The sequence below is a fragment of the Candidatus Bathyarchaeia archaeon genome, from assembly GCA_035935655.1.
Taxonomy (GTDB): domain Archaea; phylum Thermoproteota; class Bathyarchaeia; order 40CM-2-53-6; family 40CM-2-53-6; genus 40CM-2-53-6.
The window spans coordinates 55,805-111,428 of record DASYWW010000011.1; the positions used below are offsets into that span (position 1 = coordinate 55,805).

The window sequence follows — 55,624 nt, forward strand, 5'->3', positions numbered from 1 at the left end:
CATGCTCATGGCAGGGAGTCTAGCCATGGCCACGCAGGCCCCAATTGGGGATGACAACGTCTGGCAGTACAGAGCACCGAACTTGTAGTTCAAGAGACAGGGAGTCGAAGCGCTGAACTTGTCTTCGGCTCCATAGACGGCCTCTTCTCCGTACTGGGAATCATTTCGGCGGCCGGGTCCGCAGCGCTCATACCGGTCCAGATTTTCGCGACGGGTGTAGGCGGGGCGGTGGCAGGCGCTCTATCGGTTTTTGCAGCAACTTACCTGTCTGAGACCCACGAAAAGAAGACCCAGTTGCTGGAGGCAATAACGAGGACAAATCGCCAGCGGTTGAGACAAACAAACGGCAACAAGAAAAAACCGGTTCCTCTAACGACGGAGCATCCGAAAATCCATCGACTATTGGGAAGAATCAATCGGAGGGCCCTGGGCTCCGGAGTGGTCACAGCGATGACCTCTGCTCTGGCCTCGTTGGCGTTGTTGTTTCCCTTAGTGCTCTTTCCGGTAACCTATGCTGTGACAGCATCCATCATCATCGGAGTCCTCCTTCTCTTCTTGCTTGGAGCGTTCCGGGGAGTTACTCTGAAACAGTCAGCCCCCAAATCAGCCTTGAAGATGGTAATCCTAGGAATCCTCGTGATTCTCGCGAGTAAAGTCCTCGGATCCTACGTTCTCAAGTTCGTAACTCAATAGCTAAGGGATACCTCCTCCAAGGATCTTCACCAGTTTTGTAGAATCAATATTCCCCCCAGACACGATGCAGACGATCTTCCCTGAACCAGCCTTGCCCGTCATAGCCGCAGCAACTCCCGCCGCCCCAGCGCCTTCAGCGACTATTCTGTTGCGCTCTATCAACAGCTTGATAGCCGCAGCAATCTCAGAGAGAGAAACGACCAAGGGCAGAAGCAGATTTCTTGCTCGTTCCCACATCTCAGGGAGAACACTCTTCCCTCCAATACCATCAACGAAACTTGGAACTCTATCGATCTCCGTTGCCCGGCCAACCCTGAACGAAGCAGACAGGGGAGCCGCGGTCTCCGGCTCCACGGCATAAATTCGGGTCTGAGGACTTTTCGCTCGGATCGCAGATGCGATGCCAACCGATAACCCTCCGCCTCCAAAGGGTATGACGACCGAGTCTACATCAGGCATATCCTCCAAGACTTCAAGTCCCGCAGTTCCGTTTCCCGCCATCATTCGAATATCTGCGAACGGGTGGATGAAAACTGAACCGTCCAACGGCGGATATCGATGAGTCACAACGACCTTCCAAACATCATCAAAAGATACCTGGATTATCTTAGCGCCAAATCGTCTGATTGCCGCGAGCTTCGTTTCAGGAGCATTATCTGGAACAATGACAGTGCAGGGAATCTTGTTTTGACGGGCTTGCCAGGCTAGGGCCTGTGCCATATTTCCGGCGCTGCAAGTGTATACTCCACGTTCTCTGGCCTCGGGACCGGCAAGAGCGATCGCATTACTCGCGCCTCGGACTTTGAAAGAACCTGTTGGCTGCAAATTCTCCAATTTTAGAAAGATATCTGCGGGTGCGTCGTCCACGTTCAGGCGCACAATTGGAGTTCGCAGAACTGTTCCTCTGATCCGGTCTCGGGCTTCTTCAACTAGTTTCAGGGGTATCGAACCCTGGATTTCTAGTGTTGAGGCAGTTTTTTTCAGCATGTCCGGTCTTTATTTGGTCCCTTCTCTCAACTCTTAAACACCGAGGAAGGGGCCGACCAAGTATGAAGAAGGAAGCTGTAAGAACAGGTCCAGCGCCTTTGGGTCTTCCATTCTCACCCGCGGTCAAGTTTGGAGAATTATTGTTTGTTTCAGGACAGGGGCCTATTGACAAGAACGGGAAAGTCATTCCGGGAAATATCAGAGCTCAGACGAAGGCTACACTCGAGAACTTCAAGAGGATAATGGAAGCGGCGGGGTCCGACATGAACCATGTGCTGCAGACGACGGTCTACATCAAGGATCTGGCAGAGTTTTCTGAGATGAACGAGGTCTACTCCAGTTTTTTCGATGATCCTAAGCCCGCTAGGACGACGGTCCAGGCAGGGGATCTGCTATTCGGGATGAGGGTAGAGGTTCAGGGCATAGCTTATGTTCCGGATAAACAGAAGACGTAACCATATTCCAAAGTTCTCTGAGGGGTCGCTTACTGAAAGACCGCAAACACCAGTTCCTCTATCTTACGACTGAAGGCTGGAAGACCAAGACACCTCATAGAATAGAAATCTGGTATATCCGACATCAAGGACGCTTCTATCTCATCTCACAATACCGAGACGAGGCTCACTGGGTACAGAACATCAAGAACCATCCGCGAATCTCATTCGAAGTAGACGGGGACAACTACGTGGGACTTGGGAGAGTCGTGGATCCTGATGACGAGGCGGAGCTAGCGAAGCAGGTATCGGAGCTGATGGATGCCAAGTATCAATGGAGCGATGGCCTCATTGTAGAACTCCGACCGGAACCGGGAGTCCTGCAGAAGTAGCTCTCCACGGCTGCTTCCATCGACAACCACAACCTTGATCGCAACTCGAGTATGGATGCTGGTCTGTAAACAGACCGAATCCCCCTTTTTCCGTAAAAACAGGAAGACAAAGGTTTGTACTTATATCGAGGACCCTCCGAGTTTTCTAGGACGATCGTATTGACGGTTTCAAGCCAGCTTTCAGCTGACACAAGTGTAGAACTTGTTGAGTTTCAACACCTGAAGGGTTTGCCGAATAACAATGCAGTCGAAGCGCTTGTGAAAAACCTAGGCGTCGTCTATGTGACATCGATCACAAGAGATGGCTGTTCGGGTTGCACGGAACAGAAACCACTATATCGGGAACTCGCCCGAAAAATGAGCGCAGATCTCCTCGAAAAGGTCCACTTTTCGAATGTTCATATTCGGTATGCTGAGGATTATACGGCCGAGTCGTGGGAGAGCAAGAGAGTGTTTCGACACGCTGCGTATCCGACATATTTGATACACGTGAGATCGAAGGAGGGTGTTCTGGAGGTTTACAGGGCAGTTTATCCGACGATGGAGGAATTAGAGAAGCAGACACGAGAATCGCTGGACCTGGCGAAATTCTACAGGGACGAAGCTTAGAATCGAGCCCGCTCTAGTTCATCCTATCTTCAAGATCATACAGGCCAGCAAGAACCTCTTGCATACCATGGTTATCGAATAATCGGAAGAATCCGCCGAGAACAAGGAATAGACCTCCAAGCTGGAGGCTCAGCACGGCTCGCGAGTAACCGAGTGTCCGGGAACCTAGAAGGAGAGACGAGATCGTCAGGGCGAGGCCGAGGAAGGCGACTATCTTGGTCTTGAGCATATCAACACTACAGCATCAATCACAAGATATGGAATGGAAGATGTAGCTATAATACTGACCCGACTTTCTCACGGAACAATAGTAAATGAGATCAAGAAAGGCACTTACGCGTCGTAAGATGCGCTCGCTAGTACCCCCCTTTTTGACGAAACGATTTCCTGTCTGGCGCAGATTCCGGGCGAGACAGGCAGGTCAGGGTGTGATCCAGCCTTGGATGGGGGTAACGCGTTTGCTGGCGCTATCCCGGATTTCACGAACGATTTAGGATCGAAATCTAGGGAATGGTTCAGAATCGAGATCAGGGCTGAGAATGAACGATTTCGCCCACTGGAATTCTGCTTAACCTCTCTTGCACCCGCGAGATGTCCTGCTCTTATCCCCCCTCCTGCGTTCTAGACAAAGTTTCCTGTCTGGCATCGATAATGGGCGAATACTAAGATTCAGGCAGGATCCGGGCTTTGATGAAAAATCGTGACCGGGGACATCTAGCGCTTTTCCTGAACAATTTGGAGCGAGATCTCGATTGGTTATTCCAGATTTGAGATCAGGGCTGAAAACAGCCGATATCTGGCATAGCCTGCCAGAGAATATGCTCTAGTCTTAAACCGCCAAGACTCTTGGCATACCTTAGCATGTCGAAAGCCACGCTGACAGTCGAACTGAAAGAACTGCATGACCGGGCAAGCGAAGCAGCCCAGTTCCTAAAATCAAAGGTAGAGGGAAAAATGAAAACCAAGGGGACACAACTACAGATCGAAGGCGCAAGAACCAAAGAAGTCAAACTACTCCTCCACAAGTTCCTCCACCATCAGGGCTTGAACCACTACAGAGTCCTGAGCCAGAGCGGAATCCTAGAAGTTACGCCACCAGAGAAACATGTAGCGCGTGAACCGGAACGCGTAGGATCCCCTCCGACTGCACCCCAAACGACCCCGTATTATTTCCCGCAGACACCGGTTCTAACAGCGGAGAAAAAGAAGAAGACCAAGCCCAGACATAAGCACGTGTAGAGCTTGAGTGTCAATTGCCTTTAGAGGGCTCGCCTGGTTTCAAAGGCCCCACAATCTCAACCACGTATCCTTCAGGGTCCTTGAAGCCCGCCGACCTAGTGCCCCAAGGACGGTTAGCTGGAGGATCTTCGAATTTCACGCCTCTTGACCTGAGAGACGAATAGACCTCATCGACATCGTTAACATCTAAATGTATTTCTGCCGTCGAACGGGAGAGCGGTGGGGCCCTGGTGAGTCTATGAAACGCAAGCCTAGATCCTTTGGTGTCGAACATTACGAAGTTATCGTTCTCCTGAGCGATGGGTAGACCGAGGGTTTCTTTGTAGAGCGCCTTGACCTCATCGAAATGAACCGTCCAAAGGGTCACGTAGGATAGTTTGCTCAGCCTCATCGTCGAATCCCGAAAGAGCATGTGAGATCGCCACTATTAGCCTATTCTGGATCAACGAGTTCTGCATTGGCCCCCTTTGGGACTGCTGTGAACTGAATGGCAATCCTCTCCTCCGCTAGTCGACGTTTCTTCTCAGGGAGTCAGTATTCCCTCGCAATATGGAGAGTTGAGTGAAGAGTAAAGGGTTGCGAACATGACTCTATTAGGAGCGGTGCCACTGGTGGGTGGCATTAATTTTGACAAAGTTCATGATGTCGCTTCGTGATGAAAACTTTCGCGTCCTAACGGGTGCCGCAATCGATCGCGGAATTTCCGTGCAAGAGCTTCTCCGAGCCGTCATAATTCCAGACTGGGTAAGGGAAACTCCCCGAGGCATAGTTGCCAATGCATTACCTTCTTTCAGAGCAGGTCGCTGACAGACAAACCATCGCAACCGTCTACCCAGTCCCTGAACTACTGAAATCGTCTTACAACTTCTATCGCTCTAAGCGCATCGCTTGCTACTCCTCGTAAGTCTTAAAACAGCGTTACCATAGCGCGTTGACATTAGTAGGCGCGTGAGTGGGGCCTTCCACCCGTTGCGCCATACAAACCCCGGAGTAGGGAGGCAAATGAGAAGAGAAACCAAAGACAAGATTACAGTTCCCCGTTCTAGAAATCTCGCGCTAGCAGCCGTATTTGGAGCACTCTACGCAGCACTCGTCATCGGATTCGCTCCGATCAGCAATCTACCAATACAGGTGAGAGTAGCAGACGCTTTGATCCCTCTTGCCATCCTGTTCGGGTGGCCCTTGATCCTCGGACTAGGAATTGGAACCGTGGTCGGTAATTTCGTTTCCGATTCGATAACCGGATTCCCATCGGCCTCGATCGGACTGGATATTGTTGGCGGAAGTCTTGTCAACCTTCTCGCCGGATTCCTAGCTTGGAAGATTGGCCAACGAAGTTGGAATATCAGGAACATGAACGCAAGCTGGTTCATCGCCACCCTCGTCGAAACTGCACTAATTTCGGTCGTTGTTGGAGGCTACCTCAGTATCGTCTTCCCTCAACTACTAGCCCTATCAATCCTAGGGGTTCTCGCTGGAGAGGTTGTGGCGATAAACATCGGTGGCTTTGTACTCCTCAACATCATTGGAAGACCAAGAAGCCTAGACCTCCTCAGATCGTGGGGGCTGCAAATCTATGGAACTAATCGAGACAAATAAATCGTCAGGCGAGTCTGACCTGCTTACCCTCAGCTGGCTTTAGGTCAGATAGTCTGACACCAACTAGCCTCATTTTCCGTCGGTCTTTCTCAAACTCTCTGAATAGCAACGTTACATATTCCCGGATGACTCCCAAGTCATCTACATATCCGGTATGAGTTTTTTCTCGGGTGAATGTTACGAACCCTTCAAACCGTACCTTGATCCCAACTGTGCGATACCATAGAGCTTCAGCCAAAAGCCTGTCGTGAACCTCGTGACTCAGAGACTCTAACGCGTCCCGGACCATCGTCTTGTTCTGAATGTCTCTTTCGAATGTCTGCTCAACACTGATCGATTTCCTGAGCCCTCTCTCTTCCACGGGTGTCTCTTCGATCCCATTGGCTATAGCCCAGAGCCAGACTCCTCCCTTTCCAAACCAGTCCGTGAGCTTCTTCGCTTCTACCTTGCGCAACTGACCGATTGTCTCGATTCCCTGGTTTTGGAGAAATTCGGTTGTCTTTTTGCCTACTCCACTGATCTTATTGACTGGTAAGTGTTCGAGAAACTTATCGACCTCCTCTGGCTGAACAAGGGTGAGCCCGTCCGGCTTCCGCATATCCGAAGCCATCTTTGAGATCGATTTGCTTGGCGAGATCCCGACGCTGACCGTGAGGCCTTCTCGCTCTTTCAAGGCCTCTTTCAGGTTGGACGCTAGAACCTTTGCATCATCATACGTTTTAGATCTCTTGCTAACGTCCATGAATGCTTCGTCAATGCTTGTCTGCTCGAAAATATCGGCAAAGCCACGCATTATATCCATCACTCTCTCCGAGGTCTCACCGTAGAGCTTGAAGTCAGGCGGAACATAGATTCCCTGAGGACATAGCTTCCAGGCCATGCTGATCGGCATCCCGGATCGAACACCAAACTTCCGTGCCTCATAGGAACAGGACGTAACGACTCCCCGACCCTTGCCATTCTTCGGGTCAGCACCGACGATCAATGGCTTGCCTTTCAATGAAGGGTCTCGATGGATCTCGCAAGATGGATAGAAAGCGTCCAGGTCACAGTGAAGAATTATTCTCGACCGCGAGCTTGACGACATTTTCTAGGGTTCGTAGTTGTAGGCAAAACCTGTGTATCTTGTTTGAGCCAATGAGCCAGACTTCGGATCTACTTTGAGTCCAAAGTCTTCGAGGAACTTTGCTCCCAATACGGGAAGGGCCCCCTCGTAGGTGGCGGCTAGAGTTACGTTCTCTCTGTCGTAAGCAGCGACTACGACTGAATAGATCGAGGCGTCAACGGTGCTTCCGTCGTCCAGCTCCAACCTTGCCATCAGGGTCTCTAAGGAAGCGCCCACCTGAAACAAGATCTCAGAGGGGAGAGTTGTGAAGAAGAGTGATGGATCAATTGATACTCGGGAAATATACTTCTGCGCTTTCTCGCCCTTGACCGAAACTCTCGTCAAAGCAGGGGACATAATCCCAACCGTAAGATAGTAACGAGTTCCTTCCAGATAAGCTTCAGAGCATGTCGTGGCCACAAGGACAAGTCAGTCTTCGACATTCTCCACTCTGCCTATCCGGGATTGGGACGAGGTTATCTCACGATCGTTGTGCCAACATAAGCGTAGGTTTCGGGCATTCCCATTTCTTGCAACGTCGAGTAACGACAATACCCGTCGACAAGGAGATTTCCTTCCCGTAACAGAACGATAGGCCAGATAACTGCTCCACGTGTCTCCAACGCCGTACGCAGCTCCAAACGACGCTCCGTCAGACGGTCCGCAAACGTTCGACCAGTCTTGACGTCCGAGGATCTCAAGATCAGAGGATTAAGCGTTACATCCCCGATGTTGACAACCTCCAGTCTCCACTTCCGTTTTGGCAGCGAGTTAAGCAAGGCGTCGTCTCTTGGGTCACGCCCCATGCTCTTTTGATCCGCCTCTAGTTCTCTCCGTACCTCCGTGTTGATGAAATCATGAATATCATCAGAATCCTCAAACACTCGATATTCGATGCTGCGAAGCCGACGCACAGTCGTCAAGTTCTCCGCCGCTGGACGGACTATCATGATGTCGAAGTGCCTCCGACCCTGGTGCGGTCAGTCATAGCCCGTCCTACCTCAAACTACTCGCGTCCAGCTCTTAAAACTCGCCCCTTAGCCAGCCTGCGTGATCTCCTAGTTTGGAAAACAGTTTCAGTTGTCTCAACGAGAAATTGACCATTAACCTATTACATTAGGCAGAGTCGAAGGTCCTCCGTGCAAGTTCTAGAGAGCCGGCCCAACAACGGTTACGCGACGAGAATAGAGGAAGAATACAACCGGCAATACACAATTGCCTCAGAGGCACGAGCGAAGGGGCTCGACGCCTCCTGGAAAGTGGAATCGCAGACAACTTATGACCTGGCGGAGCGGGTGGAGAAATCAGTTGGACCAGCTGGAGTCGCAGCGCGAATCCGTGAGTTGAGCAAGCTGATCTCGCGCGAGGAGACAGCGCTGAAGATTAGCGAGGACATCGTTCTCGGCCATTTTGGAAGCCTTGAACCAGAGGATGCCGCCGAACAAGCGATCCGTACCGCGCTGGCAGTGTTGGACGAGGCGGTGACTGTAGCACCGATCCAAGGAATACACGACGTCAAGATCCGAACAAACGTTGACGGATCCAAACACCTAGCGGTCTACTTTGCAGGCCCGATGCGGTCAGCTGGCGGGACGGAGATGGGCTTGACAATGATTGTTGCGGATTATGTCCGTCGACAACTGAACATTCCCCCTTATCACGCCTCGGAACAAGAGGCGATGAGATTCGTTGAGGAACTGCGTCTCTACGAGCGATCTGTCGCGCGGTTCCAATATCGGAACCCTGACAGCGTCCTCAAAGACGCCATTATGCGCCTCACCGTAGAGCCAAACGGGGTGGAAACGGACCCCGTCGAGGTGGCTGTCAACCGCAATCTTATGCGAATAGAGACTAACCGGATCAGGGGCGGAGCGCTGCGTGTTGTAAATGATGGGTTGCTCGGACGATCGACCAAGGTTCTGAAGATCGTTGAGAAATTGGGACTGGAAGGCTGGGGATGGCTGGCTATGATGAAGACCTCGTCCTCGGAGGGAGAAGAAGCGAAAGAGTTCATGTTCATGGAAGACGTCGTCGGGGGACGCCCGATTTTCGCCTTCCCCAGCGCAGCAGGAGGCTTCAGAATACGATATGGCCGCTCGCGAAACACCGGCATGGCATCGGTCGGTGTTCACCCGGCTACCATGGAAATTCTGGGCGGTTTTCTAGCAGTAGGCGTTCAGATGAGACTGGAAAGGCCGGGAAAAGCAGGAATCGTCAACGCCGTGGATAGCATCGAGCCTCCGGTCGTGAAGCTCATTGATGGTTCAGTGATGAGGATAGACTCGCCTCAAGAAGCAAGGGCACTGCGGGAAAAGATTGAGAAAATACTATTTCTTGGTGACCTGATGGTAGGATACGGAGAGTTTCTCGAGAACAACAGGGCCCTGGTGCCATCAGGGTTCGTCGAGTCATGGTGGGCACAGTTGCTGGAGGAGAAGCTCCGCGACCCGGAAAAAAGCAACAAAGCACAACGATTACTGAATATCTCTGCGGAACGATTGCGGGAATTCACTAACAATCCATTCTTTGCAAAACCACGAGTCGCCGAGGCAATTGGATTATCCCAGTGCCTCGGAATTCCTCTGCATCCGGCATTCACTCACTTTTGGAGTCTTGTGGCAGTCCAAGACTTACGCTATCTTCGCGAGAAACTCATCCACTATCTCGACGAGTCGGGGGTTCTGCCGTATGATCAGAAGCTAAAGGATATTCTCGAACAGGCTCGCGTGCCGCACAAGATGGTGGCGGGTGCTATCCAGCTCGGAGATGATGCTTTGGTTTTCCGTGCGATTCTGAAGCTCGACGCTCCGGCAGCTCATGTTGAAGGAGAAAGCTCGCTAGAGGCCTTGAGCTCATTGGCTGGATTCCCGGTGAAGAACAAGGCGCCGATCTTCGTCGGGGCACGCATGGGCCGTCCGGAGAAGGCAAAGGAGAGGATCATGACTCCACGGGTCCACGGGCTATTTCCGACTGGGCAAGCCGGGGGTCCGCGCCGTGACTTGATAGAGGCGTCGAAGAAATCGGTTGTAACACTAGATCTGGTGGATCGAACGTGTATACAATGTGGTCGCTGGGAATCAAAACTCAAGTGTCCAGTTTGTGGGCGGGAGACGAAGATGAGTACGAACTGTTCCAAGTGCGGCCTGTCATCGCACGATTCGTCATCTACGTGCAATGGCTCGCTCATCGCCTACCGGAGCGTCAACCTGAACCTTGTCGAAATGCTAGACGAGGCAGTTCGGAGGCTCAAGCTGGGAAAAATGGAAGTGTCGGTGAAAGGAGTGAAGGGATTGATCAACAAGACCCGAATGCCCGAGCCTCTAGAGAAAGCGTTGCTACGGGCGAAAGCAGATGTCTCTGTCTTCAAAGATGGAACCTTGCGATTTGACGCTTCGAATGCTGTCCTAACCCAATTCAGACCCGGCGAAATTGGGCTTAGCCTAGAGAAGGCACGCGAAATAGGGTACACGAAGGACATGGACGGACGCGAGCTCTCGGACCCGAGACAGCTGTGCGCTTTGGAGATACAGGACCTTGTCGTCTCGGAAGCCTGCGGCGAGTATCTCTTGAAAGTAACCAAGTTCCTCGACGACCTCCTCACCTCTTTCTACGGACTAGACAAGCTCTACAAAGCCTCGAAGAGAGAGGACCTGATCGGGCATCTCGTTGTGGGATTATCCCCTCACACATCGGTGGGCGCAGTGGGAAGAATCATAGGATTCACAAAGGCAAGCGTTTGCTATGCCCACCCCTTGTACCACGCTGCAAAACGACGAGATTGCGATGGAGACGAAGACTCAGTGTCCCTCTTGCTGGATGTATTGTTGAACTTCTCCAGAGAGTACCTTCCAGATAGAATTGGGGGTTTGATGGACGCCCCACTGTTACTCGCTCCGCTACTCAATGCGACAGAAGTGGCGCGGCAAGCCTTCAACATCGAAACAGTAACCACTCTGCCTATTGCTTTCTACGAGAAGACTCTGGTGGGGGCGAATCCGAAGGAGATAGAGGACCTTGTCCCTACTCTCAATCAAGCGCGGGAATCATTATCGAATAACTGGAACATCGGTTTTACCCACCCAACAGAAGATCTAGATCGGGCGCGACTTACCAGCGCCTACAAAGAGTTGCCTACAATGCTTGACAAAGTCAAAGAGCAACTAGATCTTGCGGACAAGATCGTGGCTGTGAAAGGGGAAGAGGTTGCCAGGAAAGTCCTCGGAACTCACATTCTACGAGACTTGGTAGGGAACCTGCGAACATTCACGTCTCAGAGATCTCGATGTTCCAAGTGTAACTGGAAACCGCGCCGAGCACCCTTGAAGGGAGTGTGCGTGAAATGTGGAGGTAAATTGGGACCTACTGTGTTCAAGGCAGGCGTCGAGAAGTATCTTCAGGTCGCCTTTGACATGGTCAAACGGTACAATGTCGGGGAATACTATCGACAGAGACTTGACTTGATCAAAGTCGAACTGGACGAGACGTTCAGACCCGTTGAAGAGGACAGAACACAGACAAAGCTCTTAGTTGGAGATTTTGCCTAGAAAAGGGCTGCCAGCGTGACACCGCCCTACCATCCACGAGCCTACATTTCCGGAATGAGAAACGTCAATCGAGGACTAGCATCTAGATCGAAAATCATCGAGACCATGGAGAAGGGAAAAACAAGAATCATTGAGATAAGTGAAAAGACCGGTCTCACTGAGAGTTGCGTGAGCCATCACCTGAGATTGCTTCTCAAGCAAAGAGTTGTTTTCTCAGCCACCTTTGGACGGGGAAACAGGTGGACCCTTACAAAGTACGGGCAGGAAAAACTAGGCTGAACGCTGGTCCGGCAATATGCCCGCAAGAAAAAGGGGGGATGGTCGAGGATTCGTGGCTTAGCCTATTCGTCGCCGTGATCGTTCTCGTTTTCGCTCTCGTGTACTATCTGGCCTCTGATCTCGCCGGATGGATTTGCTTTGGTGTGGACGTTGATGTAGGTGTTGCCGGCGAGGAGGGCTTTTACAAAGTCATCCCAACTCGTGACCATTGGACTGGCTTTTGTGTTGAGGTCGGATGCGGTCCGGGTCCCTTCAGCGAGAGTCTTGCAACCGTGCGGTGAGGAGAAGAGAGTTTGGCTCCCGAAGAAGGGTATGATTACAGGCCCATTCGTTCCTGCCGCGCCAACGTGGATGTGCGACGCTGTTACGTTGACGATGTCGCAGACTATCACTCTGAACGCTATTGCGGTACTATTGTCAATGAGTCTAACAGTTGCCATTCCAAAAGCGTCCGTATTTACGGCTGGTACTTGTTGGCTTCCGGTCAGATCGATATGGAACGTCACTTGATGGATCTCGTTGTGTTCTTCTGACGTTTCATGGCCTTGGTGTTGGGCAAGTACTGGAGCTACTTGGACCGTCGCTACGAAGATGGCTAGGGAGACCAGGAGAGCAATCGAGAATACTTTTTTCAAACTAAAACCTCCGTGGCTCCCGTATCTTTCTGGGTTAGCATTTATCATTTTCTAGAGCGAGATCCGGGGATAGCCGTGGATAGAGAGGGCTGTTCACGGAAGCGAACGCGTTACGAACGGATGGGCTATTCGTCACTCCGCCGCCGGACCTGAACCTTTCTGTAGCTTCACGGTGGCCAAAACAGCTCGGTCGTCCGCATTCTCTACAACAAAGAACCATTTGCCCTTCGACTCCGCGGTAAATTCGAGCGTTGCCTTTTCAACGCCTTCCTCGCCCGTCTCGCTCCAAAATTCCTCGCCCTGATCAAGATTATCCAGATTGTCTTCATCCAGCAGGTACACGTTGACGAGGCCAGTTGCTGTGACTTCACCCGAGAACTGCTTGCCAACGTCCAGCACTACATCGTACTCGATATAGTCGCCCTTAGCGATTGTAGGGTTGAAATTGGGACCTTGTTTGATAGGAGCGGGTCTTGGTGTCGGCGCGATCTTTGGCGCATCGATCCTGGGCACGGTGACTGTTGAGGCGATCTGCTTGGGAGCAACTTTGGGTCCCGGCGTCTTAGGCGGCTCCGCTTTCGACGATTGCCTCTAATCCATTCTCGCCGGCCCCTGGTGATTTGGAGCGCCATGTTTTTCATTGGGACGGTGCTGCGCGGTCTTGATGTCTGCCTGGGAGTGATGACTAGTCGTAGGAATCTTCGATGTCGGGTGTGAGGTCAAGGGACCTCTGGGTTGGCTGATGTTGGCTAGCAATGGAAGTATGAGTGAGATGAGTATCAGTACGCCTGCGATGGACCATGACACTGCTTGGAGAAACGCCCCTATGGTCACCAATATTGCGGCCAGGTTGCCAAACAGCAAGAGTGGTCTAGAGGGCGTCATATCAACCACGAGTAATGTTCAAAGATCAATTCTGGTTGCAGAAAACGGAGTTGTAACCCGCTGAGCTCACGGAGCGGGGTACGCCGTTCTTCTTCTGGCAGATCCTTTGCCGGGAGACATGCCTCTCTCAACCGTCATTGCAACGCTCGACTTTACGGGCACCGATCCAATTCCCGTATGGTTTCTTTGTCCAAACACTCTTTTCGAGGGCCCCCGGGGACAGTCGATTTTGTTGAGTCAGGCTCTTAATGAGCCAAAGGTCTTAGCATGTGACGCCATGCATTCATTTTACTATCACTTCAAAGAAAAAGAAGTAAGATAGAGCCTTAACTTGTACGCGTGCCATTCTCACGTTAGGATGTTGGACCAATCAGTTTGGAGGTCAAGAGTCTTAACCGAACAGATCGATAATCAGGACAAAACATCACGTGTAGCAACTGAGAACATTGCTGAGCCTTGCAGACTCCGTGGAAAACCAACCACTAACCGGTACGCGAACCTTCTCTCTGTCGCGAATGCGCAAGGACTAAACGACTGAACTAATCGTTCGAACCTAATCGTTCTTTTGCTTGTTTCAAAACCCAATGTCGTGCTAGAAATGACAGTGCGATGGCCGGAAACAGGATAAGGCTGACGAGTATCAATATCGAACCCACTATTGAGCCAACGGAGCTCGCGTTCGGCTGGTTGCCTAACGTACCCGGTTGTGTCGCCTGAGCCGGACCGAACGTGCCATAATTGGAGCCATTGGACCCATGAGTTACCGAAGTCTGAGTTGAGGGTGCTAGAATCCCAGGGAGAACTACAAACGCTAAACCAATCAGTACACCCAGCACCAGACTTAGTCCCGCTTGGGTTCTTTTGCCAAGTCTCAATATCGAGCTTCCTTCTCCACTGTCTCCACGATACTCATAGGCTGAGGCTCTGTATAATCCCACATGTTAGAACAGCCCGATCCGTTTTCAGAACGGCCTTAACCTCCACGCTCGCCAAGTCTCACTCCATGAGACCGCTACCGCGGTTATGCCAAGGATAAACGCCATGATATTGTGTGCTGAGAAATCTGGTCTGTAGATGATCGGATAGACTGCGAGCATGACTGTAAACATCGTTGAATAGAACAAGTATCTCGGAAGCATGAACCCAAAAACTCCAACGAAGTTCTGTAAGACCCCGACCTTCACTTGCTCGATCAAATGATATTCACCGGTCGAATCTTTTTCCAATAAGCCCAGATCCTTGAGTTTCTCCAAGTGATGCAAAGCGACACTGGGGCTACTCAGCCCCAATGCTCTCTGAACTGGTCTAACTCCGACAACTTGGTCCCTTGACCCGAGGATATGCCAGTAAACACGCAAAGTCACACCCTTCAACTCAGACTCGATAACCCTCTCGCGTTCTTGCGCCAAGATCACACTTTCTCCTGAAGGTGAGAGAAATGCCAGGAGCAATACAAGCTTACCCTTCAGCCAAGAGAGGCGTTCGGACTTCCGAACACGGTGTTCTAAACACTGGGATTAACCCCATGCGCCGCCCTACCATATGACGGACAAACATGATACTCCGCAAAGCAACAGCAGCATACCTGCTCATCCTTACCAGCCTCACTCTCATTCCGGTTTCAGTTATGCTCACGACGCCAAACGCCCACGCAATGGTCCCCTTCGCTTCATACAAAGACCTTCAAGAATTCGCTCACACCGGAGGCTGCGGTAGCCCGACCCCGAGTCTCTACAGCCGCGGCCCGCTCGCCGCTGGTCCAGCAACATACGGTCCCGCAGGCCAATCGGAAAGCGGTTCAAGCCAGACTCCCACTCACTCCGAGACGAACCAGCAAGTGCCAGGCGTTGACGAACTCGACACCGTGAAGAACGATGGCCAGTACGTTTACACGATAACAAACAACACCGTTGCCATTGTCCAAGCCTATCCGACAACAGACGCAAGACTTCTCGCAAAAGTCGCCATCAATGAGACTTTACAAGGAATATTTGTGGTAGGCAACAGATTGGTCATCGTGAGCGGGATTCCAGGTTACCCATATCCGTACTTTGGAAGAGCAATGTTTACTGGTGCAGGAGCCGGAGTTACACAGCCTGGTTCGATCGCGACCATTTACCCTATCCGATCATTCTCAGGCACGACCTCTATTTTCGTCTTCGACATTAGTAACCATGCCAACCCGGTGATGACTACTAGGGTCGAAGTAAACGGGACTCTAGCGGGTGCTCGGCTAATTGGAAACAACGTCTACCTTGTCGCAACCCAACCAGTTTTCTGCTATGGCGAGGTCTTGCTCCCAGAACATATCGTCAACGGCAAAGCAGTAAAGGCCACGCCCGCCCAAGTCTATCACTCGGACATCATAGACGGAGGTTACAGCTTCACTACAATTGTCGGGTTCGACGCTACACAGAATAATCCCAGGCCTGTCGCGAAGATCTACCTGATCGGAACGACAAGCACTATCTACGCTTCTCTGCACGATATCTATCTCACGCAGCCAGTATGGAGCCAGAGCCAGCAGACGATAGTTCACCGTATCAACATCGATGGGCTCGCTATTACGTACGAGGCCACGGGAGCAGTACCCGGAATTGTTCTGAATCAGTTCTCTATGGATGAGTACAAAGGATACCTCCGGATCGCAACCGCCAACTGCTGCAGCCAGGGTGGTGGCGGACCCATCCCACTCGCATATGCACCAGTCAGCCAGCAAGAGACAAACGTCTACATTCTCGACAAGAGCCTCCACCCCACCGGAAAACTCGAAGGACTTTCGCCAGGGGAACAGATCTATTCTGCCCGGTTCATGGGCGATAGAGGATACCTGGTCACATACAAGCGGACAGATCCCCTCTTCGTCATTGGCCTCCAAGACCCAGCCAGGCCCTCAGTGCTCGGCCAGCTCAACGTAACTGGCGTCTCAGACTACCTACAACCCTACGACGAGACGCATCTTATCGGCATCGGCCAGTCAGGCACCGATGTAGCATGGGAGAACGCGGTCCGGTTTACAGGCCTCAAGATAAGCCTCTTCAATGTCACCGACCCCAAGGAGCCTTCGGAGACAAGCCGATATCTTATCGGGGGGCCCGGAACTAGCTCGCCCGCAATCAACGACCATAGGGCGGTTCTCTTCGAGAGAACGTTCAACCTCCTCGTGATTCCAGTCGAAGTGATTGCACCACCCCAGAATACGGCGACCATGTACTCATATCAACCGATCTGGCAGGGAGCCTATGTCTTCAACGTCACACCTGACAATGGAATCATCTTGAAGGGTAGAGTAACACAGCTGCAGAACGGCCAACTACCATCATGGCAGAACAACAACATCTTCATCACCAGAACACTCTACGTCGGAAACGTGCTATACACCATATCAAACAACATCGTTCAGATGAACAGTCTTACAGATCTCTCAAAACTAGGTGCAGTAAGCCTCACGTAAACACCGCGATAACGGACCAAGAATCCGTCGGGTTTCCTCTTTCTTTTTCCATCTTCACGATAGAGACTGGTCTCTCTAATTACAATCCGTACGGAAGGTGTTTGGAAGAGCGAACGGGTTCTAGTTGCTAGATGTTCCAGCTTCGTGTAATAACAGGCCTGATCCGGATGTAGGTTCCGGGGCCCATGTATCCAGTATGCTTGACGATGTCAGCTTTTCCCTGTATCTTGATTCCTCGCGGAGACCAGGGTTTCGCTGTTTTCAGATCATCAACGACGAACGAAGCCCGAGGATTCTCCAGCACATTCTTGTACTTCATGGTGTTCATGACGTCCCGCCCACTCACATAGACGTATTCACCGTCAGTATCGAAGCTAACTGCGGCAACATCGGGCCTTCCGGATTTCGACGATGTTCCGATTCTTGCCAGTTGCTGAGATTTCAGATAGGCAATCTCTTTCTCAGTGAACAATTCTCACAACTCTTACGAGCACATGTGCCTGTCCGTGCATAAGGCTGCCCCCTGTCTCCTAGCCTCCATGCCTTTTGTGAATCCAGAGTTCTGACTTATTTCTGGAACTCCGCCATGCTGCTCTGCAAAGGTCCGGATTCCTTGGACAACTCCTTCCAGTCCAGTTCGGCCAATCCAGCGAGCCGTCGGAACTCGTTCACTGATCCAGGCCCAAATCCTGCGAAGTGGTTGTTGAAGAAGATGAAGCCCTGCTTGAACAGACTGGATTTCTCCTCCAAGGCCGTGTACCATTTTCGCATGACCTCGCCCTGATCGCGTTGCTTTCCTCCGAAATTGGTTATCGATCGATCGCCCACCATTCGAAGATAAGCCACTTCAGAGGTAGCCTCCGGGGGAGTTGAGGCGTACTGATTCTCTGACCAGGCTAGGCTTACATTACTCGTCTCCAAGAGTTTGTAGATGTCGGCTTTGAACCACGACTTGTTGCGGAATTCGATGGCGTGAACGTACTTCCCGTCTGTCTGTCCGAGAAACGTCTCCAGAGCTTCTTTGTCTTTCTTGTAATTGAATGACGGTGGAAGCTGGATCACCAAGGCGCCGAGCTTTTCACGGAGCTCTGACATTGCCTTGTAAAACCGTTCTAGCTGCGCTTGACTGTCACGCAGTTTTAGCTCGTGGGTGATTTTCTTCGGAAATTTCGCGGCGAAAAGAAAGCCATCGGGAGTGACACGTTTCCAATTGGAAACCATGAAGGGCGAAGGTGTCCGATAATAGCTGGAGTCAATCTCGACCGCGTTGAAGACTTGTGAATACATGCGAAGATAATCAGCAGGCTTGGCGTCCTTAGGATAGAATGGGCCGACCCAGTCCTGGTAGGACCAACCGCTGCAACCGATTCTCAGCTTCTTGGGATCCACAGGCAAAAGGGATTCGGAGAAATGTCTAGTCGCGTCGTTAAAGACTCTTACCTGGGCATAGTTCAAAACATTGGTGTGTTGGAGAACACGATTCCCTGCTGCGTGATCTGGTAGAAATATCCCCTTGAAGGGGTTGGGTTACGTCCGATTTTCAACACTTTCAAGGTACCACCCCTCAGCAAGACCTCTCCTTGTCTCTTCCTCATCTCGATGACTCCGTCGGCGAGGTTTGCGGTCGCGTTTTCCACGTTAACGTCCACGACCTCGGTGTGCAGGACGGAGATTGTTACCGCTCGCGCGATCTGCGTTGCGAAGCGCATTACCTGAACGTACTGGTAGACGCGTTTCGCTTCTGCTAGCAGGAAAAAAGGTGTGATCGAGTCCATCACGATCACTTTGGGACCTATGCTCGGCTTCATCGCAAAGCTCCTCCCGTAGGCGAGGAGGTCCTGAAACCTCAAGGTCTCCTCCAAGATATCACCCGGGTCCATCTTGGGAAGAGACTCAGCAAGCTTCTGAGCTCCAAGCGAGAACATGTCGATAAACTCGAGACGCCCTTCCTCCTCGATCTTCGTCACGGCAATGTGATGGTCCTCGAGTCCGAGCTTAACCACATCAGCTGGATCATCGATGCAGTAGTAGAGAAGCTGACATCCTTGGCGAAGAAAATTCGCCACGAGTTCTCGTACGAGGGCGGACTTACCGCTCCCGATCGGACCCATCAACGCCACACTTGACGGCCTGGGGATGCCTCCACCGCTGACCTTGTCGAGAATGGGAATGCCTGTCGGTTGAACAGCCTCTACTCTATTATCCCCTGAGGACCTTTTCAATGGTCGCCGTGTTCCCTGTTCCTCAGGCAAGTGCTCTAGTTCGAAAGGGGCCGTGTAACTTGGACGACTAGCCTAAAGTGACAATATCAGTTGTTCGACCGGATCTTGGCCAGGCCCAAGACGAATGTGCCGCAGAAGATTCCAAGAAAGGCACCGCCGACAACATCACTTGGGAAGTGGAGCCCCAAGATGATCATCGAGACTCCAGTAGCGACAGCAAGCGCAATGAATGGGGAACGCGAGGCAGGATACCTTGACCACATCACGGTAGCGACCGTAAACACACTTGTCGTATGTCCTGAAGGGAATCCGGGGTTCGTAGGGATCGCGCCACGCGCCGCGATTCCCAGCGAAGCCACCTGGAAGGGTCTTGGAAGGTTGAAGGCTGCTTTCAGCAGGTCCGTCAAACCCATCGCAGTCACCATAGCGACTGCCAGGATCAGTGAACCGGTCCATTCGTTACGGTCCCTGCGAAAAACATAGAGCCAAAACACTAGCGGTGCCCAGATGAGATCGCCCACCGTCGCTAGCCCATAGAACAGAGGGACAAGATCATCGGGTATAGAATGATAGAGTGCAACAGCGAGGTAGGCATCTGTCGCGGTCCCGAGTAAGCGAAGGCCAAGCAGAGCGAGGACGAATCCTAAGGCGCAAATCAGAATAACTTTGCGTGAGTTCTCTAGGCTCTTGGCCCATGATTTGGGGTCGAGCCCGGTCCTTCCTAGTAAAGACATATGAGAGGCTCTAGCTTACCAACTGTCATTACGTGGACGGGTTGAGCCCTCACTTTTATTAGCACCGCATAGTTGGTCTCGTTCTCCCATGCTGATATTAGGTGGCTCCGCCAGCCAACCACTCGCCGAGAAAGTCGCAAAAGAGCTCGGCCAGGAAGCCGGCCAATTGGAAGTGAAGCGTTTTCCAGACGGCGAAAAATATCTCCGAATCCATGATAACGTCAAGGATCAGGATGTCGTAGCGATCCAGTCTCTCTATCGGACACCTGACGAGAACATATTCGAGCTCCTCCTGTTGACGGATACGCTCAGGGACCTGGGAGCCCGCTCCATTTCTGCTGTAGTACCTTACTTCGCATACACGAGGCAAGACTCACGATTCTATCCTGGGGAAGCAGTCAGCTGCGCATCCGTAGCCCGGCTTATAGAATCTGCCGGGGCAACAACTTTCCTTACGATTGATTGTCACCTTCACAGACTGGGAGACGTCGCGAAAGTCTTCAAGATCCCGGCTCGCAACCTCACCGCAATGCATGAACTGGGAAAGTACGCTCGGGAACACTTCAAACCGAAGAACCCCATGGTAATCGGGCCAGACGAAGAAGCTGACCAGTGGGCCGCAGTCGTTGCTAAGGAGCTAGACGCGGAGCATACGGTGTTTAGGAAAGTAAGAGTACGAAAAGAGGGTATGACCTCATCGAAGGTAGAAGTTGACGCCGGGGAAATAAACCTGAAAGGACGAGACGTAGTCTTCGCTGACGACATCATTAGCACTGGCGGGACCATTGCGGAGGCTGCAAAGGCTTGCAAGAAAGGAGGCGCGAAACGTATCTTCGTGGTCTGCACCCACCCCGTTCTTGCGGAAGGAGCTCTGAAACGAATCAAGACCGCAGGAGTGTTGAGAGTTATCGGGACAGATACCTACCCGGGCCCAACAAGCAAGGTCTCGGTCGCGCCAGTCATCGCAGCGGCGTTGAAGAGCTAAAAAACCGATCCAGAGCGCGATAACGTGGCATTGTCCACTCTGAGGGAGACGGTCGTAGGTGTCGCCTGACCTCGTTGTCACGGGGGCATTGAACTGGGACATCAACCTCTTCGTCAAACGACTTCCTAGACCCGGAGAAGAGGTGGTTGTGGAAAAGGTCGATCGGGTCCCGGGAGGAAAAGGTGGCAATGTTTCAGTTGCAGCATCAAGGATCCTCGGTCCACGGAAGGTGGCTTTGTTGGCTTGTCTGGGGAAAGATGAGATCGGCAAGAAACAACTAATGATTCTCAAACAAGATGGGGTGGACACTTCAGCGGTCCAGACGCTGATCAAACTTGAGTCGGGGCAGGCATACATCACAGTGGACGAGAAGGGAAGGAACAATATTGAGACGCATTTCGGCGCGAATGCCGGGCTGAATCGGGACCACATTATGCTCCCTGAGGTCCAGAATCTCTTCGGCAACTGTCGTATGATGGTTGTAATCGATCCGCCGCGACACGTCGCTAGAAGAATACTCTCCGAGGGACGCCGTCTCCGGAGGACTGTTCTTTGGCATCCCGGGGTCTTAACACGGTTCGGAATGAAAGAGTTCATCGACGAAATGGAGGGTTTAGACTATCTAGTCTTGAATGAACATGAGGCGCTCGCGTTCACGAGTACGAAAACCCTCGACGAATCTCTCGCTGCCTTCAGCAAGGTGGCCCCGAAAATGAGGATTCTCGTTACGTTGGGATCCAAGGGCTTCGCGTTTCATGAGAAGGGGAAACAGTTGAAGATGAAGAGCGTTGATCTTGCAAAAATGGGGCGGAAGATAGTGAACACGACGGGATGTGGAGACGCGTTTGTCGGAGCGTTCGCAGCATACAAGGTCCTGGGCTTAACTGACATCGAGGCGCTCAAGCATGGGAACGTGGCGGCAGCCCTCAAGGCCGGTAGGCCAGAAACTAGAGGAAGCCCGACTCGGAAAGAGCTCGAAGAGTTCTACCAGAAATACTCAGCCTAACGAATCCAAACCGGTAGTAAGTTCCAGATCACTTGGTTTGTTCCAACAAGATTCCGTAGAGTTCGCTTTAATGGTGGGCGTGTTTACCTTCATCCAAGGGAAATTCCGCATTGGCTAGTACCGTCGAAGTTGCAAAATGGGATCAGGCTGTTGCCTGGCTCTTGAAGAACGAGAATCCGGGCGTTCGATATTGGACGCTCAAGGATATTCTCGAAAGATCCGAGAGGGACAAAGATGTCGTATCGGCATTGAACGGAATTGCCTCCTGGGGCCCGATAGCCAACTGCCTGAAAGAGCAAGACCCTGCAGGCTACTGGGGCGATGGCGAAGATGTGTATTGGCCGAAATGGAGGGCGACTGTATGGGCGTTGATATTACTGGCTGAAATGGGGGTTCCGGGGGCAAATCCCTCAATCAAGAAAGGTAGCGAGTATTTTCTTCGAGTTATGGATGGACAGGATCGTTCTTGGCCTCCGCTGAAATACTCGGATGAGGACTTGCGAGGGTGGCGGCTGGTCTGGGAGCCTTGCGTAACTGGAAACCTGGCTCGGACCCTCGCGGAGTTCGGGCTCGAGGATGATCCTCGAGTGCGCGAAATGTTTGAGTGGCTAGTGAAGCACCAGCGAGATGATGGAGGATGGAACTGTGAGACTGAGGGACGGGACGGTCGTGAGGTTCACCATAGCTCGTTCATGTCGACGATAGAACCGCTGTGGGCGTTTTCTTCTATTGACCCCCAGAGGTGGCCTCGTGGCGGACGGGAAGCGGTAGAGAGCGGTGTGGAGTTCCTGCTAATGCATCGGTTGTTCAAGAGTGATCAGTCTGGCAAAGTTATTCGGCCGGAGTGGGCACAGCTTCATTTTCCGCTTTTCTACTTCTACGACATTCTCCATGGGTTGCGGGTGGTAACCGCGCTAGGTTTTGGTGGAGATGAGAGGACCAAGGATGCTAGGGAATTGCTAGTGTCAAAGCAACTGCCGGAGGGGACGTGGCCGCTGGAGGCCACATACGTTAGAGCCTTGCGTCGCAATTTCGTGAAAGATGAGAAGACGGGGCAGTGGCACTCAGTGAAAGAGGAAGGCGTTGATCTCTCCAACATCTACAAAAGCCCTGGAAAGGTTGTAGAGGTTCCGAGCATCTATTCGAGCCTTGGCGAGGTGGGAAGAGCCAACCCTTGGGTGACCTTGAACGCCCTTAGGGTGCTTAAAGAGCGAGACTGAACCGGGCCCGTCAACAAAGTGCGTGGTTGCGGTGTGGCGTTAGGATCTGTTATTTTCCACGAACGATGAAGGGCCGGGGAATCCCAGTGAACGTGGGATTCTAAGCATTTCACGAAGGGCGTGGCGCGAGAAAAATCGACCCCCGGGGAGTCATGAGTTAGTTAACAAGAAAATAGTTAGCAGAAAAGGAAAAGTTAGACAAGACCAAGTTCCAGAAAAGAAAATGTTGGACGATTGCGCTATTTTTGGCAGAGTTCAGCCTTTTCCGTGCGCAAACTCGATGCTACCCCTGGCTTTGGCGAACTAAGAGATGGATAGAGTTAGGGCTGAGTCAGTGGTTCGATGTTGACCCCATAATAGGGGGAATGAATCTCATTCACCTTGCTAGGTAACAACTCGATTATGTCGAGGACGAGCCCAAAGGGGCTCTGCCATGGGCCTCCTTGTAAGGATGGAGAGAATAGTCGAGTCGTTGATGAGCCTTGTCTCACTAGTGGGCTTTGCCAGTACCCTCATCCTTCTCTTCGTCTTCCTTACCACTCCTCCAGTAACGAGTATCACGGAGACGAGCGTTGGGGTCCAAGGCGTCTACCAGTATCAGGTCAGGAATATTACTATTCAAGGAGTTCCCTTCTTCTGGGTGTTTACGAGCCTGGTCTCATTGTCCGCTGGACATACGTACAAGTCTGCAAAGCATCTCTTTCTCCATGCCAAGGGCAAACATCCCCCGGCAGCCGTAGCGGACCCAAACTAGGCTTAGAAAATGCTACCGAAGGCGCGGAAAACTAGACCGCCTAGGCATTCGGTTCAGATTTCGATGGGGACGGGCTTTTCTGCTCTTTCCAAGTTGACCCGCAGACATGGCAGTTATGATACCTAAACTCGTCCGTTTCCCCAGACGAACGAGTACAGGGCCCCGTCGTCCCGCAGACAGGACAGGTATGAGTTGTCTGCTCCAAAGTGTTGGTCGATTCCACTTACTATCCGACCCTGATTATGTCTTCCTGCGGCTTAGACAGCTCCTCGTAGCCACTCGACGTGACCAAGACATCCTGTTCCAGATTGCAAGTTCCTAGCTTGCTCGTGACAGAGGGTTCAATGGTGAAGATCATGTCCTTCTGAACAGGTTTTTCCACCTGTTTTCCATATCGGTTTGGCCACCTTGGACCGAGAAGAGGCCCAATCTCATGGGTACTCCTCCCCAATACGTGTCCTAGCGCATGCTTGTATTCCGAGTAGCCCCTATTGACAACTACTTTTCTTCCAGCCCCGTCAACCTTGTATCCCAAAGTTCCGGGCTTTAGGACTGCGAGCGCAGCATTGTTTGCGGTTCTAGCTGTCTCGAACATTCGTTTCACCGAGTTCGGAATATTTCCAGGCCCTACGAAATAGACCCGTTGAATGTCACTGCAGTAGCCTTCGTAGTTGACTCCAAAGTCTAGCTTGACAAAATCACCGTTTCTGATAGTCGCGTTATGATAGCCAAGATGTCCCATCGGGTTGCTTGCGACATTCACAGAGGGACAGCGATCGTAGGCCCACGCCGTGGACAGGCCTCTCTCAGTGACGAGCTTGTGAGCGAATTCGTGAACATACTTATCCTTCTTACCAGGTCTGATCGCTTCCTCTATCTTATCGTAGATTTTTTCGCACTCGGCAATCGCCTTCTTCGCCAGTTCGACCTCTTCGGGGACGAGCCTAGCTCGCAGGGTTATAGCCAACTCTTCTCCGGAGACGAACCGTTTCGAGTACCCTTTCAAGGCCCGTTTGAGATATGCCTCCATTCCACTCGTTAGGCCATCTGCAGCACCCTCGTCATAACTCGCGTTGACGGCGATTTTCTTCGGATTTCGTCTTCGGATGATCTGTTTCAGCTTGGGGGCGGCACCTTCGCTCGCATAGCCAATAACCTCGTCGTAGAACTTGTTCTGCTTGATCGTGTCAACTTCTAGGTTCCCCACGATAGCTGTCTTGGTTCCGTCCTGATCTATGATCGCCGCGGATCGCCATGTCAGATCGCTAAACCTCAGATCTTGAGCCAGCGGATCCTCGTTTCCCTCCCTCGTGAACGTAATCCAGGCGTCGATCTCCCGTTCGGTCATGGCCTGCTGAATCCACTTTAGCTTCTTCCTCAGAAACTCCATTTTGAGGGGAGACTTGTCGAGCTTCACGCATTACTACAGCGCGTGAAACGACTTATCGCTTTCTGTGGTATGGTCCCAAATATTCGGAGAGTCCGAGAGGAAGCCTCCGCAAAAGCTACCCTCTGTGTCTCGGAAGTTCGCTAAGTCTATTATTGCCAGACTTTCCTAAAATCATGGAGATGCAAACCGAGCAATATTCAGTGAAGCAGTTTGGCATAGACGTTGATCTCAATGTTCGGAAGTACCAGGACGAATCTGAGGTTTTGAGACATCTCCAACCACTTTTAGAGAGACTGATCAGAAGCCCCGGTTCTGTTCCACCCGAGGCGTTCGCCCCGAGAAAAGATAGGTTTGCGATGAACCTCCATATGCCAAGAGACGAGAAAACAATTCCCACCATCTTCTCTCCATCCCACAATTCAGTGAGGTTCTAACCCAGTTTCTCGCTTATCTCCATAGCGTCCTTGGTAGTATCCGAGAATTCTAGAAGAGTCTCTACCGTCCGGCTCTTGTACAGACCCCTCTTCCTAACATAATCGAGATAGTCTTCCATTTGATCCTTGAATATGCCTACGTTGTCCGCGACGATGACACTACCTATGTGAAGATTCTTCTCGATAGCTTTGAGATACGCTAGATACTGGGTCTTCTCTGCATCCAGGAAGACCAAGTCGAAGTTTCCTGAGAGTTTCAGCAATTCTGTTCGTCCATCTCCTTCGATGAGCCTAATCTTATCCTGCATTTTCGCACGCTTGATGTTCTCGCTGGCGATCCGCACATGTTCAGGGCTCTTCTCGACTGATATGATCTCGACCTCAGGCGGCGAGTTCTTTGTCATTAGTATCGCAGAGTACCCGTAGAGGGCTCCGACTTCCAAGATTCGCTTAGGCCTCGCCCTTTTCACGATCTCTGCGAGAATCTTTCCTTTGACGGGTCCAATAGATGGGATAAACGAACGTTCACCGATCGCCTCGATTTCTTTGAGGACCACATCTGCTGGGTCCGATCGCTTCTTCATTGATTCAGCTCTCTCTCAATGCCTCTCTAGACATTGAATTGCTTTCTGTCATCCCTCATTCTTAAGAGCGAGATTGCATAAATCAATAGAGCGGGTTTATGACGTCAATAAACCCGCAGGTCAATTTCATCCTCAAAATATCGGAATCCTTCTGGACTCGTCTCGGCTGCATAATTCGAGGCCACAATTACCAACGCAAGTATCTCGGAAGGCGACCATTGCCAAATGGCTACGTTATTGGTCATGCAACCTACATTTGCATTCGATGCGGAAAATTCAGGGATTGGCCAACTACTTTCAAGGAATGGCTCAGGCACCCCTTCGAGCTTAGAACACCAGATTAACGCCGCGCCACGGTATATCCTATGGCTACCTTGTTCTCTAGAGAGACAGTAGCCCCCGTTCAAATCTAGCGAGTCAAAGGGGCCTAGATAGGAAAGATGGGTGAAACAGCAAGATTGCAGCTGAGAATGCTCAAGGGCAAGATTCACAGAGCTCGAGTTACGGGTGCTGACCTGAACTACGAGGGAAGCATCGAGATAGACTCGTCTCTAATGGAAGCGGCTGGAATTCTTCCCTTCGAGAAGGTGGACATATGGAGCATCACCAACGGTGATAGATTCTCCACTTACGCCCTCCCCGCCGAACCACGAAGCGGAATCATTGCACTCAATGGCGCAGCCGCACGAAAAGTACAGCCGGGCGACGAGATCATAATCACGACGTTCGTATCGATGAACGAGAAAGAGGCTGAGCACTGGAATCCGAAAATCGTTTTTGTCGACGAGAAGAACCGGTTTAAGCCTATGACACACGTGCCCAGAGCAATGGCCGGTAGACGCAAATTGAGTCCGTAATCCAACGGCGGCGGAAGGACAAGAATCCGTCCTCTTCAGTTCTGTTTTCTGGCCGACGCCAGGAACATTGGTATCTCAACCCGTTGTGCTTCGTGCGAGCTTGAACAACAGGAAGAGAGGGTTTCTACTTTCACGCTGTTCAGTCCCTTCTCTCTCATCATCACGGCGACTCTTTCCATCTTGAACCCCAACCACAAGTCGGCGTGCTCTCTCCGCAACCACTCGTGGCCATGTTCCTGTAGGTCTGAGATCGCCATTCTTCCACCCGGCCTGAGCACCCTGGACATTTCCGAGATAGCGACCTCAGGGTGAGGACAGTGGTGCAGCACCATGTTGCCGATCACGACATTAACAGATGAATCTGGTAGCTGCATGTGTTCCACGTTTCCAACTCTGAACTCAACCTTTCCTTTCCCTAGCTTTGCAATTGATTCATCGCTCATACCTCTGGAGAAGTCGAGCGCGATGACTTTGCGGGCGACCATAGCGGCTCCTTCGGTCAGAAATCCTGTTCCAGCACCCACATCCAGGACGGTATCGTCGGGACTAATCCGGGCCGCATTCAAAACAGCGTCTCTAACTTCCTCGCCGTAGAAGTTCTTTCTCATCTTGTCCCACTGGGACGAGACTTGATCGAAGTATTCCTTCACCTTGTCCGACAATGACTCTACAAGAGATACCACAAGAATCAGTTAAAGGATGCGCAAGCGTGTGCCCATTCCCTAGATTGAGAAAAATTGGAGAGGTGTCAATATAGTGATTGAAGCCGATTTCTACAGGGTCCGGCTTCATTTTGAGCGCTTATTCGCCGACCCGTCTATCTTCGAGGATCAGAGAAACGTCGCTCGACGATACCTCCTCCCTGGGACCGTTGGCAACAAAGCCCTTAGCATCTATCAGGTAACAAGTGATATCTCGCCAACGGATGATTTGGGGAAGTCCTCTGAAATTGCCGGGACCGCTCGGTATGTTCATCGGGGAAGAGTTGTTCGCTCGGAGTACTTCGAAAACGCGAACGTGATTCTAGAGTATGCAGATTTTGGCAGTGGCATCTCGCGTAATGATCATCAAAGACTGTGGAAGAAACAGAGGTGGGGACGAATGGCTTTCAGTCTTAAGGAATTTCACCACGAGCATTTGATGATCGAGATACCTGATACTTCCCAGCTCTACGAAATGCTACGTGTTAGGGCAGACCCGACAACTCTAGTCGACGTCGAGCTTCCAAACCTTTCCGACAACTTGTTTCGCTCTGCTGTTGGCTACCTAGAAACCCGCTTGAAACAACTCGCCGGGGCGGAGCACCAGACGATCGAGATCTATGTTGCAAAAGACTTACTTCCTAAGGAGAAGCAAGCCTTGGAGAAGAGACTAACGCGTCCTTCGACCCAGTCTACGATCTACATCATGCTATCGAAAGCCGAAGCACCGGAGCAGCTCTAGCGACTCTTTGTCGGGAAAGAAAATCTAGACGACTTGCTTGTAGGATTCGGTGAATTCTGGATCTATTACTCCCGAAATGACTTTCTCAGAGCCGTCGGGAAGTATTACTGGCGTGCCTGCGGCGTGGTAGGGAAGCTCGAATTTCTCAAGTTTCTCTGGGGCATCTACTTCGAAGAGTTTGCGACAGGCCCCGTTCTGGTAATGGAAACAATAGATCTTCTCGACACGTCTCTCTCCAAACCCGCCAGCTCTTCCTCCGGCAGCGTTAGAGTCCTCAGGCAGTTGGAGAATGTAAACAGAATTTTCTCCTTGTAGTGTTCTCAGGTCAACGGGGTTTTGTGCGACGAGTATTCGCCGGCCTTTTTGGGAGATGAGGTTCGCCAGTTCTTCGAGAGGAGTCATATTATCCTCAACCGTTATGTCATGTAGAAATATCTATGCTGGGCTGGTCAGAGAAAGCTTATCGTAGCGTCCTTCCTACCGATTCGGACCAGCTTTTCGATCTCCTTGCTATCCTCCTCACTGAGGGGAGTGTAGAGCCGGTAGTCTTTGTTGGATCCTGAGTATCGGCCGGCTATGAGATATGCGTCCTTGTTTGCCTCTTTCAGGACGGTGACACGGTTCAGCGCGTCCTTTGCTGTGTAAAGATAGAGAGGGCTTGGATCGAACTTCTGGACATCTTTCAGTGAAAGCTGTTTCTTTTCAGTAGGCATTGACTACGCGCGGCCTCTACAACCCTCTGATCTTAGTTAAGCCTTCACGATGAGACATGACGTGTCTTAGCGTCATTGGTATGGCTTAAATGCCGAACATTCATCCCAACCCTTCTGAACGAAAAAATGAAAATGTACATTGTGATACTCGGCGTGATACTGCTGATAGCCGGAATAGGTGGAGCCGCATACTACGGATTCGTACCTAGAACTCGTGTCTACGGTGCCATAGGCGTTGCCGTCGTCGGAATCGTAGTCGCTGCCTTAGGCGCTATGATGAAGACAACTAGCGTAGGCGCTACCACGACTGGACAGTTCGCCTGCCCAAAGTGCGGCGCAAAGTTCGGCTCTGAAGCAGCTTTGAACCAGCATACCAAAGACAAGCACGGAATGTAGCTCGATTCACAGGCTTTTCTGCAGAGACAGACAAACGCTCGAGTACGCTTCCGTGCCATATCCCCAGAACTATTCCCGTTTTTTGACTCCCGAGATTCTAGGCCTTACCTCAGTCCGTTTGGGAGTGCTGTGAGAGGACCAGATTCGAAAGATCTGGCCTCTTGCTAGACCTTGAGCTGGCCTGATCTGCGGAGAGACTCAACTTGTCCCTGGGTGTACCGGAACATGATGTCGCCGCGCTCTGGCTGGAAGTCCCACGGAGCGACCAGTACAGTATCGCCCATCTTAATCCAGACTCGGCGTTTCATCTTTCCACGGATTCGACAGACTCGCGTAACGCCGTCGGCGCACTCGACGAGTACTCTGTCGTAGCCAAGTAGGTTCTTGACCGTCCCGTAGAGTTGGCCTGGGCCAGGTGTGAGCATCTCGCTGAGGTTGGCCTCACTGAGGACCTTCCGCTTACCCATACTATCAAGCTACTAGGGTATGGGAGTGATATTAAAGGCCAAAAGTCAGGCCGTAATTCTGTTGCTCTTCAGTTCTTCCACTTGACCGAGCAACCGAAAGGTCTCGTCTCCTGAACAGATGGCTTCTGGCCCGAAAGAATCGCGTCTAACGCGTTCCCGAGATCTTTGGTCTTCACCTGTTCGGGGTTTCTGTTATCGTCAATTCTGCCCTTGTATTGTAATCGGCGTTGCTGGTCGAACGCGAAAATATGTGGGGTGCAGATTGCCCCGTATTTCTTGGCGATTTCCTGCGTTTCATCTCTGAGGTAGGGAAAGTTGAAGCCACGTTCCTTGGCCCTTTTGATCATGTTTGGGTAGCTGTCTTCTGGATATCCCGTTTCGTCGTTGCTGTTAATCGCGACTAATGTGACTCCTTTGGCCGCATAATCCTTCTGGAGCTGAACCATCCGGTCTTCGTATGCCTGCACGTACGGGCAGTGATTGCAGCTGAAAATCACCACTAACGCTTTCTTGTCAGAGAAGCTCTTCAGGGTGTGAGTCTTGCCATCGACTCCTTTCAGTTGAAAATCGACCGCGGACGCGCCTAATGGAAGCCCGACCGAGTCGAGGGTCGTAGGTGAGGAAGGCATGTCGAATGGGATGAGGAAGGCCTTAGAAACCTTTCCGACTCTGATTCCTCGGGGAATGGATCGGATTGAAGACCAAAGCGATGGTAGGCGTCTCAGGGTTCAGCTATGCAGGATGGAAGGGCAACTTCTACCCAGAGAACCTGAAGACCGAGGAATTTCTATCCTACTACTCCCAACAACTTAACAGCGTAGAGATCAACAGCTCCTTTTATGCCCCTCCAAGCCTCGCAATGGTGAAGTCATGGGCAGCCAGGACCGGCGATAATTTCAGGTTCTCGTTCAAAGCACCGAGACAAATTACTCATATTCTGAAACTCGCGAAGGGGTCGGTCGAAGCCACAGAGAGACTTGGAATAACACTGAGCTCTCTTGGAGAGAAGAAGGGTCCAGTTCTCTTTCAACTTCCACCCTACTCGAAACAGGACTTGAAACTCCTGGAGGATTTCCTAGCGAACACTTCCAAGATCGGGGAGAGAGTGTTTGAGTTCAGACATGAATCTTGGTTGAACGATCCTACCTATGCTACGCTAGAGAAACACGATGCCGACTTCTGTATCGCAGAAACAGAGGATATGAAACCAGTCTTCAAGGTTACGGGAAAGAACCCGTATTTCAGGCTGCGAAGAGAATCCTACGATGCAAAAATGATTGAGGACTGGACCGGGAAGATTAGAGAGACGAGTAAGGGAAGCGAATCAGTTTACATCTATCTACGCCACGACGAAACCGGGGACAACGCAGCGAGGGCGTTGAAGATCCTAGAGTCGTTTACTTGAAAAGACAGGCACCCGATACCGATGTTGTAATAGTTGCCTACGTTGTCTTCGCGGCTGCTTTCTTTAGCTCTTCGTAGTTCGGTTCCTTGGTAGGGTCATCACTGACCCACTTGTAGACGACAACCCCATTGTGATCTAGTATGAAGACGGCTCGTTTTGCAACAGTGTATCCTTTGAGGTTCCCGAAGTTTTCATGGTATACGTTGTAAAGTTTCACAACTTCCCGGTTGTAGTCGCTAAGGATTGGGAAGTTGAGATTGTTATTCTGTGCAAAGGCCTTGTTTGTGAACGGATCGTTGACACTTATTCCTGCGACCTGAGCGTTGATCTTGTTCAGCTCTTGTATGTTGTCACGGAATGTGCACATTTCACGGGTGCACACTGTGGTGAATGCTCCTGGGAAGAAGGCGAGTATCGTTGCACCATTGGGTTTCAGAAGCTCTTGAAGGGCTCGAGGTTTTCGATCAGTGTCGGGGAGTGTGAAGTTCGGAGCTTTTTCTCCCTGGTTAACCATTTGTTAGTCAAGTTGGGCGCATGTTTGATAGAGGTTTCTAAACCTTACAGCTCTTGACCCGCAGTAGTCTCGAAAAACAGGAGGGGCTAGTGAATTCTAAAAAGAAAATTGGGGAGCCGAGGATTGTATTCCTGGCCCACTAGTCGTCGTTGCCTTGATCGTCGGAGCTTTCGTTATCTTTGTTGTCCGCACAAGCGTTAGTATCGTCGGTGTCGTGGCCGTTAGAGTGAGACGCGTGACTGTCGGTGGTGTCGTTGTCCGTCTTTGTAGAGTGGGTTGCGTCGTGTTGCGGGTTGTGCTTGCCTAAGGCTGCCATGAATCCGTGTGCTTTGCTGACTAATGACGTGTCTGGTTTGTCTTGCTTGCCTTGTTTGTCATGTCCCTTCGCAAGGTGCTTGCCTTCGTTTGAATGACTGCTAGAGTCAGTCGACGTAGGGTTAGAAGTGCAAGCCGGCGGATTTGTATCGGGTGAACAGTTGGTGGTGCAAGTCGACGGGGGAGTGCAATCGGTTGTGCACGATGTTGAAGGAGTGCAGTTCGTGGTGCAGGTTGAGCTCGTCGGTGTTGTGCCACCGTTGCCTTTGGTGTTTCCTCCACCACTGCTTGATGCTTGTAGTGCGGGGCCGTGTAGCAGGAAGGGCACGAGGAAAGCGCCGATTCCAGCGACGATCAGGGCGATAGCGCCCACTTTGCGTTTGGTGGATGAATCCATTCTTTTTCCTATCTCCCTTTTCTTGGAGTTGAAAGCCCGGTTGAGAGGGCTGGGTATATGATACAACGATTTGAACAGCCAGAAAGGTGTCAAACCAGGACCTTTGTCCCGAACGGTTCTTGAGTTGTTTGATCGTGTGTAATATCGAGCTATAGTACTCGGAGAAACAGGTATAGGATGAGAAGATTGGGAATTGTCACCAGGAGTCCGATCTTTGAGAACTCCAAGAACCCGAAGCCTGATCCTCGGCTCTCAGCTTGTTCTAGAATTATGACATTGCTTGCCGCGCCCAAGAGACTGATCCCTCCGGAGAGAGTACTTGCACCTGCTAGCGCCATCCATGGCTTGACATCAGCGCCAGTGAAGCCAGCTGCTTGCATCGCTTTGATGTAAACTGCGACAAAGGGAACGTTGCTCAGGAGCTGGCTGAAGAATGCACTAGCCAAGATTATCGTTATGATCGAAAGACCGGGATCAGACTTGGTAAGAACAGGCAAGTAGATCATAAAGCTCTGCAGGGCGTTCGACTCCCAGAAGGCCTGCATTACGATGAAGAGGGAAATGAAGAAGATGATAATCCCCCAGTCGACCGATCTGAGGATCTCCCGTCGTCTCCCGCTTCCCAAGAATACAATCGTCGCACCTAGAAGCGAAACCGTTCCGAGGTTGAAGTTTCCCTGAACCCCAAACAATTCAGCGATACCAACGAGGAAGAAGCCGATCACAACTATTCCGGCGGCCGATCCAGAGAGCTTTGCTAGTGTTTGATCTTTGATTGCATCTCGAGGATTAGCTTGGAGTTGTGCGAGTGTTGAGTTTGAGAATTCTTTCCTGTAGTACCATCTGAGGATTAGGTATGTGACTCCGAGCCCTGCCATTGTTGGTGGGGCGAGGTAGTAGAGAAAATCGAGCATTGGGTTTGGAATTCCTGTTGATAGGGCGACCAGAAGGTTCTGCGGGTTGCCTATGGCCGTCATCGTGCTGCCGATGGTTACACCCAAGGCGAGAGTGATCAGAAAGACTCCGGGTCGGACCCTCAGCTGCTTCGCAACGCTCAGCATGATTGGCGTGGCCATGAGTGCCAAGGTGTCGTTCACCAAGAACGCTGACATCGCACTTGTTCCGATCAGAGCCAGGCCGAAGATTTTCTGGGGTGACTTTGCCAATCGCAGCAGCCTCAAGGTTAGGTACTCGAGGAGACCGGAGAGATCCAATGCGGCAACTACTGAGAACATTCCTAGCAGGAAGAAAATCACGTTGAGATTGATCGACGCGTAAGCATCTTTTAGGGGGATGGCGCCGGAGAAGATCATTGCGACAGCTCCCGCCATCATTATGGTCCAGACCGGGATGCGAAACCATCGGAGGTTTCGTAGAACTATAAGGGTATAGACAGCTGCGAAGATACCTATCGGAAGATACTCTAGTGTCAACTTGCTAATGGATCCACAAGATTCCTACCATACTAAGCAATTTCGAGAAGTCAGCATTGCTGCCCAATTTTTTCGGGCTCTTTGTGGAAGCTAGTGGCTTCGGAATTGGGTTCCTGGAAGGCCAGCTCCCGTTCTATCCACTGATGCCTATAGTTCTTCGAGCATCTTCTGGGACCAGAGGAGTGAAGCTTCTGGTTTCTTGGGAGAGTCTTTGTCTTTTTTCACCTTGGGCCTTGTAGGAGGTTTCTCCGGTCTAGATGCTTCTGGAATTAGGCCCTTGTTGGGAATAACTGGTTTGGGACCTGCTGGGTCCTGACCTTGTCCAATGACAGCGCCATCTGGATCTCTCAGGATGCCATTCTCGTAGAAGGCTTTGTAGTGTCCTTTGTAATCGTAGATGAACCCGTCGTCATCCATCCATGCGATGTTGTGACCGTCGAAGTCGACAATTCTATGGTCTTTCAGTAGCCTGTATCTTGCAGTTCCGTTCTCGTCCCATATTACATCGATTTCTTCTTCTTCAGCTTCTGGTCCTAGTTCCAAAGTCGTCCACTCACGGGGGCTATCCCTCAAGCTAAGAAGGTTACCGATGATATTGATAGCAAAGTAGGGAATAGGATCTAAGGAGACTTTAACCTCCCTGTTCAAATAGCTGAGAGACGATCACACAGGACAATGGAGGCTCAAGGAGACAGGCACACCTGTCCTGTCTGTGGGCATGTCGGGCCCTGCATCTATGCTGGTTGGGACGACGGAGACAACTTTAGAGTGCACAACTGTCACATCTGCGGCTCGACGTGGAAGGAACCGAAAGTAGGTCTGGATCGCGCTGCAAAACCGACACTGGAGCAACAAGCTCATCAGATAGCCTAGTCCAACTCTCCCTGCTCAAACCGAGATCCAACGTAGATATACTAGTCCTGACGACGAGGAGGCTCTGAACGGGATTGCCGCGTCAGTCAAGGACTTTTCGTATCAGGACTCGACAGAAAAAGACGAACAGGTCTAGAAAACGTACGGGTTCGAGTCGAAAAATAAGCAACCCTTTCAAAAGCAAGCTTTAGTCCCGAGAAAACGGGTCATCCTGCCCAGAGTGACACGAACGGCCTAACTTGTCATCTTACCAAAGTTGTCCAGCATTGTGACGAAGGATTTCTCCATCGAGGCTAGTCCACCGGTTGGTCCTTTTTCGTCTATTACGATGTACTCGTTCGGGGAGTGCTGTAGAGCACCGTGGCCGAGTCCGCCGATCACTACTGGTAGGTTCAGGGGTTTCTTGTTGAAGAGTGCAAAGGGTGCGCTTCCTGCGATGGTGGGCCATAGCTCGGGGTCTTTTCCGAGCTCTTTGTAGGATTTTATGACTGCTTGTGCCGGTGGGCTCTTGTAGCTTGTTCGTGACCATCCGTAGCCTGCTTCTACTACCCTTATTTGGATCTCCTTGAATCCATACGCGTCTAGATGGTTTCTTATCATCGGTATCACATCGTCCTTTCTCATGTTCGGAACCAAGCGAACATCCATCTTGACGGTAATCTTGTGTGGCAGCAACGTCTTTGTCTCAGGTCCGGCGTAGCCGCTTGCAATGCCGTTGATATTGAGGGTGGGATCAAAAAGATACTTCTTCAACGCCTCGATCCCATGGGTGTCGCCGATGAACCTGTCAACCTTCAGCTCTTCTTTTGTCGCGGAATCGTTGAACGTCTTCTCCAGCTTCGGGAGGAGCTCGCGGTCTTCCTTGTTAGGAACCTGTGCGTGGCGGTAAAAGTCCTGAATCGTTACCTTGTTGCCGTCGGGACCGGTCATGGTGGATAGTGCCTGAATCATTTTCCAGACTGGGCTGTCGACCCAGGCTTTGTGGCTTCCATGTATTCCGAACTCTTTGGGGCCTCTTCCCCATACTGCGCCGTCGAGTTCGAGTTCGAAGTATACGATTCCCTTGACGCCTAGATACATTACGACTTTTCCGGTTCGGTCTTGTGAGCAGAATGGAAAGAAGACAGCCTTTGCCGCTTGCAGGTCTTTCTCGTGTTTTGAGATGAACTCTGGCAGGTGGCGGCTTCCGAGCTCTTCCTCACCTTCAACGAGGAACAGCATGTTTACGGGTAGTTTCTGGCGTGTGGCCTTGATCGATTCGCAAGCATTCAGGAACCCGCGCAGTTCTCCCTTCGTGTTAACTGCGCCGCGGGCTACAAGGCATCGACCGAACGGTGGAACATCCATCAGCGTCCCCGCCAGGGGGTCGACCTTCCAGCCAAGCTCGTCAACTGGCATAGTATCGTACATCATGTAGACAACGATTGTCTTGTCTGCTCCAGCGTCATATCGGCCGTAGACTACCGGGTTTCCGCCAGTCTCCTCCAGACTTGCCGTGGCGCCTAGACTCGCAAGGTAGCTTAGCACGAGATTCGCGCACTCTCTAACCCCTTTGTTCTCGGGAGAGATGGAGGGTTGGCGAATTAGCTCCTGGACTTTGGCGATGTGTTGCGGGAGATTCTTGTCTATGTGAGCGAAGACTTTTGCGCGATCAAGCGGCATGATGTCGCCTGAAAGATTGGTTACGGTATAAGCATTGAGCGAAGGATTCTGGTGTTCGGCTATACTGTGGAGGAGGCGAACTGGTAGGACTGTTGTAGAATCCTCATTATTCGGCGGAGGTCTGGTCTGGGTCCTAGTTTGAGTATGACCCATCCTTCGCGGTCATGGACTTCCGGAGAGCGGGAGACTGTGCCTTGGCTGATCATGACCTCTTTCAGGTCAGGCGGCAACCGTAATTCTATCCGGTCTGGGCTGTGAATGTGAGCGAAGGACTTGCCGCCCACGTGCAGCTCGATCTCTTCGTCTCCATGGTCTTTCATCTCGACACCTGGTACGAGGAGCATCTCGCCTGCGATCATGTCCAGTAGGCTCATGGCTCAGTTGCCTGAGTGGTCAGGGATGCGACTTATTTCTTTCTCGTCACGATCCCGCTAACGTGTTGGGCGGTGACTGTCATACTTTCTTGGGAGGCTGATGTACCTCCTCAAGCGTGGCCATCCGGTCTTCGCGTATTTGAGCCGTTCAGGGTCGTTCTTGATCCACTTTAGCATGTGAAAGAAGCTCCTCGCGCGCTTATCGTCCCTTTCGGGAATCGGCTCATACCCTAGGTTTCTGATCTCGTCCAGGTACGCTGTCTCCACGTTATTCTGAGCGTATCCCGTTATCACGGCGGTCTTGACTCTTGTTTTTCCATATTTCTCGCTTAGAAGAGGCCTAGTCTCATCGAAAAGGAAACTACTGCATATTTCGATCTCTTCATCCTCGCCCAGTTTCATCTGGCAAAGGAGATTGAGGGCGAGCTCTGTCGCCTTCTTCTGGTACATCTTTCTCCCGAAACTCGGACTCTGGAAGTAGGACACGGGAATCATATCATAATGAAACTCTCCAGTTTCCTTACGGTGCGCTCCAACCACGACTCCGTATAGAAGGTCTCCGACGCCCGCATCGTCGATCTGGATGGTCATATTGTGAACCTAGATTCTGTGCGGGTCGGACATAAGCGTGATTTTCCGGGGAAACCACTCTTACGTCTCAAGACCCTCTCGCTAGTACCCCCCTTTTTTTCTCGAAAATTTCCCGTATGGTAGTGATAATGGGCGAATTAGGCGAGTCAGGGCGCGGTCTGGGCTTGGACGGCTCGTGAGTTTGCTTGATCTGTCCCGCCATTCCCGAAGGATTCTAGGATGAGATGTGGGTGATGTGATAGATTCGAGATCTTGGCATCTAATTGGCGATTTACGGTCGCTCGATAGAGTCGTATTGGCAAGGCTGTTGAGGATGGGAATGTTTATATCTCGATATCGGATATCCAATATCGGAAAAGCGATATCGAATGTTTCGTGGATTTGGAATGTTCAGAAAACGTGGGCTCAGACCCTGGGTCCTCAACATCCTAAGAAGATCGCCAAAGAACGGAGCGGAGATAATGGACGAGATCGAAAACATGAGCCAGGGATGGTGGAGACCCTCCCCAGGATCCGTCTACCCAATGCTCGAAGAAATGGTCCAGGATGGACTCATCAAGAAGAGGGAGGACGGCAGATACGAGCTAACAACCAAGGCGCAACAGGAAGAAGAATGGCCCTTCAGCCACCACTTCACCGGCCCCCGATCAATAGACGCAATGCTAAACGAGATCACAGGCTACATATCATACTTCGAAGACCTAACAAAAACCGACCGAGCGAAGCTAGACTCGTACAAAGACAAGATAACAACGATGTCAGAACGACTTGCTGCATTAGTCAAGTAGCCTTCGTACCTAGATCTGCTCTAGGGTCTTCAGCCCAGACCCGGTTGCTATGAGGACTACATTTGCTGACCTGTCGATCATCTTCTCCTGGTAAAGATGGGATAGAGCTGCGATTGTCGCTGCGCTAGAGGGCTCGAGGAGAAGACCTTCAGTCTTGAGAGCTTGACCCATCGACTTGCGGATCTCCGAATCTGTAACGGACAATGCTATGCCCTTTGACTCTTTGAGGCAACGAAGAATCCACTTCCCAGCCAGTGGCTTGGGAATTTTGAGGCCGAAGGCGATGGTTTCGGGATTCTTCCATTCTTCAACATCGTCTCTCTTGGAGTTGTAGGCCTTGACCACTGGCGCGCAGCCCGCAGGCTGGACCGCGATGAAACCCGGTCTCCCTTTGACCCACCCGATTTTTTCCAGAATCGAAAACATCTTCCACATTCCCACTAGGCCGACTCCGCCCCCGACAGGGTATAGGACGTAGTCTGGAACTCTCCAATCAAACTGTTCGCAGATTTCCAGGGCAATGGTCCCTTTGCCATCATGGCGAAACGGTGTGACAAAAGTCGAGGCATTGTAGGGTCCTTTCCTATTGGCAACATTCTCCGCTCGACGTCCGGCGTCTGCGATCGTACCGTCAACAAGGCTGACGGTTGCTCCAAGTTTCCTGGAGAGTTCGATTTTTGCGGGATTTGCTCGCCGGGGAAGAAACACTCGACAGGTTAGTTCTGCGATGTGTGAATATAGGGCGAATGAGCATCCCGCGTTCCCCTCGGAAGACAAGACGATGTCCTCTACACTCAATGAGGAAAGAGCCGTGATCGCGAGAGAGGCGCCTCGATCCTTGAACGTCCCGGTCGGGTTTTTCGTCTCGTCTTTCACCCACACGTTTCCATGAAAGGAGTTCAGCTTTCTGAGGGGAGTATTCCCCTCGCCTGCGGAGACAATCCTGTATGTCTCATCAACGGGCAGGAAGGCTTTGTATTTCCACATGGATGGAGTGTGGTCGAGATCGTTCTTCGAGAACCCGCTGAGCATCTCTGGATTGATTATTGTATCCAGGAGTCCATTACACTTGGAGCACTTTTGGGCAATCTTACCCTTAGCATAGGCGGCATGGCATTCTGTACACTGCAGCCCTTCATAGGCATCCTCTCGGCTCAATTGGACCTAGTAAGGCGAGGATGCGATACCCTCTTAAGAGGGGGTCTTATATTGAAATTCGATAATATCGAATCTCGATAGTTTCCTCGTGAAAGCATGACAAAAGCCGTCAATGAGCGCATGGTTAAGAGCTTCCTCGACCTCTTCGTCCTCTCACTTCTAGACAATGGAGGAAAACACGGCTACGAGATCATGCGGGAATTGAAAGTGAAGACCGGCGCCCACATTGGTGCGGGGACACTGTACCCATTGCTTTACGAGCTGGAAGAGCGCAGACTAGTCGCTGGGGAATGGATGTCTCCAACGCGGAGAAGTAGGCGGGTGTACAGAATTACAGACCAGGGCGAAAAATATCGTAACCAATCATTCCAGGGATTAGACAGACTACTGAAAATATCGTTCTCGAATTCGAACTACTAGTCGGGCAATCTCTTCGATTGCTCAGCGATTCGAGTGATCTCCGCAGGCTCGCCAATTACAGCCTCGCAGAACCGATCACCCTTACCTTGACAGGACACCTCCAGCGACTCTAGCTTTCTACCAAAAGTCTGCTCCATCGCACCGGTAAGAATACCGCGGCCAAAATGACATACTGGAGTCTTGCCCTTCCGGTTCCGGACAGAGACCCCGTTTGTCCATCTTACCCTGGCAATCTTCTTCTCGAGATCAAAGTCGACTATCGAGACTTTCCCCCATCCGCCAAGGGTACCCAGACTATCCGCAACCTGGTTCAGTCCTCCAGGGCGTTTGATGTCAAAACCGGATTTTTTCGCGATACTCATGTATTGAGACCCTCCTTGTTTGCCGATGCTATACTGGAAACTAGTGGCTGTAATGGGGCCGAAGCTTTCGGTCAACTTGTCCTCGATGGAATGAATCAGTGCAACGGGAATGAAGAGAAAACGTTCATCGAATGCGGTGATTATTCCCTTGGTTTCGTCGATGTCTAATGCCTGCAATACATTGCGCCGGCGGTCAGGCTTCTTGGCAGTAGGCAGAGGAATTCCCGAAGATCGGAGAGTTGGCTCTGCTTAAATGGTCTTGCGGTAAATCAAGTTCTCAGCTCATCGTCTCGAACGGTTAGGGACCGAGCGAAGGTAAGCGCCCCGTTAGAATCTGCAAGTTGGAGGTAGGGCCCTCGGGCAGAGGGGGCGCTTGGTTTTTGTTTCTTCCTTCGTCTAGCCATGACAAATGCAGCTAAGACCACAATTACTCCAGCGATCCCAAGCCCAACGATAAGCAGTATTGTGGCGTAACTGGAGAATAGTGAACCGATGGTCTGGGAAACTAGAACCATCTTACTAACGCTGACTGGATTGGTGTTGAACCAAGCGGAGTTGTTGCTGTACTGCCATGTCGCGGTCGCCCTGACGTTGTGGTTACCTATGAACGCGTTTGGTGGGATCAGAACCGGAGTATCGATCCCCCCTCTCATGCTCGCTGTCAAGTTGAACGAAAGCCCCGAGGAAATCTGACGTGTTCCATTGGACCAGAAGTCCGACGCTAGCGATATGGTGGTGACTCTAATGGTCAACTGACCAACGTTCGTAAAGTTACTGAGAATCGAGATAACACCCCCAGGAAAAGGTATCCCACTGTAGCCTAAATCGTAGTTCAACTTGTACGATTCAGCACGCGCACTCATCGTCGCAAGGCCGGGAAATGAAAGAATGATCAGCGCCAGTACTGCCATAATCCGAATAATCGGATACTCTTTCATCAGTCGAGGAAGGCGCAAAGTTCTGTGAATTCCTATGTTGAAGGATCCTGTTGCCCAGGGCCTCGTCGGTCGCTTCTTTGCCTTGAGAAGAAGTTACGAATCCTCCCTAGTAGTTTACTTCGAAGACTATCCTTGTGTCCCAGCAATCTCTTCTCCCAGTCAACCCTGATGATGAGATACGCCGTGGAGAGAACGAGAGCGGCTGACAAGATCGATGCGTAGACGTTTTCTCCGAGAAACTGGTCGACAAACTGGCTTGATTGTCTCGCGACATATAGCACCGAGAGAATCCAGATGAACTTGCCAGTGTATAGCGCCAGATAGGTTTTCGGAGGGCTATAGCGGATGATGCCCATGGGAATGAAGGCCGCGTCGACAAGTGGAGACGCTGCAAAGAGCACTCCTACGAGGAAAGTGCTTCCGCCGAGTAGTTTTCTGAGGGAATCGAACCTCTCCTGTTTACGAATTGCTCGCCTGGCACCGTACCCAAGAGCGTAACTCACCAGCTTCCCAGTGGCAGAACCGAGCGCCGCAACGGCTGCGATCTGTATGATCCCAATTCCCTGATACGCATCCCCTATGGCGATCGAGACCACGAGCAAGAGGTAAGGTGTCGGGAAGAATGGGATGAGATTGCCAGCAACACTAACAGCGAAGATGAATAGAAGCGTGGCGAGGAGGCCCGAGGGGTGGGCGGAGAAAAAACCGATTACCCATCCAATCAGATCGGCCATGATGCCAGATCAATCAGGTTCTATCGGAATGGGGGTTGAAAAGCTATCTGGCGGAACGCATCAAGCCTAACTCAAGGGGAGAAGGTTCTTCTGAGCGGAGTCGTGTTCTCGCCTAAACGTGATGGAGAGGGTCTCACAGCATGAGGATGAAGGACGTCTACTCGAAAAAGATCACCTCAGAAGAGGAGCAGGGTGGCTACGTGATCATCCTGAAAGATCGACTATCCTTCTTTCCGACATCGGGCCGAAGATTTCAGATGCTCCAGAATGGCCGCGCGCGAAGAGCCATGGTTGAATCCTATCCCTGTTCTTGTAGAGGACCTGGGTTTCCACACTCGCACTTTTTCGTTAGAGTCAAAGCAGTGAAGTCAGGCGACAGAGTTACGATTCGAAAGGAATCGAAGAGCGGAACTCGCTATCTTCTGCAAGTCCAAAACCATCCGCGCAGAGTCATCTGAAGCTCTATAATCAGAGGACCTGGAACATCAAGAGGATAGTGGGTTCATGGTCGACCTCACCTTCTACGGCGGGGCGGGCGAAATAGGCGGAAACATGATCCTCGTCCGTGACAGAGACTCCAAGATCATGCTAGATTTTGGCATGAGCTTGGGAGAGAGGGGACGATTCTTCTCCGAACCCTTCCTGTCGCCCAGAAACGAAAGCGGGCTAATCAATCTAGGTATCATTCCCGACGTCGCCGGCCTTTACAGAGGAGAAGGGGAAGTACCTGCAGACGCTGTCTTCCTCAGTCACGCCCATATCGACCACTCGATGTCGATCTCCCTACTCAATCGCCAGATACCCGTCTACTGCGGCGAGACCACGAAGATGATTCTGGAGGCGCTGTCAACCGCTCGTCCAGGGGGCTTCGAGAACGATCTTGACGAAATTCAGTTCAAGACTTTTCGAACTGGAGACCGGGTGAAAATGGGAGGAATCGAGGTAGAGCCGGTTCATGTAGACCACAGCATTCCCGGATCCTACGGTTTTGTTATCCATACGTCGATTGGGACGCTTGTCTACAGCGGGGATTTCAGAGCTCACGGGCCTAGGTCTGACTTGACACAGGATTTTGCAGAGAGTGCAGAGAGGTCGAATCCGGAGCTGTTTCTCTGCGAGGGCACAAACCTAGTTCGAGGTGACTTGCAATCTGAATCGGAAGTAGTTGACAAGGTTGACCATGTGATTCGGAAGACCAGCGGGCTGGTGCTCGCAAATTTTTCGACCGCGGACGTGGACAGGTTGAGAACGTTCTACGAGATTGCCAAGAAGAATAACAGGGTCCTAGCTGTTTCATTGAGGCAGGCTCATCTCCTACAAGCACTGAACAAAGACAAACACCTAGACATTCCAGACATCTCCCACGACACCAATATTGTCGTCTACCAGAGATCGAAGAAGACCTACTACAATTGGGAGAAAGAGGTGATGAAGAATGGCACCGTCAAGACATCGAAGGATATCAAGGAAACACAGGGAAAGTTCGTTCTAGCCGCCAGCTCCTATGATATGAACGAGGTTTTGGACATAAAGCCTGATGCGGGTGGGGCGTTCATCAATAGTAGCTCCGAACCGTTCAACGAGGAGATGGAGATTGATCATGAACGCTTCGTAAACTGGCTCAACCATTTCGGACTGCCAATGTACCAGATTCACAGCTCGGGACACATGATGCCCACCGAACTTCGAGAAACGATAGGCCAGATTAGCCCTAAGACACTCGTCCCAATACATACAGAACAGCCGCACCTCTACGAACTCTTCATCAAAGACCTGTGCAAGGTACACCAGCCCATCAAAGGATCAATGTGGACGGTGCAATAGACAAGCGCGCAAACCCAGCACCAAAACCGGGATTGTCTACGGCCGTTTCAAAACGTCAAGGGGCGAGAGCGTGACCTTGCGAGCTTTGAAGTGGGAAGACCTCGACGATTGTGTAACCTTCATCAATAATCTCGTCAGTGAGAAAGATCGGGAGCCAAACCTCGGAATAGTCGCCGATAGAAAACAGACAAGGGATGAAGAGGCGGAATGGCTCGCCAACCAGATAACCGGAATAGAACGAGGCAGCATCGTCAGTGTCGTAGCGGAGGTAGGAGGACGAGTGGTGGGAAACGGTTCAGTCACGAGAGGGTCGTACGAGGACACAAAACGTCACGGATACCTTGGCATAGCAATCTCGAAGAAACATAGGGACCGCGGAATCGGCTTGGAAATGATGCGCGCGCTTGTCAAGGAATCTCGGAAAGTCGGACTCAAAACGATCCAACTGGAGGTCTTCGCAAACAACCCACGGGCAACCCACGTTTACGAGAGAACCGGCTTCAAGGCAACAGGCAGGATACCGAAGAAAATGCTAAGAAAAGGAAAGTTCATTGATAGCATCATAATGGCCAGAACGCTGTAAAACCTACAGCTGCTTTCTTACAATCGCGAACCGTTCTAGTTGGCGATGAATCTTGAATCCTGCCTTCAGGTACATGCTCAAAGAGCCCTTGTAGTTCTCTTCGGCCCACGGAGTCTCCCAATCCCGCTTGACCGGATTGGTTGTAGGATACCCTTCTGCAACACGTAGCTTGTCCTGACGAAACTTATCGCATGCTGCATTCAGAAGCGCACTGCCCACGCCCTTTCCTCTGTGTCCAGGAGCTACGAGAAAGCACATGATCGAGCCAACTAACTCAGCAGGATTGTCTATGACTGACGCATACCTTCTCATGTTTACGAAGGCATATCGCGGCTGCGCGTTGCACCAACCAACGACTCTCCCGTCTGCGAAAGCTAGCAACCCATGGGCTTTGCCTGATCTTATTCGTTCGGCCCGAGCTGCTCTATGAGCGGGCCCAGCTTTAGCTGAGGCATCCCATTCCTGACCCGGCGTATCGTAAAATCCGCAGTAACACCCTGACCATTCTGGAAAATCGGTGAAGGCATCCTTATCAAAGAACCTAAGGTAGTCATCGAGGAGCTCCGGTGTGAGCTCTCGAACCTCAACTTTCAACGCGTGACTCATCTCTCGCTCACATTTCTCCGAGAGAGTATAAGGACCGCCGCCTATGAGGACTTGTGGTTCTGTTAAGTCTTCATTGAACGAATTGTTGTGGTTGTGGGTTGTTGACTTAACTTGTCTCCATCGACTTTGAGGATTAGTGTCGCGTTCTCCGGTTCCTGTTCCTCTACCATTGCTTCACCTGGAGGCCCGTTGGGGCTGAACCTCAGCCCTCCTGCGGCTATGTTCCTAGCCGCGTTCTCGTCCCTGTCTAGTACGGCTCCACAGTGTGGACACCATAGTCTTCGTCTGGTGCTCTCTAGGGTCTTGTACCCGCATATTGAGCACCGTTTTGACGTGTTCCTAGCAGGAACGTAGTTTACCTTCAACCCTTCCCATCCAGCCTTGTACTCTATCTGTCGTTGAAGCTCTCCATAGCTCCAGCTGTTCATCCTGGCCCGATAGCTTCTCGCTTGGCCATTTCCCTTGCGATACAATCTTCTGATCCCGGTCAGCTTCTCGAGTACAATCCCGTACCGCTTTGACCTGGCTTCCTCGACGATTCTCTTGGACACGCTGTGGAGTAGTGGCTGCACGCGGTTCCTCTGCTTCTTTCCATACTTAGAGTATACCCTTACTCTTATTCGCGCATCATTCCTCGTGAACCGACCTTTAACATAACGATAGGTCGACTTGATGCTGGTGGCCTTCGACAGGTCGAACGTTCGCACTGTTCCTTCCGTTGAGGCGATTGTAACGTTGTTCAGGTTAAGATCTATCCCCAGATATCCCTCCGGTTCGATCTCAATTGACTCTCTTGAATGGCTAATGCTGAGCGACTGTGGGGTCACGGTGACAGCGCGAACTTCGAACCCGGAGAGTGCCTTCATAGTATGATCGTTGAGCTTGACATAAATGTACTGCCGTGGCTTGATTGGAAGTCTCAGAAGATTATTCTCTATTTTGAACCCGTAGTTCGTAGTCAACATCATCTTTCTGGCATATGGAACGATTGTCCCGGAGTTCTTTCTCTTAGCCTTCCGGTAGTTACGAAGTATCCCGGTGGCCGTGCTGATCGCTCCGAGCCGGTAGTAGCTGGGGATGTTACGGCTGAGACTTGAGTAGGCGGCTGAAGCGAGACTCTTGAGTGAAGAGATGTTACGTTCGATTCCAATCATAACGCAGACGTTTACAACGCGTCTGAATTCGTCTAAGAGCCAAAGTAGATCCTCTGAAGCCTGATACTTCTGTTTGACCGCTTTCATTGCTCGCACTAGTGACGCCAAGACAAGACTTCATTATTGGCTGGATAAGGGATAGAGGATGCTGAACATCGAACCCTGAATCAATATTCGAATCGAACCATGGTCCAGACATAAGCTACAACTCCTTAACCCAGAGGGGAGCACACAGAATTCATTTGCGAATCGAGCCTGATCAAAGAAAAAAACGGTAGAAAGACACACTCACTGTACGTCCGGAGCTGAGCGGTCAAATCCTTTCGAGGCAGCTCAGCCGCAACATATCCATTGGCATCGCATATCCGCGCGAATCCTTTCTCGAGCAGGTTCGCGCAGCGTCCCCTAGTCTCTCTACCAGGTTTCGACTACGAGCCCAGGCCCTTTCTCGAAATGCGCCTTGTTCCGAGTTAAGAGAATCTGTCGATGAATCAGAGCAGTGCTCGCTACGAGTGTATCCAGATCGCCAATCGGTGGACCCTTGGCCTTGAGCTCGTTGATGAGCCTACCGTACTTTTCGCAGACAGCGAGCGAGACTTCGAGCAGTTCTAAGTGCTCCAGTAGCCCTCCGACCCTCTCGGTCTCGGTTCTTCGACTCTTGGTGGAGTAAGCCCCATCATAGAGTTGGGCTGCGTTCACGGGAGTAGTCGTAATTCGTTCATCATTCTCCAGGAAGTGCAGCAGTTTCTTTTCCGCTTCTGGTTTCGCGCGTACAAGGTCCACGAGAAACGTTGTGTCCAAACAGACTATGGAGGATCTAGAACTCGGGAGATCTGAGCCGTATCTTACTGCGCTTCTCCAACACCTTCTCGACCGCAGAAGCCAGTTCTTCGTCGGGTGAGAAGGATCGAATATAGTCCAAGAGGTTCCCTGCAGCTTTCTTCCGCGTGAGTCGAAGGATGACCTTAGTGAACGACTCGTCCTTGCCCTTTGTCCGGGCTAACGCGTTATACGCCTCCTCAGATATCGTCAGCGTCTTATGCGCCATGTCCCGATACGTGCACTTACCTGTATATGTTGCTACCCGCTCGCCCCATAACGATTCGCGCCAAAGAACAAAGACTCAGGAAAACGGACTTCGGCTTCCTCGGAACCAACTCAAAGCGATGAGAAGAGCGGGATTCTATTGTCCTGACTCTTCTTTCTCTTTCATCGGCATCGTCTTTCGTATCATCTCGATAAGATGCTGTTCCGTTCGGTTATCAAGAACCTGACCGCGCCCGCTACCCTCTGAACCAGCCCTCTGTCCTGAAAGAAGCCGCTGAAGCTCTCTGTGCGTACTTCGCAACCTCCAGTACAAGGCCAAGGCCGCACCTGTGAAGCCAACAATTGCGATGACGATTATCACTGTAAGAAGGCCGCCTTGGAAGAAGTTGTTAACGTAAACTTGGAAAAACGCGTTGTTCGCATACTCCTGGTAAAACCAGAACGCGAAAAACAAGATCACAACAGTCTGAAACAGCATAATGACCTTCGCGTAACCCGGAATGCTATTCCAAGCAGAAGCCTCGTCCTCTTCCTCTCTCGTAATCCCTATCCCGATCCCTGAAGAGTCCCCTGGCCGACCCTCCAGAGATCTAGAGAGAGCCTCTGATTTGGGAATCTTGTGTCCTGGGAAAGAGAGGACTAGATACTCGATCTAGGCAGATTACCAGTGACGAGAGACAACAGTAAAGTGCGTCACAGCCAAGTGACCCCATATGTCCCCCGCGACTACCGTGTATTCGCCAAGAGGAAACGGGTGAAGTACTCCGTCAAAGAATCTTCCCGGTCCGTACGTATTGCCCCCGGTCCAGAAGCCGTTGAAAAACCAGCTTTTCACAATGTTTGCGTGAGGTCCGAAGTGAATGGTTGGACTTACCACCGAAGGAAAGGCTGGACAGAAATAGGTCGAAAAAGCGTCCCATACGATCATCAGCGTTCCCTGAGCATTGTAGACTGCAAAACCAAGAGGATACGTCCAGTCGCAGGGGCCTGTGGTCAAGTCCTTTCCAGCCCACCTCTGAACATTTGGCAGGTCGCTGTTCGTAGCGAGCGGATTCGTCACAATTATAGTAATCGTAATACCCTGACCTTCAGCTATCGAACTAGCGTTCCCGTAAACGCTTAACTGAATCCCTCTGGGCTCTCCACCACCAGCCCCTGTGTGGATTGACATGCCGTTCTGGGGTCTCGTATCAAGATAGACGAGACTCAGCGTCAGAGCCAGAGCGAAGAGCCCAACACCGATCGAGAAGAGACGATACCGCTTCAATCGTCCTTCGAACAAGATGTATACTGTTCTTTGATTTATCTCCAGTGCTTAGAACACACCGTCTAGGAATCAGAACACGCAGAAAAAAGGTCACTTTACGCTCTTCTTTTTCAGCGACTCCAGAATCTTCTCTTCTTCTGTCTTCTTACCGAAATGCTTCGACATAGTGTATCCCAATAGTATTCCCGCGTATATTCCCGCCAATGTTCCATTGAGCAGGAAGCCTATTGGTCCCACGTTTGTGGTCACCCAGGATTGAAGGTAGAGATTGCTCTGGTATTCTACCGAGACCCATGTCAGCAGTCCAAGGATCACCATCGACTCGGCCAGCACCAGCCAGCGCGTCCGCCTGGCAAACTCTTTCTTTTTCAGATCATCGATATCGAGCGTTTTGCTCATGATGTTCTGTCCCCGGTTCGGACCCGGTTATTATGCGTAGAGTAGACTTTGGAACCCACAGTTATCCGGTATCTTTCGCGAACTGCTGGATTAATATCGGCGAAGGGATAAGCTCAAGTGCGATGGGCTGTCGTTCCTCTGAAGGCCCTGTTGTTCTGTGGAGGTGTAAGAAAACGAAGTTTGGAAAGAGAGTCCGGAACACGATTGTAATCGCCACAATCTCCGCGCTTGTGTTGCTTCCGTCGGTCGTCTATCTCGCTACGGTTGCCGCAGCTGCCTTTGCGGCTGTCAATGTAGCCCCCCTGTATTGCAACAATGCTGGCGGATGCCCTTGGACGTATTAGCCTAACCCCATAGCAACATCGACACTCACCGGAGCCAAGTTAGGGCAGTTCCGGTGAATCTGCGCCACCAACTAGCACTAGCTATCAGTTTTCGATATGTTCGGGATTCTACATATTTTGCTGGCTATATCAAGGGTAACAGAATATTCATCCTCTTTCTCCAGCTAGTTAAGAATCGGATAGAAGGTATGGCGACGAGTTGATAATCTCTCAACCGGGCACACTCGGGCTTGCGCGAGATTTCAGAGAGTCAGTAGCCTACTCAGTAGGCATTCTTGGCGATCAAGTTGCCAACCTGTTCTATTACCACGCCAGACAGAACTACAACGTGGACCCCAGCCAGCTCCCGCAAGGAGTGGAGAAATTCGACCAGGCTCTCCGGAGCCTGCTCGGAAGCGGCGCTTTCATGGTCGTAAGAGAATGCGCCAAACGGCTGGCCGCCGTTCTAGGGGTCCGAATAGAACCATTCCCCAACAGCCTCGCATCACTCTACCGAAAAGTCTCTGAGAACTACCGACAAGAAAGATGGGTTCTCTCGCACGAACTGATCACTCGCTAAAAGATAACCGCGTTTGAGGGGGTCGATGACACGTCCAGCCTCTCGATATTCGTATTCCAAGAAGTCCTGAACAACAGCTTCGCCACAGCCCTGCAAGGATTACTCGGGCGGGGTGTCCGGGACGAGGTCTACCGGATTCTGGAGAGCAAAGGAATCAGAGAAGACGAGGTTCCAAACAAGTTCGACAAGGTGATCGAAGTTCTTCAGAAGGTTTTCGGCGAATGTTCACATGTAATCATCCATCGGGTTCTGCGAGTTCTCTACGAGAACTATTCTCTTCCGGTTGACTTTTCTATTCAGGAAATTCTTCTGGACCGGTTGGCTATTCTCAGGAATAGGATTGTGGTGGATGATCTTCGTCCGAGAAGTTGAATCGATGCGGATCTCGGACCAGAAAACAAAGCCGCCTCAGGAAGAATCGTTGGTCCGACTATGCAAAAGCCCGGGCGGCCTAGGATTCCCTCTCCAAAAGGCCACTGACTCACGATCAAACAGACAGCAAATGTTCGATTGAAAGCGCTTTCCGCCCCTTTTGCCCCATCGCCATCGTGAATGGTATCCGGAGACAGAGAAATATGCTCTTTTCCTGCTCCATCTTATTAACTGACACACCGACCAACACACGAACAATATTGCACACTATCAGACTTCTTCCTGCCATCAGCATACTAGCAACTCTTCTGTTCGCCAACCCTGTCAACGCTGCCTCTTCTCAGGCAAGCATTAGCATTGTCGACGTCGCCCACTTCAACCCCGTCACCTTCAACTTTCCAGGAGCCCACGCCTACGATTTCCGCCCTGGAACGGCGACAGTTAGTCAGGGTGGCACTGTAACATGGACCGATAATGGATATGACCAACACACAGTAACGTCATACACGAACAAGGTGACGGTCAGCTTCGAAGGCGTCAACGTCCTGATCCCTGTCCCCGACGGCCAGTTTGACAGTGGTTTCCCGCCTATCTTTTCAGGCCAGTCATGGACTCTGGACACGGCAAACGCCAAACTAGCACCAGGAGACTATCACTACTTCTGCCAGATCCATCCTTGGATGCAAGCTCTACTCCACGTTGCCAGCGGCACAAGCCATCCAACCGCTAGCGTAAACATCGACCATCACCAGGCCAGCACCGCCCAGTTCTTCTCCGGAAGCGCCAGCTGGGGCTTCCTACCGCGCGACCTCCAGGTCAAGAAGGGAGCGCAAGTCACAGTAACAAACAACGGCATACTACCGCACACGTTCAGCAGCTACACTATCGCCATACCCGTTACCGAGGGCTTCAAGACGCTCATCATTCCGATCAGTGACGGCGTCTTCAACCAAACACTGATCCCGAGTCAATCCTGGACACTTGACACTAGTACGCTCAACACTGGAACGTACACGTACGCTTGTCTCTTTCATCCATGGATGAAAGGGTCCCTCACAGTGAGCTAACCTACAAGATCAAACTCAAACTCTCCTCTACGCTTTTTCTTCTGTTCCACAAATCATTGATCGCCGACTTTAGCTCGAGATTAGAGCCGCGATGCCTCTTGGATACAGCCAGCTTCTGTTGGGTCTGGACGCCTATTCTTATAGTAGCCTCAGAGGCTCTAAGGGAGATTAAACATGCAATCTCAACAGACTAAAGGCGAGTTGATCGAGGAGCTGAAGGGTAAGACCAACAGCTTCAGCATCAGAGACATCACCAGCAACGGCATCAAGATGGAGAACAACGACACCGGCCAGATATCGGGCAAGCTACAAGGCAATTTCATGGAGACCGTCTACATTCACATGAAAACTGACGGTACCAGCGATTGGGAAGGCAAAGGCATCCAGATGATAGGCAAGGACATGGTCGCAGTCACGGGACATGGCAAAGGCAAGCAGAACGCTGACGGAACAGTCTCATTCGAGGGAGAGCAGAAGTTCATGACACAATCCCCGAATCTCTCTTGGCTTAACAGCGTCAAAGGCTGGATCGAAGGATCTGCCATACAGCAAGACCAGTCGTTCACCGCCAAGATCTACAACAAGAAATAACAGTACAGCCCAGTTAACTTCCAATCTTCTCTTTTTTCGCCCAACCAAAAGGCCTGACTCCACACCCAGCAGCGACAAGACTACAGGATTGTTCTCGACCAATAGGATTCGAGGATCTTGTTCTGCATGGTATATACAGGACCGACGAGTAGACCCTAGCTGATAGTTGAGGGTTGAACAGGTCTAATCCGAGTCCCCGTATCCTCGTCCTCATCCTCGTCGTCCTCCCTGTACTATCAGTAGTGCCTGTTAGGGCGGCCGGTGATTTCTTGTTGACAGCTGACATTCCTCCGGTCGCGGACACCGCCCACCAGTCTGTCTCCACGATAACAGTCACGTCAGTCTATGGTTTCTCTGGAACAGTAGCTCTCTCGGACACGCACTCCTCCGGACTGTCGTGCAGCCCGATCAACCCGAGCAGTGTCAGCCTGGACACGTACACTCCATCGGTAGGAGCAACCCTCTCCTGCAGCGCATCCACGCCCGGCCTCTACAATGTAACAGTAACAGGCACTAGCCCCTCTCTCAGTCATACTGCAAGGTATACTGCGAACATAACTGCAGCGCCCCCAACGACAAATACCCCCCAGCCCGCCACAATCCTTGGTCTGTCTCCCGCGATAATCTGTGCCCTAGTGGGAGTGATCGTTGTCGGAGTTGCTGCCGGCTATTTTGGACTGAGAAGACGAAGACTTCCAGGAAAGAAATCTGCCTAACCAATCTACCTTTTACCGGAAAAAAGCCCAAAAAGATGATTCCTAATACCATCCCCTTCTCATCCTCGACAAAACCTCCAATCCAAAGCCCCAAGACTCGCGAGATCAGAACTGTCCAGTCGAAAACCGTACCGCAGATCAAATCACCGACCCAATCCTCCTAGAACCAGACATGAAACCGGCTGTGACACCAGTTCTTGAAGCGCCTCCGAAGCAGGACGCAGCAATCCTGAAAACGCGCACTGAAATTACTATTGAAACACGCTTTAAACCAGTCTGACGACTGGGTACCGCAAATTCTCGGGCCCCCCCCGGGGCCTACCCGAGACGCGCGCCGCGCCCAGTTCCAGCTACTGTGCTTCCGGGCTGACCATGACCGCTTCCTCTCTCCGTTTCGCCCTAACCGGCCTCTGCCTTCTTCCACGCCCCCGCTCCCCAATCATCCTCGGCAGAGTCCTGAAGACAAAGATAGCCACCAACAAGCCCGCATAGAACGCCGCCAGGCTTCCGTTCAGCAAGAACCCCAATCCTCCAAGGTTCTGCGCGGCCCAACCCTGAAAATACTGGTTGTTATTGTAATCCTCGGATATCCAGACCAGCAAGGCAAGAATAACCAGCGATTGAAACCATACTAGAATCCCGGAACGGCGAGCATACTGCTCCTCCCGAAGGCTCGCCATACTGACCTCGCCAGCCATGGCCACTAACAATGCGGAAACCAGCCTATATTCTTAGATGACTAGAAAGATCGCTTATTATCAGCCCTGATCCCGATTCTGGCAAGCCTCGCTCGGCTGTCGGCAAATTCGTTCGGGTTTGTCGCGATCTTTCCAACGCCATCCTAGCCTGGATTGTGCCCTGAATCGCTAGTCTCGCCCATTATCACTGCCGACAGGAAATCGTTTCCAGGAAATAGGGGGTCTTAGCGATCGAGCCTCGCGCCGCAAGAGCGGTCCTTCGCCACGGGACCACAATCGAAGTGTGTATTCGGATTGAACACATTGTAGACGTCCCGCCCATATACTTCCGGTCCGATCATCCGTGTTCGGCGCAACACGGCGTTGAAAGGGAAAATATTGTGCTCGCCTGGAAACATCGCTCCAATTTCTTCGGGCTCGTGCAAAACCTGTTGACCCCCCTTTCAACAGCCGTGTCCCAATATCCCAAAAGAGAACAATTTCTAGGAGGGAAAAAGGACCAGGAGACTATTTCAGAGATGCCGTTCCGAGAATCTCTGTCTGAGCCTGATCAGGCTCCAGTAAACGCCTACCTATTCCATTTCTTCCGATTCTCACTAAGCCACTCTGGAATGATAACAGCCCGTAATAGTTCTTGAACAGTCGCACCCCGTTGCGAGGCCTCTTTCATAATGGCATGATACGTTTCAGTCTCTAGTGTCTGCATGAACTTTTTGTTATTCCGCGGCAAAACCCACTACCCTCGGCTACACAACACTCAACCGTTCTTGTAAGAGTTTGTGCACACCGGAGAGACAGCACCGGGAACAGCCACGTTGCTCTAGAAAGAAATCTCAGACGAGAGAGAAAGAGACTGAGATAATGAAACAGGCCAGATCCTTCCAGGCAGCTCGAGGAGAGATGACCATGCCGTCTGGATAACTACGAACTAGGAAGTCTCCAATTGACACAATCCTTACAACTATATCGCTTACCGACATATTCTGATCGATCGGAACTTGACGCGGCCCTGTAACCTGCCCGTAATATTCTAGGTTTCAGCGTATTCTTTATCAGCGCTATCCGAAAGCGCGCTCTATGCAACGAAGAAAAATCGTAATCGCAACCCTATCAGTACTACTTATTGGACTAACCCTAACGTCCAGCAGTGTCCCCAGAGCACACGCATTCCTCGCCTCAACACCCACCGTGACACTTTCAGGATTGACAGTCAGCGGCTTCACAGATCCCCTCACCGGCACAACTGTTGACGCGTTAGCACAAGGCGGATCGCTCACGGTAAACGTCTACCTTGTCGCTAGCAGCGGATCAGGCGCAGTCTACCAACGAAACGTCACAATCGGGTTCAAAGGCGACTGGATGGCATCGTACACCAACGCAAGTAACGCCAGCCCAACCAATACTCTCGCAATGAACGCGGGACAGACTGCAACTGTAACAATCTCCATTCCGATGCCCACCAGCGGAGGAGTAGCAGCCCACACGTGGAACGTAGCGATCTGGGATGGAGCCTCCAACAGCCTCAACGCAGCATCATGCTTCTCGTTCAACAATCCAGAGAAGAGCCCTGCCTGCTGGACGATCTCCAACGGCAGCGCCGGTTACGCCGCTCTCGCAGTATACACAGCCGACCAGTTGAACGCGGCGCAGTCCAACCTACAGGAAGAGAGCATCACCGCGAACGTGCAGACTGAGCTCGCAGCAATATCCGGACCACTACATACTAACCCGCCCGGCTCGACAGCAGCCGCCGGCCAACTCGCCCAAGCAATGACCGAAGACTCCCTAGGAGACCAAGCATGGACCAACGGTGACTACAGCGGTGCAAAGAACCACTACAACAACGCACTGAACGATGCAAACGCAGCAGCAGCCGCCCTGACAGGTTCAGGCGGTGGAACTGACAGCGCAAACCTGGTCAACCTCATACTCGGAGGAACAGGTATCGCACTGGTAGGCATAGGCGCGCTCTTCGCAGGACTAGGAGCATTCTTCTACCTGCGAAAGAAACCGAAAGCCTAAACCCCCAATAAACCCCCGTTTTTTTCAGGGGGAACCATTTTCTCTCTCCCGCAAAACATCTCCAAACCTGCAGTATCACCATAGACAAATTATCCAGCAGTCCCTCTGAGCAACAAGCGATAGTCCTCCGGACTGAATTCTGCCGTGCATCCTCCACGCTAGATAATGCCAAGACTAGCGTGGAACGTCTACACTTCAAAGGACTTTGTCGAATCCAAAACAGTTACGGGAAACCTATGCCCGCCTGAACCGGATTACAGCCAACAGGACCTCGAGCCGCTCACGGGTCCTGGCCTCTGAAGAATAGTGAACGAAAACGGAGACCAGTGCTCAGAACCCAAACCACAAGCT

Annotated in this window: 72 protein-coding genes (1 of these 72 only partly in view); 30 read left to right on the forward strand and 42 right to left on the reverse strand. The window is 51.5% G+C overall.

Going from position 1 to position 55,624, the window contains the following annotated elements; all coding sequences use genetic code 11:
• On the reverse strand, nt 1–27 hold the 5' end (the start) of the coding sequence (locus tag VGS11_00500; GenBank protein ID HEV2118576.1) for a hypothetical protein. The gene continues 108 nt to the left of window position 1, outside the view; only the first 27 of its 135 coding nucleotides appear in the window; it begins with the start codon at nt 25–27; the stop codon falls past the left edge of the window.
• A gap of 33 nt (nt 28–60) precedes the next feature.
• Between VGS11_00500 and VGS11_00505 the strand changes: the two genes are divergently transcribed.
• Nucleotides 61–693, forward strand: a complete 633-nt coding sequence (locus VGS11_00505; GenBank protein ID HEV2118577.1) for a VIT1/CCC1 transporter family protein — start codon at nt 61–63, stop codon at nt 691–693.
• Here the strand turns inward: VGS11_00505 and VGS11_00510 are convergent, their stop codons facing one another.
• On the reverse strand, nt 694–1,680 hold the full coding sequence (locus VGS11_00510) for a pyridoxal-phosphate dependent enzyme (protein HEV2118578.1): 987 nt from the start codon (nt 1,678–1,680) through the stop codon (nt 694–696).
• 62 nt (nt 1,681–1,742) lie between these two features.
• Here VGS11_00510 and VGS11_00515 point away from each other — a divergent pair, with 62 nt between their 5' ends.
• The 3 genes from VGS11_00515 to VGS11_00525 all read left to right on the forward strand — a co-directional run bounded on the left by VGS11_00515 (nt 1,743) and on the right by VGS11_00525 (nt 3,115).
• The gene (locus VGS11_00515; protein ID HEV2118579.1) at nt 1,743–2,135 is read left to right on the forward strand and encodes a RidA family protein; all 393 of its coding nucleotides are present in this window, start codon (nt 1,743–1,745) and stop codon (nt 2,133–2,135) included.
• A 32-nt stretch (nt 2,136–2,167) separates the two neighbouring features.
• Complete coding sequence (locus VGS11_00520; protein HEV2118580.1) at nt 2,168–2,506, forward strand: nitroreductase/quinone reductase family protein; 339 nt, start codon at nt 2,168–2,170, stop codon at nt 2,504–2,506.
• Between the two features lie 159 nt (nt 2,507–2,665).
• On the forward strand, nt 2,666–3,115 hold the full coding sequence (locus VGS11_00525; protein ID HEV2118581.1) for a hypothetical protein: 450 nt from the start codon (nt 2,666–2,668) through the stop codon (nt 3,113–3,115).
• A gap of 13 nt (nt 3,116–3,128) precedes the next feature.
• Here the strand turns inward: VGS11_00525 and VGS11_00530 are convergent, their stop codons facing one another.
• A complete protein-coding gene (locus tag VGS11_00530) occupies nt 3,129–3,344 on the reverse strand; it encodes a hypothetical protein (protein ID HEV2118582.1) in 216 nt (71 codons plus the stop codon).
• A gap of 617 nt (nt 3,345–3,961) precedes the next feature.
• Here VGS11_00530 and VGS11_00535 point away from each other — a divergent pair.
• Complete coding sequence (locus tag VGS11_00535) at nt 3,962–4,354, forward strand: hypothetical protein (GenBank protein ID HEV2118583.1); 393 nt, start codon at nt 3,962–3,964, stop codon at nt 4,352–4,354.
• Nucleotides 4,355–4,364: 10 nt separating this feature from the next.
• Here VGS11_00535 and VGS11_00540 read toward each other — a convergent pair whose 3' ends face one another.
• Nucleotides 4,365–4,766, reverse strand: coding sequence for a VOC family protein (locus tag VGS11_00540; GenBank protein HEV2118584.1), 402 nt, complete (start codon nt 4,764–4,766; stop codon nt 4,365–4,367).
• A 590-nt stretch (nt 4,767–5,356) separates the two neighbouring features.
• Between VGS11_00540 and VGS11_00545 the strand changes: the two genes are divergently transcribed.
• Nucleotides 5,357–5,953, forward strand: a complete 597-nt coding sequence (locus VGS11_00545) for a QueT transporter family protein (protein ID HEV2118585.1) — start codon at nt 5,357–5,359, stop codon at nt 5,951–5,953.
• A gap of 4 nt (nt 5,954–5,957) precedes the next feature.
• Here the strand turns inward: VGS11_00545 and dinB are convergent, their stop codons facing one another.
• Genes dinB through VGS11_00560 form a run of 3 tightly spaced genes read right to left on the reverse strand, consistent with a single transcriptional unit; the run spans nt 5,958 to nt 8,008 of the window.
• Nucleotides 5,958–7,040 carry a DNA polymerase IV gene (dinB, locus tag VGS11_00550; GenBank protein HEV2118586.1) on the reverse strand — a complete coding sequence of 361 codons (1,083 nt, stop codon included), beginning with the start codon at nt 7,038–7,040 and terminating at the stop codon, nt 5,958–5,960.
• 3 nt (nt 7,041–7,043) lie between these two features.
• Entirely contained in the window at nt 7,044–7,478 is a 435-nt protein-coding gene (locus VGS11_00555) for a hypothetical protein (GenBank protein HEV2118587.1), read from the reverse strand.
• Nucleotides 7,479–7,534: 56 nt separating this feature from the next.
• Nucleotides 7,535–8,008, reverse strand: coding sequence for a hypothetical protein (locus VGS11_00560; protein HEV2118588.1), 474 nt, complete (start codon nt 8,006–8,008; stop codon nt 7,535–7,537).
• A 189-nt stretch (nt 8,009–8,197) separates the two neighbouring features.
• Between VGS11_00560 and VGS11_00565 the strand changes: the two genes are divergently transcribed.
• Nucleotides 8,198–11,602, forward strand: coding sequence for a DNA polymerase II large subunit (locus VGS11_00565; GenBank protein ID HEV2118589.1), 3,405 nt, complete (start codon nt 8,198–8,200; stop codon nt 11,600–11,602).
• A 15-nt stretch (nt 11,603–11,617) separates the two neighbouring features.
• On the forward strand, nt 11,618–11,881 hold the full coding sequence (locus VGS11_00570) for an ArsR family transcriptional regulator (GenBank protein ID HEV2118590.1): 264 nt from the start codon (nt 11,618–11,620) through the stop codon (nt 11,879–11,881).
• 62 nt (nt 11,882–11,943) lie between these two features.
• Here VGS11_00570 and VGS11_00575 read toward each other — a convergent pair whose 3' ends face one another.
• The 5 genes from VGS11_00575 to VGS11_00595 all read right to left on the reverse strand — a co-directional run bounded on the left by VGS11_00575 (nt 11,944) and on the right by VGS11_00595 (nt 14,810).
• The gene (locus tag VGS11_00575; protein ID HEV2118591.1) at nt 11,944–12,516 is read right to left on the reverse strand and encodes a CHRD domain-containing protein; all 573 of its coding nucleotides are present in this window, start codon (nt 12,514–12,516) and stop codon (nt 11,944–11,946) included.
• 132 nt (nt 12,517–12,648) lie between these two features.
• Nucleotides 12,649–13,029: a hypothetical protein gene (locus tag VGS11_00580; protein HEV2118592.1), complete on the reverse strand. Its 381-nt coding sequence runs from the start codon at nt 13,027–13,029 to the stop codon at nt 12,649–12,651.
• Between the two features lie 78 nt (nt 13,030–13,107).
• On the reverse strand, nt 13,108–13,380 hold the full coding sequence (locus VGS11_00585; protein HEV2118593.1) for a hypothetical protein: 273 nt from the start codon (nt 13,378–13,380) through the stop codon (nt 13,108–13,110).
• A gap of 560 nt (nt 13,381–13,940) precedes the next feature.
• The gene (locus VGS11_00590) at nt 13,941–14,276 is read right to left on the reverse strand and encodes a hypothetical protein (GenBank protein HEV2118594.1); all 336 of its coding nucleotides are present in this window, start codon (nt 14,274–14,276) and stop codon (nt 13,941–13,943) included.
• Nucleotides 14,277–14,363: 87 nt separating this feature from the next.
• Nucleotides 14,364–14,810, reverse strand: a complete 447-nt coding sequence (locus tag VGS11_00595) for a hypothetical protein (protein ID HEV2118595.1) — start codon at nt 14,808–14,810, stop codon at nt 14,364–14,366.
• A 146-nt stretch (nt 14,811–14,956) separates the two neighbouring features.
• On the opposite strand from VGS11_00595, the gene VGS11_00600 reads away from it, so the two are divergent.
• Nucleotides 14,957–16,855 carry a beta-propeller domain-containing protein gene (locus VGS11_00600; GenBank protein HEV2118596.1) on the forward strand — a complete coding sequence of 633 codons (1,899 nt, stop codon included), beginning with the start codon at nt 14,957–14,959 and terminating at the stop codon, nt 16,853–16,855.
• Nucleotides 16,856–16,982: 127 nt separating this feature from the next.
• On the opposite strand, the gene VGS11_00605 is transcribed toward VGS11_00600, so the two are convergent.
• The 4 genes from VGS11_00605 to VGS11_00620 form a co-directional block, all read right to left on the reverse strand.
• A complete protein-coding gene (locus VGS11_00605; protein HEV2118597.1) occupies nt 16,983–17,327 on the reverse strand; it encodes a PPOX class F420-dependent oxidoreductase in 345 nt (114 codons plus the stop codon).
• 95 nt (nt 17,328–17,422) lie between these two features.
• On the reverse strand, nt 17,423–18,244 hold the full coding sequence (locus VGS11_00610; GenBank protein HEV2118598.1) for a DUF72 domain-containing protein: 822 nt from the start codon (nt 18,242–18,244) through the stop codon (nt 17,423–17,425).
• A 62-nt stretch (nt 18,245–18,306) separates the two neighbouring features.
• Nucleotides 18,307–19,107, reverse strand: coding sequence for an RAD55 family ATPase (locus VGS11_00615; GenBank protein HEV2118599.1), 801 nt, complete (start codon nt 19,105–19,107; stop codon nt 18,307–18,309).
• 56 nt (nt 19,108–19,163) lie between these two features.
• Entirely contained in the window at nt 19,164–19,811 is a 648-nt protein-coding gene (locus VGS11_00620; GenBank protein HEV2118600.1) for a phosphatase PAP2 family protein, read from the reverse strand.
• Nucleotides 19,812–19,899: 88 nt separating this feature from the next.
• Between VGS11_00620 and VGS11_00625 the strand changes: the two genes are divergently transcribed.
• The 4 genes from VGS11_00625 to VGS11_00640 all read left to right on the forward strand — a co-directional run bounded on the left by VGS11_00625 (nt 19,900) and on the right by VGS11_00640 (nt 23,776).
• A complete protein-coding gene (locus VGS11_00625) occupies nt 19,900–20,796 on the forward strand; it encodes a ribose-phosphate diphosphokinase (GenBank protein HEV2118601.1) in 897 nt (298 codons plus the stop codon).
• Nucleotides 20,797–20,854: 58 nt separating this feature from the next.
• Nucleotides 20,855–21,802 (forward strand): PfkB family carbohydrate kinase, encoded by a 948-nt coding sequence (locus VGS11_00630; GenBank protein ID HEV2118602.1) that lies wholly within the window; start codon nt 20,855–20,857, stop codon nt 21,800–21,802.
• 110 nt (nt 21,803–21,912) lie between these two features.
• Entirely contained in the window at nt 21,913–23,022 is a 1,110-nt protein-coding gene (locus tag VGS11_00635; GenBank protein ID HEV2118603.1) for a hypothetical protein, read from the forward strand.
• A gap of 433 nt (nt 23,023–23,455) precedes the next feature.
• Nucleotides 23,456–23,776: a hypothetical protein gene (locus VGS11_00640; protein HEV2118604.1), complete on the forward strand. Its 321-nt coding sequence runs from the start codon at nt 23,456–23,458 to the stop codon at nt 23,774–23,776.
• A gap of 226 nt (nt 23,777–24,002) precedes the next feature.
• Here VGS11_00640 and VGS11_00645 read toward each other — a convergent pair whose 3' ends face one another.
• The gene (locus VGS11_00645; protein HEV2118605.1) at nt 24,003–25,193 is read right to left on the reverse strand and encodes a Xaa-Pro peptidase family protein; all 1,191 of its coding nucleotides are present in this window, start codon (nt 25,191–25,193) and stop codon (nt 24,003–24,005) included.
• Nucleotides 25,194–25,318: 125 nt separating this feature from the next.
• Here VGS11_00645 and VGS11_00650 point away from each other — a divergent pair, with 125 nt between their 5' ends.
• Nucleotides 25,319–25,600 carry a hypothetical protein gene (locus VGS11_00650; protein HEV2118606.1) on the forward strand — a complete coding sequence of 94 codons (282 nt, stop codon included), beginning with the start codon at nt 25,319–25,321 and terminating at the stop codon, nt 25,598–25,600.
• Here VGS11_00650 and VGS11_00655 read toward each other — a convergent pair.
• A complete protein-coding gene (locus VGS11_00655) occupies nt 25,597–26,184 on the reverse strand; it encodes a class I SAM-dependent methyltransferase (GenBank protein HEV2118607.1) in 588 nt (195 codons plus the stop codon). The two genes, VGS11_00650 and VGS11_00655, sit on opposite strands and share 4 nt — an antisense overlap.
• 98 nt (nt 26,185–26,282) lie before the next feature.
• Here VGS11_00655 and VGS11_00660 point away from each other — a divergent pair, with 98 nt between their 5' ends.
• Nucleotides 26,283–26,528, forward strand: a complete 246-nt coding sequence (locus VGS11_00660) for a hypothetical protein (protein ID HEV2118608.1) — start codon at nt 26,283–26,285, stop codon at nt 26,526–26,528.
• 114 nt (nt 26,529–26,642) lie between these two features.
• Nucleotides 26,643–27,041 carry an aspartate 1-decarboxylase gene (panD, locus tag VGS11_00665; GenBank protein HEV2118609.1) on the forward strand — a complete coding sequence of 133 codons (399 nt, stop codon included), beginning with the start codon at nt 26,643–26,645 and terminating at the stop codon, nt 27,039–27,041.
• Between the two features lie 35 nt (nt 27,042–27,076).
• Here panD and VGS11_00670 read toward each other — a convergent pair whose 3' ends face one another.
• Nucleotides 27,077–27,703, reverse strand: coding sequence for a methyltransferase domain-containing protein (locus VGS11_00670; protein HEV2118610.1), 627 nt, complete (start codon nt 27,701–27,703; stop codon nt 27,077–27,079).
• 94 nt (nt 27,704–27,797) lie between these two features.
• On the opposite strand from VGS11_00670, the gene VGS11_00675 reads away from it, so the two are divergent.
• Entirely contained in the window at nt 27,798–28,484 is a 687-nt protein-coding gene (locus tag VGS11_00675) for a hypothetical protein (GenBank protein ID HEV2118611.1), read from the forward strand.
• Nucleotides 28,485–28,508: 24 nt separating this feature from the next.
• Here VGS11_00675 and VGS11_00680 read toward each other — a convergent pair whose 3' ends face one another.
• Together VGS11_00680 and VGS11_00685 are read right to left on the reverse strand one after the other, a co-directional pair.
• Nucleotides 28,509–28,886: a hypothetical protein gene (locus VGS11_00680; GenBank protein HEV2118612.1), complete on the reverse strand. Its 378-nt coding sequence runs from the start codon at nt 28,884–28,886 to the stop codon at nt 28,509–28,511.
• Nucleotides 28,887–28,933: 47 nt separating this feature from the next.
• Nucleotides 28,934–29,197, reverse strand: coding sequence for a hypothetical protein (locus tag VGS11_00685; protein HEV2118613.1), 264 nt, complete (start codon nt 29,195–29,197; stop codon nt 28,934–28,936).
• Between the two features lie 75 nt (nt 29,198–29,272).
• Between VGS11_00685 and VGS11_00690 the strand changes: the two genes are divergently transcribed.
• Entirely contained in the window at nt 29,273–29,593 is a 321-nt protein-coding gene (locus tag VGS11_00690) for a hypothetical protein (GenBank protein ID HEV2118614.1), read from the forward strand.
• A gap of 164 nt (nt 29,594–29,757) precedes the next feature.
• Here VGS11_00690 and eif1A read toward each other — a convergent pair whose 3' ends face one another.
• Nucleotides 29,758–30,060, reverse strand: coding sequence for a translation initiation factor eIF-1A (gene eif1A, locus VGS11_00695; protein ID HEV2118615.1), 303 nt, complete (start codon nt 30,058–30,060; stop codon nt 29,758–29,760).
• Nucleotides 30,061–30,128: 68 nt separating this feature from the next.
• Nucleotides 30,129–30,689 carry a thioredoxin family protein gene (locus VGS11_00700; protein HEV2118616.1) on the reverse strand — a complete coding sequence of 187 codons (561 nt, stop codon included), beginning with the start codon at nt 30,687–30,689 and terminating at the stop codon, nt 30,129–30,131.
• Between the two features lie 65 nt (nt 30,690–30,754).
• Between VGS11_00700 and VGS11_00705 the strand changes: the two genes are divergently transcribed.
• Nucleotides 30,755–31,465, forward strand: a complete 711-nt coding sequence (locus VGS11_00705; GenBank protein HEV2118617.1) for a DUF72 domain-containing protein — start codon at nt 30,755–30,757, stop codon at nt 31,463–31,465.
• A 37-nt stretch (nt 31,466–31,502) separates the two neighbouring features.
• Here VGS11_00705 and VGS11_00710 read toward each other — a convergent pair whose 3' ends face one another.
• From VGS11_00710 to VGS11_00740, 7 genes are all read right to left on the reverse strand, one after another.
• A complete protein-coding gene (locus VGS11_00710) occupies nt 31,503–31,979 on the reverse strand; it encodes a peroxiredoxin (protein HEV2118618.1) in 477 nt (158 codons plus the stop codon).
• 139 nt (nt 31,980–32,118) lie between these two features.
• On the reverse strand, nt 32,119–32,691 hold the full coding sequence (locus tag VGS11_00715; GenBank protein ID HEV2118619.1) for a hypothetical protein: 573 nt from the start codon (nt 32,689–32,691) through the stop codon (nt 32,119–32,121).
• A gap of 149 nt (nt 32,692–32,840) precedes the next feature.
• Nucleotides 32,841–34,124, reverse strand: coding sequence for an SLC13 family permease (locus VGS11_00720; protein ID HEV2118620.1), 1,284 nt, complete (start codon nt 34,122–34,124; stop codon nt 32,841–32,843).
• A gap of 147 nt (nt 34,125–34,271) precedes the next feature.
• The gene (locus VGS11_00725) at nt 34,272–34,667 is read right to left on the reverse strand and encodes a hypothetical protein (protein HEV2118621.1); all 396 of its coding nucleotides are present in this window, start codon (nt 34,665–34,667) and stop codon (nt 34,272–34,274) included.
• 564 nt (nt 34,668–35,231) lie between these two features.
• Entirely contained in the window at nt 35,232–36,659 is a 1,428-nt protein-coding gene (locus tag VGS11_00730; GenBank protein ID HEV2118622.1) for a M20/M25/M40 family metallo-hydrolase, read from the reverse strand.
• Between the two features lie 59 nt (nt 36,660–36,718).
• Nucleotides 36,719–37,033, reverse strand: coding sequence for a luciferase family protein (locus VGS11_00735; protein ID HEV2118623.1), 315 nt, complete (start codon nt 37,031–37,033; stop codon nt 36,719–36,721).
• A 57-nt stretch (nt 37,034–37,090) separates the two neighbouring features.
• Nucleotides 37,091–37,624 carry a hypothetical protein gene (locus tag VGS11_00740; GenBank protein HEV2118624.1) on the reverse strand — a complete coding sequence of 178 codons (534 nt, stop codon included), beginning with the start codon at nt 37,622–37,624 and terminating at the stop codon, nt 37,091–37,093.
• Nucleotides 37,625–37,992: 368 nt separating this feature from the next.
• On the opposite strand from VGS11_00740, the gene VGS11_00745 reads away from it, so the two are divergent.
• Nucleotides 37,993–38,412: a PadR family transcriptional regulator gene (locus tag VGS11_00745; protein HEV2118625.1), complete on the forward strand. Its 420-nt coding sequence runs from the start codon at nt 37,993–37,995 to the stop codon at nt 38,410–38,412.
• Between the two features lie 9 nt (nt 38,413–38,421).
• Here the strand turns inward: VGS11_00745 and VGS11_00750 are convergent, their stop codons facing one another.
• The gene (locus VGS11_00750) at nt 38,422–39,570 is read right to left on the reverse strand and encodes a threonine synthase (protein ID HEV2118626.1); all 1,149 of its coding nucleotides are present in this window, start codon (nt 39,568–39,570) and stop codon (nt 38,422–38,424) included.
• 120 nt (nt 39,571–39,690) lie between these two features.
• Between VGS11_00750 and VGS11_00755 the strand changes: the two genes are divergently transcribed.
• A complete protein-coding gene (locus tag VGS11_00755) occupies nt 39,691–39,990 on the forward strand; it encodes a PadR family transcriptional regulator (protein HEV2118627.1) in 300 nt (99 codons plus the stop codon).
• Here VGS11_00755 and VGS11_00760 read toward each other — a convergent pair.
• The 3 genes from VGS11_00760 to VGS11_00770 all read right to left on the reverse strand — a co-directional run bounded on the left by VGS11_00760 (nt 39,987) and on the right by VGS11_00770 (nt 42,024).
• Nucleotides 39,987–40,529, reverse strand: a complete 543-nt coding sequence (locus VGS11_00760) for a 4-vinyl reductase (GenBank protein ID HEV2118628.1) — start codon at nt 40,527–40,529, stop codon at nt 39,987–39,989. The two genes, VGS11_00755 and VGS11_00760, sit on opposite strands and share 4 nt — an antisense overlap.
• A gap of 92 nt (nt 40,530–40,621) precedes the next feature.
• Nucleotides 40,622–41,308 (reverse strand): hypothetical protein, encoded by a 687-nt coding sequence (locus VGS11_00765; protein HEV2118629.1) that lies wholly within the window; start codon nt 41,306–41,308, stop codon nt 40,622–40,624.
• A gap of 14 nt (nt 41,309–41,322) precedes the next feature.
• On the reverse strand, nt 41,323–42,024 hold the full coding sequence (locus tag VGS11_00770) for a VTT domain-containing protein (protein ID HEV2118630.1): 702 nt from the start codon (nt 42,022–42,024) through the stop codon (nt 41,323–41,325).
• A 140-nt stretch (nt 42,025–42,164) separates the two neighbouring features.
• Between VGS11_00770 and VGS11_00775 the strand changes: the two genes are divergently transcribed.
• The 3 genes from VGS11_00775 to VGS11_00785 all read left to right on the forward strand — a co-directional run bounded on the left by VGS11_00775 (nt 42,165) and on the right by VGS11_00785 (nt 44,431).
• A complete protein-coding gene (locus tag VGS11_00775; protein HEV2118631.1) occupies nt 42,165–42,482 on the forward strand; it encodes a hypothetical protein in 318 nt (105 codons plus the stop codon).
• A 46-nt stretch (nt 42,483–42,528) separates the two neighbouring features.
• The gene (locus tag VGS11_00780; protein HEV2118632.1) at nt 42,529–43,848 is read left to right on the forward strand and encodes an MBL fold metallo-hydrolase; all 1,320 of its coding nucleotides are present in this window, start codon (nt 42,529–42,531) and stop codon (nt 43,846–43,848) included.
• 76 nt (nt 43,849–43,924) lie between these two features.
• Nucleotides 43,925–44,431 carry a GNAT family protein gene (locus VGS11_00785; GenBank protein ID HEV2118633.1) on the forward strand — a complete coding sequence of 169 codons (507 nt, stop codon included), beginning with the start codon at nt 43,925–43,927 and terminating at the stop codon, nt 44,429–44,431.
• 3 nt (nt 44,432–44,434) lie between these two features.
• Here VGS11_00785 and VGS11_00790 read toward each other — a convergent pair whose 3' ends face one another.
• From VGS11_00790 to VGS11_00820, 7 genes are all read right to left on the reverse strand, one after another.
• Entirely contained in the window at nt 44,435–45,025 is a 591-nt protein-coding gene (locus VGS11_00790) for a GNAT family N-acetyltransferase (GenBank protein ID HEV2118634.1), read from the reverse strand.
• A 74-nt stretch (nt 45,026–45,099) separates the two neighbouring features.
• The gene (locus tag VGS11_00795) at nt 45,100–46,299 is read right to left on the reverse strand and encodes a transposase (GenBank protein ID HEV2118635.1); all 1,200 of its coding nucleotides are present in this window, start codon (nt 46,297–46,299) and stop codon (nt 45,100–45,102) included.
• Nucleotides 46,300–46,605: 306 nt separating this feature from the next.
• A complete protein-coding gene (locus VGS11_00800) occupies nt 46,606–46,992 on the reverse strand; it encodes a type II toxin-antitoxin system VapC family toxin (GenBank protein HEV2118636.1) in 387 nt (128 codons plus the stop codon).
• 16 nt (nt 46,993–47,008) lie between these two features.
• Nucleotides 47,009–47,239: an antitoxin VapB family protein gene (locus VGS11_00805; GenBank protein HEV2118637.1), complete on the reverse strand. Its 231-nt coding sequence runs from the start codon at nt 47,237–47,239 to the stop codon at nt 47,009–47,011.
• 135 nt (nt 47,240–47,374) lie between these two features.
• Nucleotides 47,375–47,716 (reverse strand): hypothetical protein, encoded by a 342-nt coding sequence (locus VGS11_00810; protein HEV2118638.1) that lies wholly within the window; start codon nt 47,714–47,716, stop codon nt 47,375–47,377.
• A 183-nt stretch (nt 47,717–47,899) separates the two neighbouring features.
• Nucleotides 47,900–48,505 (reverse strand): hypothetical protein, encoded by a 606-nt coding sequence (locus VGS11_00815; GenBank protein ID HEV2118639.1) that lies wholly within the window; start codon nt 48,503–48,505, stop codon nt 47,900–47,902.
• Nucleotides 48,506–48,595: 90 nt separating this feature from the next.
• Nucleotides 48,596–48,904 carry a hypothetical protein gene (locus VGS11_00820; protein ID HEV2118640.1) on the reverse strand — a complete coding sequence of 103 codons (309 nt, stop codon included), beginning with the start codon at nt 48,902–48,904 and terminating at the stop codon, nt 48,596–48,598.
• 543 nt (nt 48,905–49,447) lie between these two features.
• Here VGS11_00820 and VGS11_00825 point away from each other — a divergent pair.
• The 4 genes from VGS11_00825 to VGS11_00840 all read left to right on the forward strand — a co-directional run bounded on the left by VGS11_00825 (nt 49,448) and on the right by VGS11_00840 (nt 52,553).
• A complete protein-coding gene (locus VGS11_00825; protein HEV2118641.1) occupies nt 49,448–49,807 on the forward strand; it encodes a hypothetical protein in 360 nt (119 codons plus the stop codon).
• Nucleotides 49,808–50,439: 632 nt separating this feature from the next.
• Entirely contained in the window at nt 50,440–51,246 is an 807-nt protein-coding gene (locus VGS11_00830) for a cupredoxin domain-containing protein (GenBank protein HEV2118642.1), read from the forward strand.
• Nucleotides 51,247–51,420: 174 nt separating this feature from the next.
• Nucleotides 51,421–51,837, forward strand: a complete 417-nt coding sequence (locus VGS11_00835; protein HEV2118643.1) for a hypothetical protein — start codon at nt 51,421–51,423, stop codon at nt 51,835–51,837.
• Between the two features lie 173 nt (nt 51,838–52,010).
• Nucleotides 52,011–52,553, forward strand: coding sequence for a hypothetical protein (locus VGS11_00840; protein HEV2118644.1), 543 nt, complete (start codon nt 52,011–52,013; stop codon nt 52,551–52,553).
• A gap of 350 nt (nt 52,554–52,903) precedes the next feature.
• Here the strand turns inward: VGS11_00840 and VGS11_00845 are convergent, their stop codons facing one another.
• Nucleotides 52,904–53,233, reverse strand: coding sequence for a hypothetical protein (locus tag VGS11_00845; protein HEV2118645.1), 330 nt, complete (start codon nt 53,231–53,233; stop codon nt 52,904–52,906).
• 1,095 nt (nt 53,234–54,328) lie between these two features.
• Between VGS11_00845 and VGS11_00850 the strand changes: the two genes are divergently transcribed.
• Entirely contained in the window at nt 54,329–55,273 is a 945-nt protein-coding gene (locus VGS11_00850; GenBank protein HEV2118646.1) for a hypothetical protein, read from the forward strand.
• Nucleotides 55,274–55,438: 165 nt separating this feature from the next.
• A complete protein-coding gene (locus VGS11_00855) occupies nt 55,439–55,573 on the forward strand; it encodes a hypothetical protein (protein ID HEV2118647.1) in 135 nt (44 codons plus the stop codon).
• Nucleotides 55,574–55,624: the final 51 nt, after the last annotated feature.

What these genes read in the sequence shown, in the direction of transcription:
- VGS11_00780 (HEV2118632.1), top strand. Translation starts at nt 42,529, where the DNA reads ATGGTCGACCTCACCTTCTACGGCGGGGCGGGCGAAATAGGCGGAAAC.
- VGS11_00715 (HEV2118619.1), bottom strand. Translation starts at nt 32,691, where the DNA reads ATGGATTCATCCACCAAACGCAAAGTGGGCGCTATCGCCCTGATCGTC.
- dinB (HEV2118586.1), bottom strand. Translation starts at nt 7,040, where the DNA reads ATGTCGTCAAGCTCGCGGTCGAGAATAATTCTTCACTGTGACCTGGAC.
- VGS11_00700 (HEV2118616.1), bottom strand. Translation starts at nt 30,689, where the DNA reads ATGCCTTCCTCACCTACGACCCTCGACTCGGTCGGGCTTCCATTAGGC.
- VGS11_00620 (HEV2118600.1), bottom strand. Translation starts at nt 19,811, where the DNA reads ATGTCTTTACTAGGAAGGACCGGGCTCGACCCCAAATCATGGGCCAAG.
- VGS11_00680 (HEV2118612.1), bottom strand. Translation starts at nt 28,886, where the DNA reads ATGACTCCTCTCGAAGAACTGGCGAACCTCATCTCCCAAAAAGGCCGG.
- VGS11_00810 (HEV2118638.1), bottom strand. Translation starts at nt 47,716, where the DNA reads ATGCTGTTTCAGACTGTTGTGATCTTGTTTTTCGCGTTCTGGTTTTAC.
- VGS11_00835 (HEV2118643.1), top strand. Translation starts at nt 51,421, where the DNA reads ATGCAATCTCAACAGACTAAAGGCGAGTTGATCGAGGAGCTGAAGGGT.
- VGS11_00855 (HEV2118647.1), top strand. Translation starts at nt 55,439, where the DNA reads ATGCCAAGACTAGCGTGGAACGTCTACACTTCAAAGGACTTTGTCGAA.
- VGS11_00515 (HEV2118579.1), top strand. Translation starts at nt 1,743, where the DNA reads ATGAAGAAGGAAGCTGTAAGAACAGGTCCAGCGCCTTTGGGTCTTCCA.
- VGS11_00735 (HEV2118623.1), bottom strand. Translation starts at nt 37,033, where the DNA reads ATGAGCCTACTGGACATGATCGCAGGCGAGATGCTCCTCGTACCAGGT.
- VGS11_00775 (HEV2118631.1), top strand. Translation starts at nt 42,165, where the DNA reads ATGAGGATGAAGGACGTCTACTCGAAAAAGATCACCTCAGAAGAGGAG.
- VGS11_00850 (HEV2118646.1), top strand. Translation starts at nt 54,329, where the DNA reads ATGCAACGAAGAAAAATCGTAATCGCAACCCTATCAGTACTACTTATT.
- VGS11_00540 (HEV2118584.1), bottom strand. Translation starts at nt 4,766, where the DNA reads ATGCTCTTTCGGGATTCGACGATGAGGCTGAGCAAACTATCCTACGTG.
- VGS11_00845 (HEV2118645.1), bottom strand. Translation starts at nt 53,233, where the DNA reads ATGGCGAGCCTTCGGGAGGAGCAGTATGCTCGCCGTTCCGGGATTCTA.
- VGS11_00730 (HEV2118622.1), bottom strand. Translation starts at nt 36,659, where the DNA reads ATGCCGCTTGATCGCGCAAAAGTCTTCGCTCACATAGACAAGAATCTC.
- VGS11_00545 (HEV2118585.1), top strand. Translation starts at nt 5,357, where the DNA reads ATGAGAAGAGAAACCAAAGACAAGATTACAGTTCCCCGTTCTAGAAAT.
- VGS11_00530 (HEV2118582.1), bottom strand. Translation starts at nt 3,344, where the DNA reads ATGCTCAAGACCAAGATAGTCGCCTTCCTCGGCCTCGCCCTGACGATC.
- VGS11_00625 (HEV2118601.1), top strand. Translation starts at nt 19,900, where the DNA reads ATGCTGATATTAGGTGGCTCCGCCAGCCAACCACTCGCCGAGAAAGTC.
- VGS11_00740 (HEV2118624.1), bottom strand. Translation starts at nt 37,624, where the DNA reads ATGACCATCCAGATCGACGATGCGGGCGTCGGAGACCTTCTATACGGA.
- VGS11_00600 (HEV2118596.1), top strand. Translation starts at nt 14,957, where the DNA reads ATGATACTCCGCAAAGCAACAGCAGCATACCTGCTCATCCTTACCAGC.
- VGS11_00805 (HEV2118637.1), bottom strand. Translation starts at nt 47,239, where the DNA reads ATGGCGCATAAGACGCTGACGATATCTGAGGAGGCGTATAACGCGTTA.
- VGS11_00660 (HEV2118608.1), top strand. Translation starts at nt 26,283, where the DNA reads ATGACGTCAATAAACCCGCAGGTCAATTTCATCCTCAAAATATCGGAA.
- VGS11_00655 (HEV2118607.1), bottom strand. Translation starts at nt 26,184, where the DNA reads ATGAAGAAGCGATCGGACCCAGCAGATGTGGTCCTCAAAGAAATCGAG.
- VGS11_00685 (HEV2118613.1), bottom strand. Translation starts at nt 29,197, where the DNA reads ATGCCTACTGAAAAGAAACAGCTTTCACTGAAAGATGTCCAGAAGTTC.
- VGS11_00770 (HEV2118630.1), bottom strand. Translation starts at nt 42,024, where the DNA reads ATGGCCGATCTGATTGGATGGGTAATCGGTTTTTTCTCCGCCCACCCC.
- VGS11_00745 (HEV2118625.1), top strand. Translation starts at nt 37,993, where the DNA reads ATGTTTCGTGGATTTGGAATGTTCAGAAAACGTGGGCTCAGACCCTGG.
- VGS11_00560 (HEV2118588.1), bottom strand. Translation starts at nt 8,008, where the DNA reads ATGATAGTCCGTCCAGCGGCGGAGAACTTGACGACTGTGCGTCGGCTT.
- VGS11_00510 (HEV2118578.1), bottom strand. Translation starts at nt 1,680, where the DNA reads ATGCTGAAAAAAACTGCCTCAACACTAGAAATCCAGGGTTCGATACCC.
- VGS11_00640 (HEV2118604.1), top strand. Translation starts at nt 23,456, where the DNA reads ATGGGCCTCCTTGTAAGGATGGAGAGAATAGTCGAGTCGTTGATGAGC.
- VGS11_00820 (HEV2118640.1), bottom strand. Translation starts at nt 48,904, where the DNA reads ATGAGCAAAACGCTCGATATCGATGATCTGAAAAAGAAAGAGTTTGCC.
- VGS11_00755 (HEV2118627.1), top strand. Translation starts at nt 39,691, where the DNA reads ATGGTTAAGAGCTTCCTCGACCTCTTCGTCCTCTCACTTCTAGACAAT.
- eif1A (HEV2118615.1), bottom strand. Translation starts at nt 30,060, where the DNA reads ATGGGTAAGCGGAAGGTCCTCAGTGAGGCCAACCTCAGCGAGATGCTC.
- VGS11_00710 (HEV2118618.1), bottom strand. Translation starts at nt 31,979, where the DNA reads ATGGTTAACCAGGGAGAAAAAGCTCCGAACTTCACACTCCCCGACACT.